This window comes from Polaromonas sp. DSP2-3-2b2 (assembly GCF_049895905.1).
In the GTDB taxonomy this organism is placed as follows: Bacteria; Pseudomonadota; Gammaproteobacteria; order Burkholderiales; family Burkholderiaceae_C; genus Polaromonas.
In genome coordinates this window covers 1-55,451 of record NZ_JAFCTH010000010.1, presented here as the reverse complement: position 1 = coordinate 55,451, position 55,451 = coordinate 1, and the positions used below count along the sequence as shown (strand labels likewise).

The 55,451-nt window shown below is 63.1% G+C and carries 50 protein-coding genes and 5 pseudogenes; 25 read left to right on the top strand and 30 right to left on the bottom strand.

Annotated features, from left to right (window positions below):
- Positions 1–56: 56 nt before the first annotated feature.
- The 5 genes from arcC to arcD all read right to left on the bottom strand — a co-directional run bounded on the left by arcC (position 57) and on the right by arcD (position 6,280).
- On the bottom strand, positions 57–1,013 hold the full coding sequence (gene arcC, locus ACP7AD_RS10515) for a carbamate kinase (RefSeq protein WP_426146930.1): 957 nt from the start codon (positions 1,011–1,013) through the stop codon (positions 57–59).
- A 24-nt stretch (positions 1,014–1,037) separates the two neighbouring features.
- Positions 1,038–2,036 (bottom strand): ornithine carbamoyltransferase, encoded by a 999-nt coding sequence (argF, locus tag ACP7AD_RS10510; protein ID WP_426146928.1) that lies wholly within the window; start codon positions 2,034–2,036, stop codon positions 1,038–1,040.
- Positions 2,037–2,069: 33 nt separating this feature from the next.
- Entirely contained in the window at positions 2,070–3,407 is a 1,338-nt protein-coding gene (locus ACP7AD_RS10505) for a ferredoxin reductase family protein (protein WP_426146926.1), read from the bottom strand.
- A 52-nt stretch (positions 3,408–3,459) separates the two neighbouring features.
- The gene (locus ACP7AD_RS10500; protein ID WP_426146924.1) at positions 3,460–4,677 is read right to left on the bottom strand and encodes an arginine deiminase; all 1,218 of its coding nucleotides are present in this window, start codon (positions 4,675–4,677) and stop codon (positions 3,460–3,462) included.
- A 61-nt stretch (positions 4,678–4,738) separates the two neighbouring features.
- The gene (gene arcD, locus ACP7AD_RS10495; RefSeq protein ID WP_426146923.1) at positions 4,739–6,280 is read right to left on the bottom strand and encodes an arginine-ornithine antiporter; all 1,542 of its coding nucleotides are present in this window, start codon (positions 6,278–6,280) and stop codon (positions 4,739–4,741) included.
- Positions 6,281–6,590: 310 nt separating this feature from the next.
- Here arcD and ACP7AD_RS10490 point away from each other — a divergent pair, with 310 nt between their 5' ends.
- The 7 genes and pseudogenes from ACP7AD_RS10490 to ACP7AD_RS10460 all read left to right on the top strand — a co-directional run.
- The gene (locus ACP7AD_RS10490; RefSeq protein ID WP_426166106.1) at positions 6,591–7,961 is read left to right on the top strand and encodes a TolC family protein; all 1,371 of its coding nucleotides are present in this window, start codon (positions 6,591–6,593) and stop codon (positions 7,959–7,961) included.
- A gap of 34 nt (positions 7,962–7,995) precedes the next feature.
- Complete coding sequence (locus tag ACP7AD_RS10485) at positions 7,996–9,114, top strand: HlyD family secretion protein (RefSeq protein WP_426146919.1); 1,119 nt, start codon at positions 7,996–7,998, stop codon at positions 9,112–9,114.
- Positions 9,093–11,291 (top strand): ATP-binding cassette domain-containing protein, encoded by a 2,199-nt coding sequence (locus tag ACP7AD_RS10480; RefSeq protein ID WP_426146918.1) that lies wholly within the window; start codon positions 9,093–9,095, stop codon positions 11,289–11,291. Before ACP7AD_RS10485 ends, ACP7AD_RS10480 begins: the two co-directional genes overlap by 22 nt.
- The gene (locus ACP7AD_RS10475) at positions 11,288–12,442 is read left to right on the top strand and encodes an ABC transporter permease (RefSeq protein WP_426146916.1); all 1,155 of its coding nucleotides are present in this window, start codon (positions 11,288–11,290) and stop codon (positions 12,440–12,442) included. Before ACP7AD_RS10480 ends, ACP7AD_RS10475 begins: the two co-directional genes overlap by 4 nt.
- Positions 12,439–13,608, top strand: a complete 1,170-nt coding sequence (locus ACP7AD_RS10470) for an ABC transporter permease (protein ID WP_426146915.1) — start codon at positions 12,439–12,441, stop codon at positions 13,606–13,608. The genes ACP7AD_RS10475 and ACP7AD_RS10470 overlap by 4 nt, the downstream gene beginning before the upstream one ends.
- Before the next feature lie 708 nt (positions 13,609–14,316).
- Positions 14,317–15,126, top strand: coding sequence for a BON domain-containing protein (locus ACP7AD_RS10465; protein ID WP_426146914.1), 810 nt, complete (start codon positions 14,317–14,319; stop codon positions 15,124–15,126).
- Positions 15,008–15,544: pseudogene (locus tag ACP7AD_RS10460) on the top strand (helix-turn-helix domain-containing protein); the annotation flags it as partial. The gene ACP7AD_RS10465 and the pseudogene ACP7AD_RS10460, both read left to right, overlap by 119 nt.
- 184 nt (positions 15,545–15,728) lie before the next feature.
- Here the strand turns inward: ACP7AD_RS10460 and ACP7AD_RS10455 are convergent.
- A pseudogene (locus tag ACP7AD_RS10455) lies at positions 15,729–16,541 on the bottom strand (RNB domain-containing ribonuclease); the annotation flags it as partial.
- A gap of 73 nt (positions 16,542–16,614) precedes the next feature.
- Positions 16,615–16,812: a hypothetical protein gene (locus tag ACP7AD_RS10450; protein ID WP_426146912.1), complete on the bottom strand. Its 198-nt coding sequence runs from the start codon at positions 16,810–16,812 to the stop codon at positions 16,615–16,617.
- A gap of 287 nt (positions 16,813–17,099) precedes the next feature.
- Between ACP7AD_RS10450 and ACP7AD_RS10445 the strand changes: the two genes are divergently transcribed.
- The 3 genes from ACP7AD_RS10445 to ACP7AD_RS10435 all read left to right on the top strand — a co-directional run bounded on the left by ACP7AD_RS10445 (position 17,100) and on the right by ACP7AD_RS10435 (position 18,671).
- Positions 17,100–17,519, top strand: a complete 420-nt coding sequence (locus tag ACP7AD_RS10445) for a hypothetical protein (RefSeq protein ID WP_426146910.1) — start codon at positions 17,100–17,102, stop codon at positions 17,517–17,519.
- A 419-nt stretch (positions 17,520–17,938) separates the two neighbouring features.
- Complete coding sequence (locus ACP7AD_RS10440) at positions 17,939–18,250, top strand: hypothetical protein (RefSeq protein WP_426146909.1); 312 nt, start codon at positions 17,939–17,941, stop codon at positions 18,248–18,250.
- A gap of 124 nt (positions 18,251–18,374) precedes the next feature.
- Positions 18,375–18,671 (top strand): PIN domain-containing protein, encoded by a 297-nt coding sequence (locus tag ACP7AD_RS10435; RefSeq protein WP_426146907.1) that lies wholly within the window; start codon positions 18,375–18,377, stop codon positions 18,669–18,671.
- 1 nt (position 18,672) lies between these two features.
- Here ACP7AD_RS10435 and ACP7AD_RS10430 read toward each other — a convergent pair.
- Positions 18,673–19,949 (bottom strand): annotated as a pseudogene (locus tag ACP7AD_RS10430) (amidohydrolase family protein).
- A gap of 121 nt (positions 19,950–20,070) precedes the next feature.
- Here ACP7AD_RS10430 and ACP7AD_RS10425 point away from each other — a divergent pair.
- Complete coding sequence (locus ACP7AD_RS10425) at positions 20,071–20,301, top strand: hypothetical protein (RefSeq protein ID WP_426146906.1); 231 nt, start codon at positions 20,071–20,073, stop codon at positions 20,299–20,301.
- A gap of 131 nt (positions 20,302–20,432) precedes the next feature.
- On the opposite strand, the gene ACP7AD_RS10420 is transcribed toward ACP7AD_RS10425, so the two are convergent.
- Complete coding sequence (locus ACP7AD_RS10420; RefSeq protein WP_426146904.1) at positions 20,433–21,554, bottom strand: DUF3616 domain-containing protein; 1,122 nt, start codon at positions 21,552–21,554, stop codon at positions 20,433–20,435.
- A gap of 57 nt (positions 21,555–21,611) precedes the next feature.
- Positions 21,612–22,070, bottom strand: coding sequence for a MerR family transcriptional regulator (locus ACP7AD_RS10415; RefSeq protein WP_426146902.1), 459 nt, complete (start codon positions 22,068–22,070; stop codon positions 21,612–21,614).
- Positions 22,071–22,125: 55 nt separating this feature from the next.
- On the opposite strand from ACP7AD_RS10415, the gene ACP7AD_RS10410 reads away from it, so the two are divergent.
- Positions 22,126–24,336 (top strand): heavy metal translocating P-type ATPase, encoded by a 2,211-nt coding sequence (locus ACP7AD_RS10410; protein WP_426146900.1) that lies wholly within the window; start codon positions 22,126–22,128, stop codon positions 24,334–24,336.
- A gap of 128 nt (positions 24,337–24,464) precedes the next feature.
- On the opposite strand, the gene ACP7AD_RS10405 is transcribed toward ACP7AD_RS10410, so the two are convergent.
- The 3 genes from ACP7AD_RS10405 to ACP7AD_RS10395 all read right to left on the bottom strand — a co-directional run bounded on the left by ACP7AD_RS10405 (position 24,465) and on the right by ACP7AD_RS10395 (position 25,518).
- Positions 24,465–24,770, bottom strand: coding sequence for a hypothetical protein (locus tag ACP7AD_RS10405; protein WP_426146898.1), 306 nt, complete (start codon positions 24,768–24,770; stop codon positions 24,465–24,467).
- A gap of 104 nt (positions 24,771–24,874) precedes the next feature.
- Positions 24,875–25,324 carry a type II 3-dehydroquinate dehydratase gene (gene aroQ / locus ACP7AD_RS10400; protein ID WP_426146896.1) on the bottom strand — a complete coding sequence of 150 codons (450 nt, stop codon included), beginning with the start codon at positions 25,322–25,324 and terminating at the stop codon, positions 24,875–24,877.
- Positions 25,321–25,518: a hypothetical protein gene (locus ACP7AD_RS10395; RefSeq protein WP_426146894.1), complete on the bottom strand. Its 198-nt coding sequence runs from the start codon at positions 25,516–25,518 to the stop codon at positions 25,321–25,323. Before ACP7AD_RS10395 ends, aroQ begins: the two co-directional genes overlap by 4 nt.
- Positions 25,519–25,639: 121 nt before the next feature.
- Here ACP7AD_RS10395 and ACP7AD_RS10390 point away from each other — a divergent pair, with 121 nt between their 5' ends.
- A complete protein-coding gene (locus ACP7AD_RS10390) occupies positions 25,640–26,392 on the top strand; it encodes a TerC family protein (RefSeq protein ID WP_426146892.1) in 753 nt (250 codons plus the stop codon).
- A gap of 110 nt (positions 26,393–26,502) precedes the next feature.
- On the opposite strand, the gene aroE is transcribed toward ACP7AD_RS10390, so the two are convergent.
- The 3 genes from aroE to ACP7AD_RS10375 form a co-directional block, all read right to left on the bottom strand.
- Positions 26,503–27,330: a shikimate dehydrogenase gene (aroE, locus tag ACP7AD_RS10385; protein WP_426146890.1), complete on the bottom strand. Its 828-nt coding sequence runs from the start codon at positions 27,328–27,330 to the stop codon at positions 26,503–26,505.
- A gap of 151 nt (positions 27,331–27,481) precedes the next feature.
- Positions 27,482–28,066: a TetR/AcrR family transcriptional regulator gene (locus ACP7AD_RS10380; protein WP_426146888.1), complete on the bottom strand. Its 585-nt coding sequence runs from the start codon at positions 28,064–28,066 to the stop codon at positions 27,482–27,484.
- Positions 28,063–28,743 carry a cupin domain-containing protein gene (locus ACP7AD_RS10375; protein WP_426146887.1) on the bottom strand — a complete coding sequence of 227 codons (681 nt, stop codon included), beginning with the start codon at positions 28,741–28,743 and terminating at the stop codon, positions 28,063–28,065. The genes ACP7AD_RS10380 and ACP7AD_RS10375 overlap by 4 nt, the downstream gene beginning before the upstream one ends.
- A gap of 157 nt (positions 28,744–28,900) precedes the next feature.
- Here ACP7AD_RS10375 and ACP7AD_RS10370 point away from each other — a divergent pair, with 157 nt between their 5' ends.
- Positions 28,901–29,461: a pyridoxamine 5'-phosphate oxidase family protein gene (locus tag ACP7AD_RS10370; RefSeq protein ID WP_426146885.1), complete on the top strand. Its 561-nt coding sequence runs from the start codon at positions 28,901–28,903 to the stop codon at positions 29,459–29,461.
- 221 nt (positions 29,462–29,682) lie between these two features.
- Here ACP7AD_RS10370 and ACP7AD_RS10365 read toward each other — a convergent pair whose 3' ends face one another.
- The 4 genes from ACP7AD_RS10365 to ACP7AD_RS10350 all read right to left on the bottom strand — a co-directional run bounded on the left by ACP7AD_RS10365 (position 29,683) and on the right by ACP7AD_RS10350 (position 34,186).
- Positions 29,683–31,020, bottom strand: coding sequence for an ABC1 kinase family protein (locus tag ACP7AD_RS10365; protein ID WP_426146884.1), 1,338 nt, complete (start codon positions 31,018–31,020; stop codon positions 29,683–29,685).
- Between the two features lie 395 nt (positions 31,021–31,415).
- A complete protein-coding gene (locus tag ACP7AD_RS10360; RefSeq protein WP_426146882.1) occupies positions 31,416–32,363 on the bottom strand; it encodes a ketopantoate reductase family protein in 948 nt (315 codons plus the stop codon).
- 170 nt (positions 32,364–32,533) lie between these two features.
- Positions 32,534–32,956: a response regulator gene (locus ACP7AD_RS10355; protein ID WP_426146881.1), complete on the bottom strand. Its 423-nt coding sequence runs from the start codon at positions 32,954–32,956 to the stop codon at positions 32,534–32,536.
- Positions 32,957–33,106: 150 nt separating this feature from the next.
- Positions 33,107–34,186 (bottom strand): pirin family protein, encoded by a 1,080-nt coding sequence (locus ACP7AD_RS10350; protein WP_426147068.1) that lies wholly within the window; start codon positions 34,184–34,186, stop codon positions 33,107–33,109.
- Between the two features lie 399 nt (positions 34,187–34,585).
- On the opposite strand from ACP7AD_RS10350, the gene ACP7AD_RS10345 reads away from it, so the two are divergent.
- Positions 34,586–34,957 carry a collagen-like protein gene (locus ACP7AD_RS10345; RefSeq protein WP_426146879.1) on the top strand — a complete coding sequence of 124 codons (372 nt, stop codon included), beginning with the start codon at positions 34,586–34,588 and terminating at the stop codon, positions 34,955–34,957.
- Between the two features lie 347 nt (positions 34,958–35,304).
- Here ACP7AD_RS10345 and ACP7AD_RS10340 read toward each other — a convergent pair whose 3' ends face one another.
- Positions 35,305–36,669 carry a leucine-rich repeat-containing protein kinase family protein gene (locus tag ACP7AD_RS10340; RefSeq protein ID WP_426146877.1) on the bottom strand — a complete coding sequence of 455 codons (1,365 nt, stop codon included), beginning with the start codon at positions 36,667–36,669 and terminating at the stop codon, positions 35,305–35,307.
- Positions 36,670–36,677: 8 nt separating this feature from the next.
- Between ACP7AD_RS10340 and ACP7AD_RS10335 the strand changes: the two genes are divergently transcribed.
- Both ACP7AD_RS10335 and ACP7AD_RS10330 read left to right on the top strand, forming a co-directional pair.
- Positions 36,678–36,833: a hypothetical protein gene (locus tag ACP7AD_RS10335; RefSeq protein WP_426146875.1), complete on the top strand. Its 156-nt coding sequence runs from the start codon at positions 36,678–36,680 to the stop codon at positions 36,831–36,833.
- Between the two features lie 58 nt (positions 36,834–36,891).
- Positions 36,892–37,452, top strand: a complete 561-nt coding sequence (locus ACP7AD_RS10330) for a DUF427 domain-containing protein (protein ID WP_426146874.1) — start codon at positions 36,892–36,894, stop codon at positions 37,450–37,452.
- A 23-nt stretch (positions 37,453–37,475) separates the two neighbouring features.
- On the opposite strand, the gene ACP7AD_RS10325 is transcribed toward ACP7AD_RS10330, so the two are convergent.
- Complete coding sequence (locus ACP7AD_RS10325) at positions 37,476–38,507, bottom strand: SDR family oxidoreductase (RefSeq protein ID WP_426146872.1); 1,032 nt, start codon at positions 38,505–38,507, stop codon at positions 37,476–37,478.
- A gap of 203 nt (positions 38,508–38,710) precedes the next feature.
- Here ACP7AD_RS10325 and ACP7AD_RS10320 point away from each other — a divergent pair, with 203 nt between their 5' ends.
- Genes ACP7AD_RS10320 through ACP7AD_RS10310 form a run of 3 tightly spaced genes read left to right on the top strand, consistent with a single transcriptional unit; the run spans position 38,711 to position 42,306 of the window.
- Positions 38,711–40,303, top strand: a complete 1,593-nt coding sequence (locus ACP7AD_RS10320) for a CHASE2 domain-containing protein (protein ID WP_426146871.1) — start codon at positions 38,711–38,713, stop codon at positions 40,301–40,303.
- Between the two features lie 16 nt (positions 40,304–40,319).
- Entirely contained in the window at positions 40,320–40,679 is a 360-nt protein-coding gene (locus ACP7AD_RS10315; protein ID WP_426146869.1) for a hypothetical protein, read from the top strand.
- Complete coding sequence (locus tag ACP7AD_RS10310) at positions 40,666–42,306, top strand: M48 family metalloprotease (protein WP_426146867.1); 1,641 nt, start codon at positions 40,666–40,668, stop codon at positions 42,304–42,306. Before ACP7AD_RS10315 ends, ACP7AD_RS10310 begins: the two co-directional genes overlap by 14 nt.
- A gap of 171 nt (positions 42,307–42,477) precedes the next feature.
- Here the strand turns inward: ACP7AD_RS10310 and ACP7AD_RS10305 are convergent.
- Positions 42,478–43,294, bottom strand: a pseudogene (locus tag ACP7AD_RS10305) (aldo/keto reductase).
- 443 nt (positions 43,295–43,737) lie between these two features.
- Here ACP7AD_RS10305 and ACP7AD_RS10300 point away from each other — a divergent pair.
- Entirely contained in the window at positions 43,738–45,891 is a 2,154-nt protein-coding gene (locus ACP7AD_RS10300) for a D-(-)-3-hydroxybutyrate oligomer hydrolase (protein WP_426146865.1), read from the top strand.
- 105 nt (positions 45,892–45,996) lie between these two features.
- On the opposite strand, the gene ACP7AD_RS10295 is transcribed toward ACP7AD_RS10300, so the two are convergent.
- On the bottom strand, positions 45,997–46,827 hold the full coding sequence (locus ACP7AD_RS10295) for a transglutaminase family protein (protein ID WP_426146863.1): 831 nt from the start codon (positions 46,825–46,827) through the stop codon (positions 45,997–45,999).
- A gap of 336 nt (positions 46,828–47,163) precedes the next feature.
- Here ACP7AD_RS10295 and ACP7AD_RS10290 point away from each other — a divergent pair, with 336 nt between their 5' ends.
- Complete coding sequence (locus ACP7AD_RS10290; RefSeq protein WP_426146862.1) at positions 47,164–47,802, top strand: class I SAM-dependent methyltransferase; 639 nt, start codon at positions 47,164–47,166, stop codon at positions 47,800–47,802.
- A gap of 77 nt (positions 47,803–47,879) precedes the next feature.
- Here ACP7AD_RS10290 and ACP7AD_RS10285 read toward each other — a convergent pair whose 3' ends face one another.
- The 4 genes from ACP7AD_RS10285 to ACP7AD_RS10270 form a co-directional block, all read right to left on the bottom strand.
- On the bottom strand, positions 47,880–48,131 hold the full coding sequence (locus tag ACP7AD_RS10285) for a hypothetical protein (RefSeq protein ID WP_426146860.1): 252 nt from the start codon (positions 48,129–48,131) through the stop codon (positions 47,880–47,882).
- A gap of 74 nt (positions 48,132–48,205) precedes the next feature.
- Complete coding sequence (locus tag ACP7AD_RS10280; protein WP_426146858.1) at positions 48,206–48,955, bottom strand: tRNA-uridine aminocarboxypropyltransferase; 750 nt, start codon at positions 48,953–48,955, stop codon at positions 48,206–48,208.
- Positions 48,956–49,167: 212 nt separating this feature from the next.
- Positions 49,168–49,809, bottom strand: coding sequence for an NAD(P)H-dependent oxidoreductase (locus tag ACP7AD_RS10275; protein ID WP_426147066.1), 642 nt, complete (start codon positions 49,807–49,809; stop codon positions 49,168–49,170).
- Positions 49,810–50,002: 193 nt separating this feature from the next.
- Positions 50,003–50,383, bottom strand: coding sequence for a VOC family protein (locus ACP7AD_RS10270; RefSeq protein WP_426146857.1), 381 nt, complete (start codon positions 50,381–50,383; stop codon positions 50,003–50,005).
- Positions 50,384–50,671: 288 nt separating this feature from the next.
- Between ACP7AD_RS10270 and ACP7AD_RS10265 the strand changes: the two genes are divergently transcribed.
- The 3 genes and pseudogenes from ACP7AD_RS10265 to ACP7AD_RS10255 all read left to right on the top strand — a co-directional run bounded on the left by ACP7AD_RS10265 (position 50,672) and on the right by ACP7AD_RS10255 (position 53,404).
- Complete coding sequence (locus ACP7AD_RS10265) at positions 50,672–50,881, top strand: hypothetical protein (protein WP_426146855.1); 210 nt, start codon at positions 50,672–50,674, stop codon at positions 50,879–50,881.
- A 222-nt stretch (positions 50,882–51,103) separates the two neighbouring features.
- A complete protein-coding gene (locus tag ACP7AD_RS10260) occupies positions 51,104–52,234 on the top strand; it encodes a Fic family protein (RefSeq protein ID WP_426146854.1) in 1,131 nt (376 codons plus the stop codon).
- Positions 52,235–52,298: 64 nt separating this feature from the next.
- Positions 52,299–53,404 (top strand): annotated as a pseudogene (locus tag ACP7AD_RS10255) (PDDEXK nuclease domain-containing protein).
- A gap of 345 nt (positions 53,405–53,749) precedes the next feature.
- Here ACP7AD_RS10255 and ACP7AD_RS10250 read toward each other — a convergent pair.
- Together ACP7AD_RS10250 and ACP7AD_RS10245 are read right to left on the bottom strand one after the other, a co-directional pair.
- On the bottom strand, positions 53,750–54,268 hold the full coding sequence (locus ACP7AD_RS10250) for a hypothetical protein (RefSeq protein ID WP_426146852.1): 519 nt from the start codon (positions 54,266–54,268) through the stop codon (positions 53,750–53,752).
- A 55-nt stretch (positions 54,269–54,323) separates the two neighbouring features.
- Positions 54,324–55,250, bottom strand: coding sequence for an NACHT domain-containing protein (locus tag ACP7AD_RS10245; RefSeq protein ID WP_426147064.1), 927 nt, complete (start codon positions 55,248–55,250; stop codon positions 54,324–54,326).
- Positions 55,251–55,451: the final 201 nt, after the last annotated feature.

Here is a 55,451-nt window from a genome sequence, read left to right as displayed (position 1 = left end):
GGAAGACGATGGATGAAACCATCGGTCAGAGATTTTTAGCCGGAACCGGCCGCAGCTCAGAGCGAGGTCGCTCCGTCCATACAGACCTGCGTGCCGGCGCTGCCAGCGAGCATGGCTTCGATCTGCTCCAGTGAGCCGATCACTGCCCGCTTGCCGGTGGCGAGAACGAAGGCACTGGCGGCTTCAACCTTCGGCCCCATCGAGCCGGCCGCGAATGCGTGCCGCGCAAGAGCCTGCGGCGTCACCCTGCCCACAGCCCGCTGGCCAGGTTGGCCCCAGTCAAGATAGACCGCCGCCACGTCGGTGGCGATGACCAGGCAATCGGCCTGCAGTTCGCGTGCGAGCAGTCCGGCGCACAAGTCCTTATCGATCACGGCCTCGACACCGTGCAGCTCACGTGATCCAAGGTTGTCGTTTGCCCCGTCGGCACCCTTCATATCGCGCGCCACCGGAATGCCTCCGCCACCGGCGGCAATGACCACCGCATGGCGTTCCAGCAACCACCGGATCGGCTCGAGACCGAGCACGCGCAGCGGCTTCGGCGAAGCCACCACGCGGCGCAAGCCATCGCCGTCGGGTGCCATCTTCCAGTGCTTGTCGGCGGTGACCCGCTTGGCCTCCGCCTGGGTGTAGACCGGACCGATCGGCTTGGTGGGGTGCTCAAACGCCGGGTCGTGCGCATCGACCTCCACGCGCGTCAGCAAGCTGGCCACCGTACGCGATGCCGGCAACGCGTTCGAGAGTTCCTGCTCGATCAGGTAGCCGATCATGCCTTCGGTTTGCGCGCCGAGCACGTCCAGTGGATAGGCTGCCACTTGCTTATAGGCCGCCGACTGCAACGCCAGCAAGCCCACCTGCGGCCCGTTGCCATGCGTCAGCACCAGTTCATTGGCCAAGGCCACGCGGGCCAATTGGCCAGCCGCGATGCGGATGTTGTCGAGCTGGTTCGCGGCACTCAGTGCCTGACCGCGCCGTAGCAATGCATTACCACCAATGGCAACGACGAGTTTCATGGGTGATTCCTCAATGGCCGACCGTCAGGCGAGTGTGGCCACAAGTACCGCCTTGATGGTGTGCAGGCGGTTTTCAGCCTGGGTGAAGACAATCGACCCTTCTGACTCGAACACCTCTTCGGTCACCTCGATCTCGGTGAGGCCGTAGCGCTCATGCACCTGCCGGCCAACCTCGGTCTCCAGGTTGTGAAAGGCCGGCAAACAGTGCATGAAGCGCGTGCGCGGCTTGCCAGTGGCACGCATCAACGCGGTATTGACCTGATAGGGCAACAACTGGTCGATGCGCGGCTTCCAGGCTTCTTGCGGCTCACCCATCGACACCCAGACATCGGTGTAGATGAAGTCAACGCCGGCCACAGCCTTGAGCGGATCGGGCTCGATACTGATGCGCGCACCGGTCGTCACGGCCAGCTCGCGCATTTGGGCCACCAACTCGGCCGGCGGTTGCAGGCCCGCCGGCGCGGCGATACGCACGTCCATGCCCATTTGCGTGCCGCCGATCAGCAGCGAGCAGCCCATGTTGAAACGCGCATCACCCAGGTAGCAGAAAGACAACTCGTGCAGTGGTTTCTCGCCAAACTCTTCCATCGTCATCAGGTCCGCCAGCACCTGGGTCGGATGGGCCTCGTCGGTCAGTCCGTTCCAGATCGGCACGTGCGAGAACCGGGCCAGGTCTTCCACCACCGTCTGGTGGAAGCCGCGGTATTCGATGCCGTCAAACATGCGGCCCAGCACCCGGGCGGTGTCTTTCAGCGACTCTTTGTGGCCCATTTGTGAGCCCACCGAGTCAAGATAGGTCACGTGGCCTCCCTGATCGTGCACGGCCACCTCGAACGCACAGCGCGTACGCGTCGATGACTTCTCGAAAATCAGGGCGATGTTTTTGCCCCTGAGGCGCGCGATCTCGTTGCCGGCGTACTTGGTTCGTTTCAGCTCGGCCGCGAGGTTGAGCAGAAAGCGGATATCCCGGGGCGCGAAGTCCTTCAGGTCCAGCAGGCTGCGGTTACGTAGGTTGAAGCTCATGGTGTTCCTTGTTTGAAAAATAGCGCCAGAGGGTCAGCGCAGGTTGAAGAGTTCCTGGTGAAAGTCACCCCGGGCCAGGCCCATGGCGTGCAGGTCACGCCACAGACTCTGGCCGAAGCCAGCCGGGCCACAGAACCAGACATCGGCGTCGCGCCACTGCGGCGTTGCATGGGCCATGCCCTGCGCCGTCAGGCGGCTGTCACGCCCATCGACCAGAAGGTGTAGATGCAGATGGGCCTTCTCGGCGTCGAGCCGGAGCTGGCTGAAGACCGCTTCATCGATCTCGGCCGAGCTGTGGAACAGATCGATCCGCTTACCGTCGGTCTGCAAAGCCAACTGCTTCATGCGGGCGATGAACGGCGTGATGCCGATGCCGCCACTGACCCATATCTGGCGCTTTCTGGCACTGCTGAAGCTGAACTGGCCGTACGGCCCTTCAACCTTGACCAGGCCGCCAACCTTCACCGCGTCGGGCAGCAGCTTGGTGTAGTCACCCAGCCCTTTGACGATGAATCGCAACCGACCGTCTTGCGTCCATGCGGAGCTGATGGTGAACGGATGCGGTCCTTCTTTCTCATTGAAGGTCACGAGGGCGAACTGCCCGGCGTCATGACCGCGCCAGCAGCTCTTCAGGCGCACCGCGACTTCGAGCGACCGCAGGTCTTCATGAAAAGTCACTTCCTCCACCATGCCCACCGCGCGCCGCCCGCGACCCACGCGACCCACGCGGTTAAACAGGATTCGCAGGGCGGCAACGCTGCCGACAACCATCAAGGCGGCCGTCCATGGCGCAATGGCTTCGGCCCAATAGCTGAACGGCATCAGCATCAGCGCATGAAAGACAAGCGCCAAATAGGCCACAGCCATCAGGTGATGGACCTTGAAGAAGTAGCGGTACGGAAACCACTTGAGGAGCGCCAGGACGATCAGCACCACAGCGCTGTAGAAGGCCCATTCGCCGAGGCCTTTGGCCAGCCCGCGTTGGTTCTGGAAAAACGGGAATACCGCATCACCTGGCATGGTCCGAACTGGCTTTGCCGGGCGCGCCAGCCAACCCAGGTCAATGAGCCAGCCCGGCACCTGAATGAGCAAGCAGTGACTGAGCGTCGTCACCAGCGCGGTAACGCCAAGCCACTTGTGCAACCGGTACATCTTGTCCAAGCCACCCACAAAGGGCTCGATCACGACCGGGCGATTGGCCCGAACGAGAGCCACGCTCATCACACCGATGCTGAGGATCCCGCTGTACTGAATCAACGCATCGCGCAGCGCGGCGAAGTCCGCCGACGCTGCAGCGAATGGCTGGACTGCCAGCCAAAGCCCGGTCAGCATCGACAGCAGGCCGGCTAAGACCAGCGCAGCGTGCTTCATAACGCGTCTTCAGCGCAAGAGCCAGCGGCCTGCACGGCGTTGTAAAGCCCCATCAAAGCGCCTCGCGTTCGATCGGACAGGCCATGCAGTGGCTGCCACCCCGCCCGCGTCCGAGCTCGCCACTGGGGATGGTGATGACCTCTATACCGGCCTTGCGCAGCAAAGTATTGGTGTAGGTGTTGCGGTTGTAGGCCATCACGACGCCCGGAGCGATGGCCAGCAAGTTATTACCGTCGTCCCACTGTTCGCGCTCCATTTCGTAGGCATCGCCGCCGGTAGCAACCGTGCGTAATTTTGGTAAACCAATGGCTTGTGCCACCACGTCCAGAAACGGCTTCGTTTCCGTGCGAACGTCAAGCTGACCTTTCCCTTTGCCGGGCCGCAGACTGTGCGTGCGGATGCCGTCCACCACGTCGGGGAAGACGGTCGCCAGATCCCTGTCGCAGAAGCTAAAGACCGTGTCCAAGTGCATGGCACCGCGCGACTTGGGCAACTGCGCGGCCAGCACATGCGTGGCCGCGCCACGGGCGAACAGTGACTGCGCCAACTGAGTCACACCCTGCGGCGACGAACGCTCGCCCATGCCGATCAGCACCACGCCTTTGCCAATGGGCATCACGTCGCCGCCTTCGACGGTAGCCAAGCCGTGGTCCTGGTCGGGGTCACCCCACCACTCGGTGACTTTGCCCTTGAAAGAAGGGTGGAAGCGGTAGATGGCCGTCACCAGCAGCGTCTCTTGCTGGCGCGCCGGCCAGTACATTGAGCACAGCACCACGCCGCTGCCGATCCAGCAACTGTTGTCACGCGTGAACAAGGTGTTGGGCATCGGTGCAATCAGCAGGTCGGCCGCGCTGCTGCACTGTGCCAGCAGGCCTTGGGGCTCGAACGGCAGGTCGGCGCGTGCCACGCCACCAATCAGATGCGCGGCCAGTTGGGTTGCCGACATCGTATCGAGCCACGGGCGCAATTGTTCGGCCAATCCGGCGTCGAGGAAGTTGGCGCCGAGCTTACGGTCGAGCACCCAGGCGCGAGCCTCCGGGTCGGTCACCGTGTCGGCCAGCAGGTCGTGCATTTCCAGCACCTCGATGCCGCGCTCGACCATCGCGCTGGTGAAGGCGTCGTGGTCGTTGCGGGCTTGTGCCACCCACAACACATCGTCGAACAACAGGTCGCGGCAATTGGCCGGGGTGAGTCGCTTTTGCGCTAGCCCCGGGTGACACACCAGCACTTTTCGCAGGCGTCCGACTTCCGAATTCAATCCTTGGGTCATGGTCATCTTTCGTGGTTAGGGGTTAACTTCAGCCATCAAGAGCAGTTCGGGTTTTGCAAGTTCACATCGTCAGCTTGCCGCTCCACAACATCCAGCCAGCCACCAATGCCAACAGCACCAGTACCGCCAGAATCACTTGCTCACGGACCGTGAACGGCCGCTCAGCGCGCTGCTTTTTGGCAACCAGGTAGACGATTGCGCCAGGCGCGTACAACAGCGCACTGAGAAGCAGGTACTTCAGTCCGGCGGCATAGAGCAACCAAACGCAGTAGATCGCGGCGAGCGCGGCGACCGGCATGTCACTGGCGCTTACCCGCACCGTCTGCACTGGCTGACTTGGCACTTTGCCTGCGCCGCTGTGCTTGTCAGCCCACGCCAGCTTCAAGCCGTAAACCGCGCTAAAAAGATACGGCACCAAAATCATCGCCGTCGACAATGAGATGAGCGCGAGATAGGACGCCTTCGATAGCAGCGTCACCAGCAAAAACACCTGCACCATGCCGTTGGTAAGCCACAACGCATTTGCCGGAACGCCTTTGTCGTTTTGTTTGGCCAGCCAGGCCGGCATCACGCCACCACCGGCGGGCGTGAACAAGGACTCGGCGGCCAACAAGGTCCACGCCAAAAAGCCGCCACCGACCGAGACGATCAAGCCGAAGTACACCAGCATCGCGCCCCAGGTGCCAACGGCTTTCTCCAGCACACCGGCCATCGACGGGTTCTTCAGACCGGCCAGCTCGGGTTGCGAATAAATACCCAGTGACAGCAGTGATACCGAGGCCAGCAGCACAAGGCAGATTAAAAATCCGATCACGGTGGCGCGGCCTACATCTGAACGGTTTCTGGCGCGGGCCGAATACACGCTGGCTCCTTCGATGCCAATGAACACCCACACCGTCACCAGCATGGTGCTGCGCACCTGGTCGAGCACCGAGCCCAGCTTCACGTCACCCCAAAAATTCAATTTGAAGGTATCGACCTGGAACGCCATGGCCACCAGCACGATGAACAGCACCAACGGCACAACCTTGGCCAGCGTCACCACCGCATTTAATACCGCTGCACCCTGAATGCCGCGCAGCACCAGCAAGTGCACGACCCAGGTGACGATGGACGCACCGATGATCGCCGCTGCCGTGTTGCCATCTCCGAACGCCGGGAAAAAATAACCCATCGCGCCGAAAGCCGCCACCAGGTAGCCGACGTTGCCGATCCAGGCGCTGATCCAGTAGCCCCAGGCGGCGTTGAAGCCCACGTATTCTCCCGACAGCGCGCGTGCATACGCATACACCCCGTTGTCCAGATCGGGCCTGCGAATCGACAGCATCTGGTAGGTTCGCGCCAGCATCAACATGCCGATGCCGGTGACAGTCCAGCCGATGACGATGGCACCCGCCCCCGCGCCAGCCGCCATGTTCTGCGGCAGGCCGAAGATGCCACTGCCGATGATGGAGCCCACCACCAGAGCCACGAGCAGCCCCAGACCGAGCGTGCCGGATTTCTTGCTGGCAGTGGTCGTTGGCGGCGCCACGGCGGCGGAATTTTTCGTTGGCACAGGTTTGAGTGAAATCGGTGGCGCGGCGTTAGAACTTGTCGGGGTCATGGGCTACTCGTTGAAGGGTGAAAGGGCTCACCATTGGCATATGGGCAATAGTTCTGAGCGAGTCTTCGGGATACGCCTTGGAACTAACGCCCCACGTTAGGAGCCGAATCCAAGCGCGTCTGTGCGGTTGGCAACATAGCGCCGTGATGGTGTACGTCATAGATGCAACGAGACGCAATGCTCGGTGCGCCACCGCACAGACGGTGGACCTCGGCGACTGCATGCTATGCCCAACGCCTTGCCGTAAAGCCGCTCAAGAAACAGTCCGCGAGGCTCGGGGCCCCTCCGATCAAAACACCTGGAACGATCGATGCTTCGCTCGAATGCCCGCGTTGCCGATGGAACAAGCGCCGCCGACAGGCTGCGGCTGAATCACGCGAAGGCTTTTGCGGCTTTGACGACGTGTTCCGTGATGCTCGCGATTGCCCTACCGGCTCATGGCGAGACGCTGGAGCAGGCCTGGGCCGTTGCCGTGGGTGTCGACCATCGCTTGCAGGCCAGTCGCTACACAACCGAGGCGACGCAGCAGGCGCTGCAAGCCGCACGGGCGGCCCGCTGGCCGAACGTGGCGCTGCAAGGCGGCTACACGCGTCTGAACGAAACGCCGACGGCCGTCAGCAGCTTCACGCCGCCGGCACCGTTGCCACCCACGCAACTGAACCTGGAGTTGCCGCTGCAACAACCCAGCTACTACGCCTACAAGGTCGAGGTGACGCTACCGCTTTATACGGGCGGGCGCATTGAGAACGGCATCACCGCCGCAGGGTCTCTGGTCGGTGCAGCGCGGAACGATGAGCTGCGCACCGCGCTCGACGTGAAGCTCGCGGTCGCGCAGGTCTATCTCGGCAGCTTGCGGGCAGCCCGCTTCGTGGAGGTGGCGCAAAGCAACGTCACGAGCCTGGTGTCTTTTGAGCGTGATGTGAACCACCTCTTCGAGCAGGGCATCGTCGCCCGCAGCGACACGCTCGCCGCGCGCGTTGCCTTGGCCGATGCGCGCCAGCGCCTGATCGTTGCCAACAACGCGGTTGACCTGGCGCATGCAGCCTACAACCGCTTGCTCGGACGGGCCTTCACGCAACCGGTCGATTTGCAGGAAGTTGAACTCCCGGCGGACGCGGTCGATGTGACCGCGTTGACGGTGCGCGCGCAGGCCCAGCGCCCTGAACTCAAAGCGCTGTCGGATCAGGGCGCCGCGCTGAAAGCGCAAGCCGCCAGCGTGCGCGGCGCGCTGGCGCCCCAGGTGGCATTGATTGGTGGCTACGGCCGCCAGCAAAACCGCTACCAGGCGCATGAAGGCATTGCCTCGATTGGCATTGGCCTGAAGTGGGAACTGTTCGACGGCGGGCTGGTGCGGGCGCAGGCCGATGCAATCGCCGCGCGTGGCAATTCGGTGGCGTCGCTGCGCGAAGAGGCGGTCTCGCTGATTGCGCTGCAAGTGCGCCAGGCCTGGTTGGGCACGCAGGAAGCCGCGCAGCGTATCACCGTGGCGCAAGCGGCTATCGACAGCGCGGACGAGAACCTGTTGCTCGCCCGTGACCGCTACAGCCAGGGCATGGCCACCCAAACGGAAGTGCTCGAAGCCGAGACGCAACGTACCCGCAGCCAAACCAACCGCCATGCCGCCACCTATGACGCCCTGCTGGCGCAATTGCAACTCAGGCGCGCCACCGGCGAACTTTGATGCAGTACGAACCTACCCTCACCACACCTGCGCCATGAAACCACTCACCGTTGTCCAAAAACGTATCGCCGTCGGCGTGTCGGTGCTTGTGCTGGGATTGGCCGGCTACCTGCTGTACCGCCACTATGGCCAGGACGCCGCGCTGCCCGAGGGATTAATTCAGGCCAACGGGCGGATCGAGGGCGACCGCACGTCGCTGGCCAGCAAACTACCTGGGCGCATTGCGAAGATTCTGGTGAATGAAGGTGACACCGTGCAAGCCGGTCAGGTGCTGGCGATGATTGAAGACACGCAGGTCAAGACCCGGGTTGCGCAACTGCAAGCGCAGGTGGCGGCGGCCGAGGCGCAAGTGGTCGCCGTACAGGCCCAGCTCGATGCCACGCGCAAAGGCGTACCGTTGACAGTGAACAGTGCTGGCACCGGTGTCGGCCAGGCCCAGGCGGTGGTGGCCAAGGCCACGGCAGCCGAAGCGCAGGCGCAGCGCGACGCGCAGCGCATGCAGGCCTTGTTCGAGCGTGGCTCGGTGGCGCGGCAGCGCGCCGAGATGGCCGAACTGGCGGCCACCGCCGCGTCCGCCGATCTGGCTGCGGCACGGCAAGGCTTAAACCGTTCCGGTACCGTTCAGGCCGAGGCCCGGCTGGGCTACGACAAGGTCCGCGCGCAAGAGGCCCAGCTTACCGCGGCGCGCGCGCAGCGAGACCAGGCCAAAGCCGGCCTGGCTGAAGTCGACAGCGTGCTGGCCGACTTGAGCCTGAAGGCCGCGGGACCCGGTGTGGTGATGACCCGCGTGCGCGAGATTGGCGAGGTGATTGCGGCGGGCAGCCCGGTCTTCGACCTGGTTGACCTGGACCGGCTCTATCTCAAGGTTTATGTGCCCGAAGTACAGATCGGCAAGGTCAGGATCAACCTGCCCGCGCAGGTCTACAGTGATGCCTTTCCCGAGCGCGCTTTCGCGGCCACCGTCGGAACTATCGCCTCTCGCGCCGAATTCACGCCCAAAGAGGTGCAGACGCCCGACGAGCGCGTGAAGCTCACCTATGCGGTCAAGCTCTACCTGACCGTCAACCCCGATCACCAGCTGACGCCTGGTCTGCCCGCCGACGCGGTGATCCGCTGGAAGGACGGTGTGGCATGGGCGAAGCCGCGTTGGTAACGGACGCGCAGCCCATGGTGGCGCCGGCGGTCAGAGCCGACCGCGAGAGCGTGCTTGCCACGACCCTGGACGGCGCTGTGCCGGAGGCTGCAGCGCCCGCCAGTCCCGTTGTGGTCGCCGTGCGCCGTTTCGTCAAACGGTACGGCAAGACCCTGGCTTGCGACAGCATCGATCTGCAGATTCGACGTGGCGAAATTTTCGGCCTGATCGGACCGGACGGAGCCGGTAAATCCAGCTTGATGAAGGCCGTGGCAGGGGTGCTGGCGTTCGACAGTGGCGAGATCGACGTATTCGACCAACGTATCGACAGCGAGCGCGCAGCCGAGCGTGTGAAGGGCCGCATCGGCCTGATGCCGCAGGGCCTGGGCCAGAACCTGTACGCCGATTTGTCGGTCGACGAAAACATCGATTTTTTCGCGCGCCTGCGCCTGGTCACACCGACGGAGCTCAAACAGCGCAAGGAGCAGTTGCTAACGGTCACGCGACTGGCCGTGTTTCGGGACCGCCCGATGAAAAACCTGTCGGGCGGTATGAAACAAAAGCTCGGCCTGGTGTGCACGTTGATCCATGAACCCGAGTTGGTGATCCTGGACGAGCCGACGACGGGTGTCGATCCCGTCTCGCGCCGCGATTTCTGGTCCATTTTGGCTGACCTGCTGCGCGAAAAAGGCGTCACCGCGCTCGTTTCAACAGCCTACATGGACGAGGCCAGCCGGTTTCAGCGGGTCGCCATGTTCCATGCCGGCAAGGTGCTGGCCCAAGGCGACCCTGATGAGATTCGTGGCCTCGCGGCGGGCAGCGTGGTAGCTGTGCAGGCCATGCCGCAGATCGAGGCGCTGGCGCGGCTGAAAGCGCGCTTCGCGCAGGTCGAGGCGCTGGGCAGTACGCTGCGCGTCTTTGCCGACGGCGCCGACGAGCCTACGGCCGCGACGCAGGTGCGCGAGACGCTCGCCGGGCTGGAAAGCGGCCCGTTCGAGACCGCGCCACCCGAGTTGGAGGACGTGTTTATCGCCCTGCTTCGTCAGCGTGGGCTGCTGGATGCGCCGCAGGGCGCGTCAGACGCGAAAAGTCCTTCGAAACGGGTGGCGAGTATCGCAGCACCTGCGTCGGGGCAAACCACCGAGCCGACGCACGAAGCGGCGATCGAAGCCAAAGCCCTGACCCGCGACTTCGATGGCTTTCGCGCCGTCGACGCGGTCAGCTTCACCGTCCCTCAAGGGCAGATCTTCGGCCTGCTCGGTGCCAACGGGGCGGGCAAGAGCACCGTCATCAAAATGCTCACCGGCATCATGCGGCCAAGCGCGGGCGCGGGCAAGGTGGCGGGGGCCGACATGCTAGGCGCGGGCATGACGATCAAGCAGCGTATCGGCTACATGTCGCAGGCGTTCTCCCTCTACACCGATCTGTCGGTGGTCGAGAACATCCGCCTGTACGCCGGCATCTATGGGCTGGCGCGCAGCGAGACGCCAGCCCGCGTGGCCTGGGTCGTCGACATGGCCGGGCTTGAGGGTTTCGAGACGAAGCGCACCGCCGGCTTGCCGATGGGTCTGCGCCAGCGGCTGGCGCTGGGCTGCGCGCTGGTGCATCGACCCCAGGTGCTGTTTCTCGACGAGCCCACCTCCGGCGTCGACCCGGTCGGGCGGCGCGCCTTCTGGGACGTACTGTTCCGTCTGTCGCGCGAAGACAAGGTGGCCATGCTGGTCACCACGCACTACATGACCGAGGCCGAACACTGCGACCACCTGGCCCTGATGTACGCCGGACGCGTGGTGGCGGACGCTTCGCCGCAGCAGATGAAACAGGCGGTCGAGGCTGAAGCCGGCCACTTGCTCGAAGTGAGTTGCGCAGACGCCGTAAGGGCTGCAGGCGTGTTGCAGCAACAGGGCTTCTCGCAGGCCACACTGTTCGGCCGCACGGTTCACGTCCTCACCCGGAACCCGCAAGCCGATCAGCCGCGCATCGCCGAGGTACTGCACAGCGCCGGCCTGACCGACGCGACGCTGCGACCGCGCTCGCTGACGATGGAAGATGTGTTCGTCTACCGCGTCACCACGCTGGAGGCGAAAGAAGCGGCCGACAAGGCCCAGTCGAACGCGCCCGGGCAGACAACACCAACCCAAGCCGGGCCGAACCCAACCGTGTCGGCAGCGGCCCCCACCCAGGTGACGCCCCCATGAATCTGCAACGCATGATGGCTGTAGCCATCAAGGAATGGCGCGAAATCGTTCGTGACCGCCTGTTCTTCGCACTCGCCTTCATCGTGCCGGCCTTGCTGATGCTGTTGTTTGGCTACGGCTTGTCGCTGGACGTGGAGAACATTCCGGTGGCCATTGTCGACCAGGACCGCAGCGCACTGTCACGCGAATACGCGCACCGTTTCATCGACTCGCGCTACTTCGACTTCAAAGGCATGGCGCTCGATGATCGCCCGCTGGCGCCGCTGCTCACCGACAGCAAGCTGCGCGCCGTGATCGTGATCCCCGAGCACTTTGCCCGCGACCTGCTGGCCGGCCGGCCGGCACATGTGCAAACCCAGATCGACGGCACGTTCCCGTTCCGCGCCGCGATCACCAAAGGCTACGTCACCGCCATCAACAGCGCCTTCAGTCTGGAGTCGCTGGCAGGCTCGATCTCTCAGGCCCGCGGCATATCCCAAGCCGAGGTGATGGCGCAGTTGCAGCCGGTGCGTCTGGAGGTGCGTTTTCTGTACAACCAGAGTGTCAAGAGCATCTGGTCGCTGGCGCCCAAGCTCATCATGGCGATCCTGATGATCTCGCCGCCTTTCCTCACCGCCCTCGGCGTGGTGCGCGAAAAGGAAAGTGGTGCGATCTACAACATTTACGCCTCCACCGTGAGCCGTGGCGAATTCCTGGTCGGCAAGATTCTGCCGTATGTACTGATCTCGAGCATCAACGTCGTGGTGCTGTGGTTGCTCGCCACCGTGGTGTTTGGCACACCGTTCAAGGGCAGCTTCGTGTTCTTCATGCTGGCCTCGCTGTTGTACGTGACCTGCACCACAGGTATCGGCTTGATCGTGTCGGTGCTGGTGAAAACGCAGGTTGCCGCGATGATCGGCACCGCCATCCTGACCATTGTGCCGGCGGTGCTGTACTCGGGCGTACTGATCCCGATTTCTTCCTTGTCCGACATGGCCTCGGTGGTGGCGCACGGCTTGCCCGGCATGTACTACGCCGACATCGTGGTCGGCAGCTTTCTGAAGGGCGTGGGCCTGCAGGCGCTGTGGCGCGACGTGCTGGCGCTGGCCGCCTATGCACTAGTGCTGTTCGCCATCGGCTACACCATGTTTTCCAAGCGGCCCAACACATGAATACCACCCCCACAGCACCTTCGGCAGCGCGCGTGTGGTGGCTGCGCATGCGCGTCATGACCTGGAAGGAGTTATTGCAACTCAGTCGCGACCCGGTCTTGCTGGGCCTGGTGCTGTACGCCTTCACTGGCGATGTCTACAACGCCGGCTCGGGCGTCACGCTGCAGCTGAAAGAGGCCAGCATCGCCGTGCAGGACAAGGACCGCAGCCCGGCCTCGCGCGAGCTGATCTCGCGCTTTATGCCGCCCTACTTTCGGCCCATCGGCGACGTTACGCATGACGCGCAAGGCTTGCGTCTGCTGGAACAGGGCGAGGCCATGCTGGTACTCGATGTGCCGCCCCGTTTCGAGGCCACGTTGTTGCGCGGCGAACCGGCCAGCGTCCAACTGCAGGTCGACGCGACCAACTCGGTGCTGGGCTTTCTGGCCTACAGCGATGGCGCGCAAATCGTCGGACAATATGGGCTGCAAATCGGCCTGGCGCGCAGCGGCCTGTCGCCCGGCGCCATCGCGCAAGCGCCCGTGGTGGTCAACGCCACCCGGGTCTGGTTCAACCCGAACCAGAACGACGCGTGGTTCATGGCGATCTCGGAGATGCTCAACGTCATCACGGTGTTTGCCATCATGCTGCCCTGCGCGGCCATGGTGCGCGAAAAAGAGCGTGGCACGATCGAGCAATTGCTGGTGTCGCCGCTGACGCCGTTGCAGGTGATGCTTCCGAAAGTCATCGCGATGACCGCCGTCATCCTGGTGGCCACCGCGCTATGCATCGGGGCTGTGCTGGTGCCGGTGTTCCATGTGCCCATCAAGGGCAGTCTGACGCTGTTCTTCGCCATCACCACCTTGTACGTGGGCACCATTGCGGGTTTGGGCTTGTTCGTCGCCACGGTCACGCGCAACCTGGCACAGGCCAGCATGCTGGCCATCCTGATCCTGGCGCCGCTGATGTTCCTCTCAGGCGTGTGGACGCCGCCCGAAGCCCTGTCCCCCGTGGTGCGCTACGGTATGTATTTGTCGCCGCTGTACTACTACATCGACGCGTCCTACGGCGTGTTGCTCAAGGGCGCCGGCTTGGACTTGTTGTGGGACTCGGTGCTGGGCATCGCGGTGCTCGGCGGCGCCGTCTTCAGTCTGGGGCTGTGGCGTTTTCGCCGGCAGTTCGGCTGATACCTCCCGGCGGACTTCGCGAGGCTCGAGTTCACCTGCAACTGCAGCAGCAATGCTTGTCCGCGCGTCAATAAGTCGCGCGGTTCTCTCCCATGAGTAGCAGACGGGCCAGTCACGACATGAGGTGGCCAATCGGGCGCGAGATCGAACATTGCAAGACGTCGTTCTCCACCGTGCGCTGACGTACAGACAGAGTCAACCCCGGCGCTTCAGAATGAGCAGCAGACATCATATTGCGTCTGCATCGGGCCTGCTCCCTTCAATCGGATGATCCCAGTTTCCACGCACAAAGCACTCCATGACACCACCACTTTCCCGACATGAAAGCAGCGCTGACCAACTCAGCCAATGTCAGCCAGGCGCTCGTCCCAGCCTGCAGTATTTGTTTGAGGAGATGCTCGTCCTATCGCCAGCCGTCAAAGCTGCTGTGCTGGCTGGCGAGCCCTTCAGCAACGATACGTCACCCCCCAGCAGTCAAGCCATGCCCAAGCCGCCCGTTGAACCCAACGTGCAGAAAACCATGCTACACCTTCCGTCCCGCCGGCCAAGCGCTGCTGTGAAGTAGCAGGATTGAAGCGATACCGAACAACGCGCTGTCGGCCTACACGCATGCTGAAGTTCGTGTTGGTGCCAAGTGCTTTACCGAACAGGCCGGATCGCACGGTGGCGCGCACAGTTGATTTTTCATCAACTCCCTGAAAGCGCGACATGAAAACTGATACCCAGCTGCAAAAAGACGCAATCGCCGAACTGAAGTGGGAGCCGTCGGTTCACGCCGAACACATTGGTGTCGAGGTGGTGGACGGCGTGGTCACGTTGACCGGACATGTGAACACATATGCCGAAAAAATCAACGCCGAGCACGCTGCCGAGCGCGTCGCGGGCGTCAAGGCACTGGCCGTGGAAATGAACGTGAAGCTTACGGGTATCTCCAAGCGCACCGATTCGGATATCGCCCATTCGGTTCAAAACGTGCTGTTGTGGACCACGTTTCTGACCAAGGACACCGTCAAGATCATGGTCGAGGATGGCTGGGTCACGCTGACAGGCGAGGTCGAACGCGCCTTTCAGCGAACCGCAGCTGATAGGGCCTTTCGCTATCTGCTGGGTGTCAAGGGCGTGGCCAACCAGATCACCGTCAAAACCAGCATTGCCTCCAGCACTATCAAGGCCGACATTGAAGCCGCACTGAAGCGCCGCGCTACTGCCGAGTCCGACAAGCTGTCGGTAGCCGTCAGCGGGTCCGAAGTCACGCTCCAAGGCAGCTGCCACACCTGGGCCGAGCGCGAACTGGCCAGCGATGCGTCCTGGAACGCACCCGGGGTGCGTAGCGTAGTGGACAACATCACGATTTCCTACCAGTGTCGCGTCATGAAAGAATTGACGCAGACAATGGGGAATGGAACATTACAAAGTCACCTTGTCAGAGCAGGAAAGAGCCGAGTTGCAGTGCATCGCAGGCAAAGGCACGCATGCAGCGTCCAAAGTCATCAATGCCTTGATACGGCTCAACCGTGACCAAGCCGGGGGGGCGCACCGAGCGGCCCCGCACCTGCGACATCGCGGCCATGCTGTGCGTGAGTGAGCGCAAGGTTGACCGGGTCAAGAAAAAGTTTGTCCAGGAAGGTCTGGACCTGACACTGAACCGTCGGCCCTCGAAGTGTGAGTACGACCTGAAGATCGATGGCCGCCTGGAGGCGCAGCTGCTCGCCCTGAGCTGCTCGGCGCCGCCCGAAGGCTAAGCCCGGTGGTCACTGCGCCTGCTGGCCGACCGGCTGGTCGAGCTGGAATTGGTGGACAGCGTGTCTCATGAGACGGTGCGGCGGACGCTTAAAAAAACGAACTCAAGCCCTGAAGGAAAGTCGGCTGGGTGATTGCCCCGCAGGCCAGTGCCGCATTCGTGGCCGCCATGGAACAGGTGCTGGACATCTACAGTGCAGCAGCCAGGCGCCTGCGGCCTTGAGCACCTGGCGCTCGACCTTGCTGGCGTTGTCTTCCTGCAGCGTGCAGTGCTTGGCGATTTCCGTGAGCTGTTCGGCCGAATAGGGCGGCGCCTCGCCCGCGATGGCAGCTTTCAGCAGGCGCTGGGTCACCAGGTCGGGAAAGCGCCGGTTGGGCGCGGTGGAATGCGCGTAGTCGTTCACCGCGAGCCCGAAGTGCCCCAGTCCGTTGGCACCGTCCGCTGCAGCGGGCGCGGCCGCGTACTCGCCCGAGCCCAGCAGCTTCACCACCGCCAGCGACAAGTCGGCAAACCCGGCCGGGTCGGCCAGGCGGCGCGCGCTCAGGAAGCGGTCCAGCGCCAGCGCATCGGGCGTTGCCGGCAACTGCATGCCGTGGCTTGCTGCCAGCAGGGCGATGCGGTCCCAGCGGCGCGGCGCCTGCAAAAAGCGGCGCAGCGACGGGAAACCCTTATCCACCAGAAAGCGGGCGGTCGCGCCGGTGGCCGCGATCATCAGGTCGGCGATCAGGTCCTTGGCGCGGTTTTTCTGGTCGGGGCGCAGTTCCACCAGCTGCCCATTTTCATCGAACACCGGGCGCGCGGACACCGTGTTGACGTTCAGCGCGCCACGCGTCTGGCGCCATTGCCGCAACTGGCCGGCCAGCGCGTCGTGCAGGCGAAGCTGATCCTCCAGCCCCGGCACGTTGGCGATCTGCGGCGGTGGGGATGCCGTGCCGCCCAGCCACGCCGAAACGCCGTCGTAGGTCAGCTTGGCGCGGTTGAGCACGCATGCCCGGTAAACGCTGGACCTAGAGACCGTGTCGTTGGCCTCGACCTGCATGTCCACCACCACCGCCAGCCGCTCTTGGCCTTCATGCCGCGAGGTCATGTCGGTGGACAGTGCTTCGGGCAGCATCGGGAACACACCGGCCGCCGTGTACACCGACGTGGTGTTGGCGGCCGCATGGTTATCGACCGCGCCGCCGGGCGCCACCTTGGTGTCCACATCGGCCACCGCCACCAGCCAGGCGCGCGCTGCCGGCGGCCAGCGGCTCAGCCACGCTCAGCTAGTCCCGGTCGCGCGTGTCGTCGTTGTCGATGGAAAACCAGGTCAGATGGCGCAGGTCGCGGATGGCGCCGTTTCGTTCGGCAATAGCCTGGCGCGCGTCCTCGGCTTCTTGCAGGGCCTGCGGCGCGAAGGCGGGCAGCAGGCCCCGGGCGCGCATGGCTTCGACGGCGATCTGGTGGAGGTTAATGGGGTTCATGCGGTGCTTGTGGTTGAGTTGGTTCACTTTACCCTCTGGCTGTGTTGATGGGCTTGCGGCGCTGCAGGTTGGGCGGGTGCAGCGTCTGGCAGGTCATTGGCCGTCTGGTTTGAGCCTGGAGCGAACGGTTCCAGACAGACAAGGCTTTGGCACAGTGCGTTGGGTAGCATGTTGCGGTGTTCTCTTTGAACACAGACGTAACATAAACCGCAAGCCTGCGGCTTGATCGGGAACCTACGGGATACTCAATCTGGCCTGCATTTGAAGTTCAGGCATGACCCTGGTGATTGCTGCCAAACAGGCTGTTCGCGTTGAACTTGAGGCTATTTTCCGGCGCGAGGGACGCCAACCCAGGCGACAAGCGGTCCGCAGCGGATCTGGATTTGCTTCAAGACGAAAACCCCAAGGAGATGGCTATGCATGCGGTTGTAAGAACCTACTCGGGTGCTGGCGCAACGCAGCTTTTCGACGTTTTGGAAGCGCAGAAAGCCGACGTAGAAGCTGCCCTGCGCAAAGTGCCTGGCCTCGTCAGCTACACGCTGCTGCGTCAGGGCGAGGGCGGCATGTCGGTGACGGTTTGCACGGACAAGGCGGGCGCGGACGAGAGCTTGAAAGTCGCGCGCGAATGGATCCAGAAAAATGCCTCGACGACCCACGCGAGCCCGCCGGACATCGCGGAAGGTTCGGTCATCGTTCAGATCACCTGAGCACTCTGCGGCCAGGTTTTCGCAGGGGGAACGGCTGGGTCGGATGACGCATGGCCGAAGAGGCAGCCTTTTGGCTGAAAGCCTCTATCAGGGATGTGGCAAGCCATAGCCTCCTGCCTGTCATTTCTGCGCAGGTGGTCTTGTCCAGTGTAGTTGTCAGCCATGCGCGCAGCGGTTGCCTGCGCCGCTTGCGGGCGGTGGTCAGGTCAGCGCCGAGTTTTCGCAGCGCCGCTCTGGCGGCGGGCGGTAGGCGGTAGGGTTTCCAGTGCTGAGGCTACTTGAAAACGGCGAACGCGCCGCCTGTTACCAGGCTGGGCGTTCATTACCTCATCCGGGTATTGACGGCGTCCGCCGCCAGGAATCTAATTTTTTCGGCGGTCCATTCTGACCGTTTACAACCAAGCTCAGGGAGAAAAACGATGTCATCCGTCATCATCCAGTATGTGTTCAAACCCAATCCCGGCGCCGATATGCCGGCCCTCATGGAGTTGACCCGGGAGGCCACGGCCCTGTGGAAAAAGCATGGCGCCGAGGTGAGCCTGTGGGGCGTGCAGGTTGGTGAAATCGGCAACATGGCCTTCACCGCACGCTTTGAATCATCGTCCAAACTCGGCGCCACGCTGGATGCGCTTAACAGTGATCCGGCCTTTGTCGCCTGGCGCGTGAAGAGCAACAAGTCAAACCTGGCCAGCTGGATTCGCAGCAACCAGGCCTACGAAATCCCGCTCTGATCCGACCCGCCACGTCTTCGGGAATGTAAGGGCCGAGCAGCATGGACTGGCCAACGGCCAGCACCGCGACCAGCGAGAACAGCACGCAGCGCACCCAGGTCTTGCGCATCAGGCGCTGCAGCAGATGGATCGGTTTTTCCGACGCGACCAGGATATTTCTAAGGCAGCAGAGATTGAGCAATGGGCCGACTTGGTGGCCGCGTCTTACAACGTGCTGCCGATGGACGCCGCCACCTTTCGCCGCTGGGCCAAGCTCATGCACCGGCGCTCTGACACGCTGTATGAAGACGCGATGATCGCCGCAACCGCCATTCGCCATCAATTGAAGGTGGTGACGCGCAACGTGGCGGACTTTTCTGATTTTGGTGTCGAGCTTTTTAATCCGTTTGAAACAAGCGCTGGCGGAAAAAGCAATCCGTAGCCTATCGGGAAGACATGAAACTGGTGGCTGGCGCACGCTGCGGCAGCAGCAACCGCGCCACCACCTCCGGCGTCTGCGCTACCAGCACGCCCTTGCGCCAGACCTTCAAGCGATTCGCCCTTAGCCGAATCGCCTCCACCGCATCGCGCGCCTGCAGCAGCACGAAGCTCGCGTCGCAGCCCGCCTCAAGTCCGTAGCCCGGCAGGTGCATCACTTTGGCCGCATTCACCGTCACCGCGTCGAAGCAGTCGCGAATGCCTTGCTGGCTGGTCATCTGCGCCACGTGCAGGCCCATGTGCGCGACTTCGAGCATGTCGCCCGAGCCATGCCGTACCACGGGTCCATCACGCAGTCGTGGCCGAAGGCGACATTGACGCCGGCGGCCAGCAGCTCGGGCACGCGCGTCATGCCGCGCCGTTTCGGGTAGCTGTCGTGGCGGCCCTGCAGCGTGATGTTGATCAGCGGGTTGGCGATGACGCTGACGCCGCTTTCGGCGATTAGCGGCAGCAGCTTGCTCACGTAGTAGTTGTCCATCGAATGCATCGACGTGCAGTGCGAGCCGTTGACGCGGCCCTGCAGGCCCAGGCGCTGCGTTTCAAAAGCCAGTGTCTCGATATGGCGCGACAGCGGGTCGTCGCTCTCGTCACAGTGCATGTCCACCGGCAAGCCGCGCTCGGCCGCCAGCTCGCACAGCAACCGCACGCTGGCCGCGCCGTCGGCCATGGTGCGCTCGAAGTGCGGGATGCCGCCGACCACGTCCACGCCCATATCCAGCGCGCGTTTGAGATTCTCCATGCCGCCTTTGGCGCGCAGCACGCCGTTCTGCGGAAAGGCGACCAGCTGCAGTTCGAGGTAGGGTGCGACGCGGCGCTTGACTTCGAGCAGCGCCTCGACCGGCAGCAGGCTGGGGTCGCTGGTGTCGACATGGCTGCGGATCGCCAGCAGGCCCTTGGCGACGGCCCAGTCGCAGTAGGCGAGGGCGCGTTCGATGATGGCGTCGGCTGTCAGCGTGGGTTTGAGTTCGCCCCACACCGCGATGCCTTCAAGCAGCGTGCCGCTTTCGTTGACGCGCGGCAGGCCGTAGCTCAGGGTGGCGTCCATGTGGAAATGGGCATCGACAAACGGCGGGCTCAGCAGGAAGCCCTGCGCGTCGATGACCTCGTGCGCCGGGGCGTTCAGGCCGGGCGAGACCTCGGCGATGCGGCCGTCCTGCACGGCCACTGACATGCCGGTCCGGCCGTCGGGCAGGCTGGCGTTGTTGACGAGCAGATCGAGCATCTTTGGCCTTTTCAAAAAAGGGGTTTGGCAAGGCCCGAGGTTAACCTCGGCCATGGGTTTTCAAGGCGCGGGTCGCTAAACTCTTTCCCGACCCTTTGAATAACCCACCGGACTGACCGCCTTGAATCAACTGACCTTGCACCGCACGAACGACCAGGTGGTTCGCGTCCTCGACCGCCAGGGCCAATGCGTTGGCAACCTCAAGCTGATTGGCGCTGTGTGGAAGTTCAAGGCGCTGGGCCATGACGCGGACGGCCACGTGGTTCCGGGTGGTGGCTCGCTGACCGACCGGCACAACATGACGTTTGCCGTGCTCGATGAAGCGGCGGTCAGCGCTGCATTGCTGGCCTGAAGCGCGTCATCCCCCGCGCTAACGCAGGCCGGATAGCTGAAAAACGATTGAAATATGCCTTTTGCACAATGCCTGCCTGCGCAGATAGCTATTGTTTCAGGAGCAATTGAGCCCCATGCCTGCGGATTCTCTCAGCGCGCCAGCGTGAAGGCCAGCGGCCCGCCGTCGCACAGGCCGTCCGACAGCACCAGCAGCTTGTAGGCCGCTGGCGTTTCTTCCAGTACCGTCATGGCCTCGGGCTTGGTTTCCTTGTCGCACTTGCGCAGCTTGACGCGGCTCAGGTCCAGCGCCGCCAGGATTTTGGGCTGCACCACGCGGCCTTCGGCGCTCTGCCCGTCCCACCACGCCACGACCCAGCCCGCGCCCTGGCTGGCGCGGCTGTCGTCGGGCCCGGCCAGCAGCAAGAACCCGGTCTTGACGGCGACCATGTCGCGAATGCCCCGGTTGGCGCCCAGCGCCAGGCGCGTCACCGTCGCTTTCGGGTCGCGCGCCGCCTGTGCGTCGAACAGCGCATCGGCATCGACCGCCAGTACCAGCGCCGTGTCTTTCAGCACCGGGCCGCGAAAGCCAAAGTACAGCCGCCCGCCTTGCACCGCCAGGCCCTCGATGTTCACGCCTTGCTGGCCAGCCAGCCTGGGCGCTTCATCTGGTGGTTCGGAACCCAGGCATTTGCGCTCGCCCACATGCGGCGCCAGTTCGGGCTGCGCCTGCATGATGGCCCACAGCCGCCCGGTGTCGGCACGTTCTACCAGCGCGCCGCCGGCCCGGGACCGTAAGGCGCGGCCGGTGGCCGGGTCCAGCCGCAAGCGAATCAGATGGCGGCTGCCGGGGTTGCTGGCGCAGTCGCCGCGCTTGGCCGAGTGCGAGCCGGTGACGTAGACATAGCGCCCGTCCGTGGCCGCGCCTTCGGCATCGAGTTCGTCGGCCGTGTCGCGCAGCACCACCGGCTCGGCATCGACGGTCCATGCCTTGTCGCCCACGGAGGCGTAGCGCGCCTGGGCGCCTTCGTCAAAAACCACCAGGCAAACGCGCTCTAGGCGGGCATTGAGGTTGCAGGCGATGCCGCTGACCGACTGGCGGGTCTTTTTGATTTTTTTCTGGCCCAGGTCAAAGTCAAAACCCGCGCCGCTGTCCCACGGGCCGCTGTCGGACTGGATGCGGGGAGGCTGCTGTTGCGCGCCGGCGCCGAAGGTCAGGGCGGACGCCAGCAGCGCCAGTAGAACCAGCCGCCGGGGGAAAAGTGTCGTGTGCATGGCCGCACTGTAGTGGACGCGGGGCGCGGTTTCAAGGCGGCATGCCGGCGCTTGGCATCACACATGGCGATGCGCGCGCGACTTCGCCTCTTCGCGCGGCAACTGTTCGGCCCGGTCGTGCAGCGCCTGCATGATCCGGCATTGCGGCCCGCTGCCGTCGCAGCCCGCGCGCAGGCTGATCAAGTCGTCTTGCAAGGCCTGCAGTTCGGCCAGCCGCTCGGCCACATGCGCGATGTGCGATTCGAGCGCGGCGTTCGCTAGCGCGCAGTCGGCTTTCTGCGCCAGGTCCAGGTGCAGCAGCGTGCGCACTTCATCGAGCGACATGTCCATCGCCCGGCACAGGCGGATGAACCTGAGCTGGTGAATGTCGCCATCGGAGTAGCCCCGGTAGCTGTTGGCCGAGCGCGCGCCGGGTGCGAGCAGGCCTTCCTTTTCGTAAAAACGGATGCTGGCCGGGCTGACACCGCTCAGGGCGGCGGCTTTTCCGATCAGGTGCAAGGGTTTTGACTCAAGCATGGCTTGACCTTCAAGTGGCTTCATGGTTTGTAATGGTGGCACAGGAAACAAAACCATGACCGATTGCTGCTCAAAACCTTCTGGCACCTGCGCCGTTCCCGTGGCGCATGCCGCGCCCCTGCCCTCGGGCGCCACGCGCTTTCGCATTCCGGCAATGGACTGCGCCGTGGAAGAGGCCGACATCCGCCGCGTGCTGGCGCCGGTGAAGGGCATCCGTTCGCTGAACTTCCAGCTGGTGGCGCGAACGCTGGCGATTGACGCGCCGGACGACGCCCTGCAGGCCGCTGTCGTGGCGATTGGCGCGGCGGGCTACAAGATGCAGCCGTTTGCCACGGCCCCGGCGGTTGACGGCGCGGGCGGTGGGCACGATCACGCGCACGACCCTGGCCAGGCAATGCCCGCAGGCCTGCCCCGGCTGATCGCCGCGCTGGTGCTGGCGGGCGTGGCCGAAGCGATCAGCTTTTTTGCACCCGAAGGCCTGCCGTGGATGATCGCCGGCATGGCGGTGGCGCTGGCCGCCATCTACCTGGCGGGGCTGGAGGTTTACCAGAAAGGCCTCAGCGCCCTGTTCAGGCGCCGGCTCAACATCAATGCGTTGATGGCGGTGGCCGTGACCGGCGCCTTCCTGATCGGCCAGTGGCCCGAAGCGGCGATGGTGATGGCGCTGTATTCGCTCGCCGAGCTGATCGAGGCGATGGCGGTGGACCGCGCGCGCCATGCCATCAAGGGCCTGATGGCGCTGGCCCCCGAAGAAGCCGATGTGCGCCAGCCCGGCGGCGGCTGGCAGACCGTGCGGCTCAATGACGTGCCGCTGGGCGCCACCGTGCGCGTAAGGCCCGGCGGGCGCATTCCGCTGGACGGATTGGTCACGGCCGGCGCCAGCGCGGTGAACCAGGCGCCGGTCACCGGCGAAAGCCTGCCGGTGGACAAGGCCGTGGGCGACGGCGTGTTCGGCGGCACCATCAGCCAGACCGGCGAGCTGGAACTGCGGGTGACGGCCGCTGCGCAGGACAGCACGCTGGCGCGCATCATCCATGCCGTCGAACAGGCACAAGGCAAGCGCGCGCCCACGCAGACGCTGATCGACCGCTTCGCCGCCGTCTACACGCCGACCGTGTTCGTCCTGGCGCTGGCGGTTGCCTTGTTCACGCCGCTGCTGCTCGACTGGACCTGGCTGGACGCGCTGTACAAGGCGCTGGTGCTGCTGGTCATCGCCTGCCCGTGCGCGCTGGTGGTGTCCACGCCGGTGACGGTGGTCAGCGGCCTGGCGACGGCAGCGCGGCGCGGCATTTTGATCAAGGGCGGCAGCTACCTGGAAGAGGCCCGCCGTCTGAAGGCCGTGGCGCTCGATAAGACCGGCACGATCACGCAAGGCACGCCGTCGCTGGTCGGCTGGCAGGCCTGGGGCGAGCTTGACCAGGCTGAAGTCCGCCACATCGCCGCCCGCCTGGCGGCCCGCTCCGACCATCCGGTGTCCAGGGCAATTTTTCAGGGGCTGGCCGACAGCCGCAGTGCCGGCGCCGCCGCGGTTGAAGCTTTTGGCGCGCTGGCGGGGCAGGGCATTCAGGGCCGTGTCGATGGCGCCAGCTACGTGCTGGGCAACCACCGGCTGATGGAAGAGCGCCAGCAATGCTCGCCCGCGCTGGAAGCAGCGCTGGCGCTGCATGAAGCGCAGGGCCGGACCGTCACGCTGCTGGCTGGCGCGCAGGGGGTCTTGGGCTTTTTTGCGGTCGCCGACACGATCCGGGACAGCTCGCGCCAGGCGGTGGCCGAATTGAAGGCGCTGGGCGTGGTGCCGGTGATGCTGACCGGCGACAACGCTGCCACCGCCCGGGCCATTGCCGCGCAGGCCGGCATCGACGACGTGCGCGGCAACCTCTTGCCCGAGGACAAGCTGAGCGCCATCCGCCAGCTGCAAAGCCAGTACGGGCCGACCGGCATGGCCGGCGACGGCATCAACGACGCGCCCGCGCTGGCGCAGGCCGACATCGGCTTCGCCATGGGCGGCGCAGGCACCGACATTGCCATCGAGGCGGCCGACGTGGTCATCATGAACGACAGCTTGCCGCGCATTGCCGAAACGGTGCGCCTGTCGCGGCGCACGCACGCCGTGCTGTGGCAGAACATCACGCTGGCGCTGGGCATCAAGGCGGTGTTTTTGGTGCTTGCCGTGTTCGGCAGCGCGAGCATGTGGATGGCGGTGTTCGCCGACATGGGCGCCAGCCTGCTGGTGGTGGCCAACGGCCTGCGGCTGCTGCGCCGCTAGGGCGTCAGACGGATTTTGCTACTTAATCAATAGCTGCTTGTGCATGCTGTGCTTGCGCAAGCAGCCTGTTTGATGCTAAAAAATGTTGCTTTCCGGTTGAAATGAATGCGCGCTCATGCGGATTGGCATCAGTGCAGGCCGTCGGAAAACCTGTTGTCTGGCGCGCTGGCAGCGCTGCAGCGGGCCTGCTCCAGTTCGGCAATCAACTCGTCAACCGCTGCCAGGAAGTCGTCGCGGCTGGCATGCGGAAAATTGCTGACCAGCGCCGATGAATGCCTGGCCAGCTCCTTCGCCTCGGCCTGGCGCGCCCAGCGCCTGACTTCGCAGTAAGTCAGCAAGGCCAGCCGGCCCAGGTCGCCCTTCTTGCGAGCGAAGCGTAGGTCGCCCAAGAGGTCTTCGAGTCCATTTTGAAGGGATAAAGAAGAAGCGTTCATGTTGCAGTGCAGCATGAATCTTTCGCCTTACATGAAACTTGCAGGCCCGCTGGTGGTAGTTGCCCGCCATCGGCAGCAGCGGCGCGCCCTGCGGTTGGAAAGCCTCAGGCCCTGGCGGCGGACTGCACGGCCGACACGGCGGCGCGCAGCGCCAGCAGGTAGCTGTCGGCGCCAAAGCCGCAGATCTGGCCGCGCACGATGTCGGCGAACACCGACACATGGCGAAACGGCTCGCGCGCATGGATGTTGGACATGTGCACCTCAACGATCGGGCACTTCAAAATCGCCAGCGCGTCGCGGATGGCGTAGCTGTAGTGCGTCCAGGCGCCGGCATTGATCAGTACCGCGTCCACGCCTTCGCCATGGGCGCGGTGGATGCGCTCGCACATCTCGCCTTCGATGTTGGTCTGGAAGCATTCGACATCCGTGCCCAGTTCCGTGCCCAGCGCGGCCAATCCAGTATCGATTTCGGCCAGCGTGGTGGTGCCGTACTGCTGGGGGTCGCGCTTGCCGAACATGTTCAGGTTGACGCCGTTGAGCGTGAGGATTTTCATGGGGTTTCCAGATGGGTTGTGACGGGTTGTGACGGATTGACCGGCGCGTGTGCGCCAAGCTTACTTGCGAACCTTGGTCGGCGCGTCCCGTGTTGCATTGCCTTGTCGGTTTCCTGCCCCGCCGACACCGCATGCGTGGCGATCACCGGGCGCAGCTTGGCGATTTCAGCGGCCGGCAGCCCGGTCACCTGCATGCCGGCTCCTGGAGGGCGAAGGGGTAATCCTTGTGTCGACTGTGGATTCATGGGCGGTGCCGTTGACCTGCCCCGAACGAACTGAGTAGACTGGAGGGCTTTACCTTTGCTTGGAACCCCCATGGAATTTCTCTCCGACCCGAACATCTGGATCGCTTTTTTCATGCTCGCGGCGCTTGAAATCGTTCTGGGCATTGACAACATCATCTTCATCAGCATCCTGGTGAGTCGCCTGCCCGCCGAAAAGCGCGACTTGGCGCGGCGCCTCGGGCTGGGCTTTGCGATGTTCTCGCGCATTGCGCTGCTGTTCAGCCTGGCCTGGGTCATGACGCTGACCACGCCGATTTTTACCGTGTTCGCCCAGGAAATCAGCGGACGCGACCTGATCCTGCTCGGCGGCGGGCTGTTTCTGTTGTACAAGGCCTCGCATGAGATTTTCCAGGAGGTCGAGGCGCATGAGTCCGACGAGGTCATCGCCGGGGTCGACAAGGTCAAGGCCGGTGCCACCTTGTTCTGGGGAACGATTGTGCAGATCGGCATCGTGGACATCGTTTTTTCACTCGACTCGGTGATCACCGCCGTCGGCATGGTGGACAACATCAGCGTGATGGTGGCCGCCGTCGTGGCATCGGTCGCGGTCATGATGTTCGCAGCCAAGCCGATTGGTGAGTTCGTGGACGCGCATCCGTCCATCAAGATTTTGGCGCTGGCTTTCCTGACCATGGTCGGCACGCTGCTGGTCGCCGAAGCCTTCGATGTGCATGTGCCCAAGGCCTATGTCTATGTGGCCATGCTGTTTTCCCTGGGCGTTGAGGCGCTCAACATCCGGGCGCGCACCAAGCGCCTTGCCGCCAAGGCCGCAGCCGCAGCCTGAACGCGCCCGGCTTGCCGGGTTTTTGACGCCGGCCCAGGGCGCGCGTACAAGGGGCACGACCCTCTCGACGATGCTTTCGCGCCGTGCCCACGGCCTGCCCGCAGGTTTTCTCAGACCAGCGCAACCGTCAGTTTCTCGATCACCGCGCGGGTGTCGGGCCGCACGCCGCGCCACCACTCAAACGCTTCGGCGGCCTGCTCGGCGAGCATGCCGACGCCATCGGCCAGTTGCCGCACGCCGGCGCTTTGCGCCATGCGCAAAAACGGCGTCAGCCCCTTGCCGTAGGCCAGCTCATAGGCGAGGCAGTCCAGCGCGAACACGCTGGCTGGCACCGGCGGCAACTCGGTTTGCAGGCTGGCCGAGGTGGCATTGAACACCACGTCAAAGGCCTGCCCCGCCAGGTCCGCGTAGCTGCAGCCGCGCACATGGCCGGCGCCCGACGCCTCGGCGATGCGCGCCAGCGCCTGCGCCTTGTCCAGGCTGCGATTGGCAATCACCACTTCGGCGGGTTCCTGCGCCAGCAAAGGCAGCAGCGCGCCCCGGGCCGCGCCGCCCGCGCCCAGCAGCAGCACGCGCTTTCCCTTGAGCGGACAGTTCAGGTTGTGGACCACGTCGCGCACCAGGCCGACCCCGTCAAAGTTTTCGGCCAGCACCCGGTCACCGTCAAACTTCATGGCATTGACTGCGCCGGCCAGCTCGGCGCGCTCCGAGCGTTCCCTTGCATAGGCAAAAGCGTCGAGCTTGAACGGCGCGGTGATGTTCAGGCCCCGCCCGCCAGCAGCGCGGAACGCATCGACCGCACCGGCGAATCCGTCCAGCGGGCTTTCGATGGCGATGTATTCGATGTCCTGGCCGGTGGCCTGCGCGAACATGCCGTGAATCAGCGGCGATTTGCTCTGGTAAATAGGGTTGCCGATCACGGCGTAAAGATCTGTCATGCCTGGGGCTCCGAAGTCAGCACACCGTCCCGCTCCATGGCGTCGATGTCGCTGCCAAATCCTACACGCCCGGCGAGGTGCCGCGGCCGGAAAAACAAAACGGCGGCAGCAGGCCTGTTTTGGCTTGAATTGTTGGTGAAAAGCGCCGGCCTCAGGTCAACACGGCGGAAAGAAAAGTTTGTCCAACGCCGGCGGGACCGCAGGGCGACCGCATGCCACGCCCCACCACCATGGATCCTTCCAGCGCGCACAAGAACGCCTCTGCCAAAGCCTGTGCGGCGCAGTTCGGCGCGATCAGCGCGGCACGCTGGCCATCGGCGATGACCAGGGTCAGCCAGTCGAGACTGACTTGGAAGAACCGCTCGACCTCGCTCGCAACGGCGGGCGGCAGCGCGTCCGACTCGGCGCCCAGCATGCCGCAGACACAAAGGCGTCGGTCCTGGGCAAAGGTGCGCTCAAACAGTGCCGCGTAGGCCATCAGCCTGCCAGGCGCTTTCGCCTGCTGACCATCGATGCCGAGCAATTCCTCACTGAACCGATGCGTGTAGCGCTGCACGACCACTGCCACAAGCTCTTCTTTCCTGGAAAAGTGGTGGTGGATGCTCGGCTTTTTGATACCCACCAATTGCGCCACGTCGTCGTATGAAAAGCCGTTGTAGCCACGCTGCTGCAACAAGCCTTCAGCGACATCCACCACACGCTCGGCGGTCGGCGAGATTTCAGAGAAATGCCTCACGCGAGAGCCGCGCCGGTTGGTGCGACGGGCAAGTGACCGGTTTTGACGAAAATGGTGCAGCCTTCGCCACTGAAGGGGCGGTGCGCACTCAGATGCGGACTGCGTATCCATGTTCCTGCAGGGTAGCGGCCGAACTCATCCTCAAAGACGCCATCGAGCACATAAATTTCCTCACCGCCGTAATGTCGATGGGCATTGAACCGCGTCCCCGGCGCCCAGCGCACCAAAGCGGTGTGCTGGCTACCGAACTCGGAAAGGGGCAGCACCGAAAGACCCGGCACAAGCCCTGCAAACCAGGCAGCCTGGCGCGTATCGACCACGACGCGCTGGCTGTCTGCTGGATCGAGGTGGCGCAGCTTGACGAACAGCGTGCAACCCGCAGCCGAGCTTGGCGCATGCGAAGAACCCGGTGGATTCTTGAGGTAAGTCCCGGGCCCGAAGCTGCCGGATTCGTCGCTGAACACGCCGTCCAGGACCACGATTTCCTCGCCCAGGTCGTGCCGGTGATTTTCAAAAGAGGAGCCCGCCGCGTATCGCACGATCGAGGTGGCGCGCGCCACTTCGCCGCCGTCGCGTTCGATCAGCTGGCGTTGAATGCCGGGCACGGGCGAATCGACCCACTCCAGGCTTGCGGGATTGACGACCACGCGCTGCGAGAAATCCGAATTGAGTTTCATTTTTTTTCCTGATGTGCCGACTAGTTGGTAGGTATGCTACAAATCGTTGTTTTGTTTGTCAAGCGGCTGGCGCCACTTGCCCGGAGCCTGCCTTGCTGTCCAGGCGAGCGAATGCAGCCCACAGCCCGTCAGGAAATTTAAAAAGAGGCAGACCCCCATGCTGAACCCCCATGAAATCCGCCAACGCATATGGACGGAGTTGCAGCGCGCCACGCAAGACCGACACAGCGAGTGGCGAACACCCGTGTTGGCCACGATCGGCCGGCAAGGAGCGCCCGATGCGCGCACCGTGGTGCTGCGCCACGCAGATGCCAAGCTGTCGCGCCTTTACATCTACACCGACAGCCGCAGCCCAAAAGTTGCCGCGCTGGCCGACCAGCCCAGCGCCATGCTGGTGTTCTGGAGCAAGCGCTTGAGCTGGCAGCTTCGGGTGCGGGCGCACATGTCGGTTCAAACTGCCGGGCCGCAGCTTGAGGCGGTATGGGACCGGGTACGCCAGTCCGCTGCCGCTGGCGACTATTTATCAGCCGCTGCGCCAGGCGATGTGCTGCCGGGCGAGCAGGCGGACGAACAGGCGCTGCCAGAAGATCCAACCCGCCCGCACCATTTGGCGATCCTGATCGCTCAGGTGCAGGAAATAGATTGGCTTGAACTCGCCCGCGGCGGCCACCGACGCGCGTTGCTCAGCACAGACACCTGGGAGTGGCGGGTGCCTTGATGCGGCGGCACATGCATCGACCAACGCGTTGCGATGCAAACGGTTTCTCATGACCGCCAGGCCACAAAGTGCCTCTGCCATGTTGACTAAAAAACCTTGCTTTCCAAGGCGCCACGGCTGTCCGATGGAACGCCGTAACGGGCTCTGCCTGCGTCAGGCCACCTTGACGCCTTTCCCGGGGCCGCACCCGGTGGTGTTGAGAGTTGAATCCGGGGGTTGGATCAAAAAGCAGCTTGCACCAGCTCCTGCGCATTGACCCGCGCCTTGAGCCGGGCTGCCAGCAGATACAAGCCGCCTAGCTTGCGGTGCAAAAACAGCGTGTCAATGGGCGGGATGTGCCAAAAATCGCGTTCCAGACCCAGCGCCATGCCCGCCTGGCGCAGCCGCTGCACCATGTCATTGCGGCCAAAGTCAAAGTCGCCCGAATGGCGCAGCGGCTCCAGCGCCATTTGCATCATATCCAGCACGGCGGCCTGGTGTCTGGGCTGGGTGCGCTCGTCAAAGTAACCAATGGCCATGGCGGCTTGCTGCATTGCCTGGCGGTCACCGGCTATGGCGGCGACCATCAGTTGGCCATAAGCCTGGCCAAAACCGGGCGCAAAAGCACGGGTGGCGCCAAAGTCAAGCAGGATCAGTTGCCGGGTCACCGGGTCGTAACGGTAGTTGGCAAAGTTGGGGTCGGTTTGCATCAGCCCAAACTCAAACAACTCCCGAAACAGCAGGTTCACCAGCAGGCGCACGATGCGGTCGCGCTCGGCCTGTGGCGCATGCAGCATGGACTCAATGGGCACACCCCCGACAAACGACATGGCCAGCACCTGCGGGGTGGTCAGGTCGGCGTGCAGGCGGGGCACCACAAACTCGGGCGCATCCAGCAGCAGGTCAGCAAAACGCTGCAAGTGCGCACCCTCGGCCTGGTAGTCGGCTTCTTCGCGCAGTTGGCGCTTGGCCTCCAGCAGCAGCGGCGCAATGTCCAGTGTGCTCGGCAGCAGGCCAGACAAGCGCAACAGCGTGGCCACGTTGTCCACATCGCTGCTGATGCTGGCGCGCACGCCGGGGTACTGGACTTTGATGGCCAGATCGCGCCCGTCGAGCGTTTTGGCGCGGTGCACCTGGCCGATCGAGGCTGCAGCGATGGGCGTGAACTGAAATGGCTCAAAGCGCTGCTGCCATTGGGCGCCCCAGTTGGCCGTGAGCACGGCCTGCACCTGGCGCTGTGGCATGGCGTGGGCATCCGAGCGCAAGCGCGCCAAAATGGCGGCCATTTCCGGCGGCAATAGATCGCCCGCGTCCATCGAGATCAGTTGCCCGACCTTCATGGCCGCGCCCCGCATCTGGGCCAGTTGCTGGGTGATTTTGAGTGCGTTGGCCGGGGTCAGCAGCAGGTCACTGAGGTTGGGCCGCCTGCCTTGCGCAAGCTCCCGTGCACCGGCCAGCAGCATGTTGCCCGCCACACCGGTGGCCATTTGCCCCATGCGCATCAATCGGCTGAGGCGCCCGCTGGGCACGGTGGAACTTAGGACTGGCGGCGGGGTCGTGAAAACGCGTGGGTCACTCATCGCAGGCTCCGGTCAATATGGCGCGCGCTCATGGCGCGTAGTTCGCAGTGGCATCGAAAAACCCGGCAGCACAACTTTCATGGCAATTCCTTGAAAAACGAAGACCCGCATTACAGTAGCGGTCGATGAGGATGAGACTACCGCATGCCAGCCGATGCCCTTGCGCCTTGCCTGATTTACACACCGCTTGTTGGCGCGCAGGCGGCAAGGTTTTTAGCCTGGTACAACAATAGCCGCTGTTTTTACACTGAGCCACGCCATGAAATCCCCCGCCCAGCAGCAACGTTTTATGAAATCAACCCAATGGCTGCGCCCGGTCACGCGTTGGGCCACCCGGTTTTCCCTGAATTCACCCCAATGGTTGCCTGCCGTGGTGCGTAACACGCCCCTGAAACTCACTTCGCTGGTGTTGCGCGGCTACTATTTTGTGCTGCGCTGATGCCCTTGATGCAGGCCACGAGCGTCTGGTTGACCGGCGTCGGCACGCCGACCTTTTCGCCCTGGCGCACCACCGCGCCATTGATGAAATCAATCTCGGTGCTTGATCCTTTTTCCAGGCTTTGCAGCATCGACGGCTTGAATTCAAACGGCAGGCCGGCGCCGGCCATGCGCCAGGCATCGACCGGATCGGCAATGCTCACGGTGATGCCGCTGGCTTTGGCCACCGCCATCGCCTCGCTGACCGCCGCCACGGCGCAGGCCTGCAGCTCGGGCGACTGGTAGAGCAGTCCGTAGGGCAGTCGCGTGATGCCGCTCAATGCGCCGGTCGCCACATTGACCAGCAGCTTGTCCCAGATCACGCCCGCGATGTTGCCGCTGACGCTGGTGTCCAGCCCGGCCGCGTTGAACAGCGAGGCGATGCGCCGCACCCGTTCCGACACGCCGCCGCCCGGCTCGCCGATCAGCGTCAGCTTGTTCAGCGTGCCGGCCAGCACATGGCCGGGCGCCAGCTGGGTGCCGCCGACATAGGTCTTGCCGGCCAGCAGCCGCTCGCGGCCGACGATGCCGGCCAGCAGGTCTTCATGGCCCAGGCCGTTTTGCAGCGACAGCACCACCGTGCCAGGCCCCAGTAGCGACGTGGCGGCCTGCATCGCCTCGGCGGTGTGAAAGGACTTGACCAGCACGATCACCAGCTCTACCCGGCCCACCGGCCCGGCCGTGGTGACCGCGTGCACTGCCACCGTGCGGTCCACGCCGCCAGTGCGCAATGTCAAGCCATGGCGTGTCATCGCCTCGACCTGGTCGGCGTTGCGGTTGATCAGCCAGACCTCATGGCCCGCCTCGGTCAGCACACCGCCGATGGCGCAACCCAGCGCGCCCGCGCCCAAGATTCCAATTTTCACAAGCTGCTCCCGGCAAATAAGTGAAGGGATTCTGGCAGCTGTTCATGCAGAAGCCGTCTGCCTGCCAGCGCGACATCTCTGCCCGCAAGGCGCATGATGGTTTTTGCTCATAAATTCATAGCTGGTTACGCCCGTCACATCTGCGTAAGGGGCATATTTGATGCTGAAAACTAGTTCAGCAGGAAGCCACGGCCCGGCGCGTCAGGCCGGTTTCTGGCCAGCTGGCGAGTCTGCTCGATGCAAAAGTTCAGCAGGCCGTCGAGCTCGGTGGATTTGTCGAACACCGCATCGGCCCCCAGCGCTGCCGAGCGCTTGCGGATTTCCGGCGTGGCGTAGTTGGTCAGGATCACCACCTTCTGGAACGGCGCGCGGTCCTGGCACGCGGCCAGCACCCCCAGGCCGCTTCCCTGCCTTAAAAACAGGTCAACAATGGCCAGGTGCCAGTCCAAATGGCGCACAAGCCACTGGCTGGCTTCGTTCTGGGTTGCCGAATGCGCGGTAATTTCCAGTTGGGCTATTTCGCCAAGGGTTTCGATCAGGTTGCTGCGAACGGTGGGGTTGTCTTCCACCAGGTAGGTCATCAAGGTTTGCATTGAGCACCTGTGTGTTTAGGGGGCAGCGGTTGCGGCCCATCAAGGAAACTCTCTGGCCCATGGAAACACTTTCACGGACAAGTCGCAGCCGTCCAATCGCGCTATCCAGAGTAGGACAGCGCACGGGTCCGGCATGGCCGAAAACCTTTTTCAGTCAGGCGACGACGGTGCCGTGACCGGATCGATGGCAAGCGCTTCAGGCCGCTCCTCGGCGCCGCCCGGGTGCCGCGCGAACCGGTCCGGCGCGCTTCCATGCACCGGCGCAGCGTCGGGCCACGGCCAGCCGCCGAACCGGGTGCGTTGGTAGTCGGCGAATGCCTGGCGGATTTCGGCCTCGGTGTTCATCACAAACGGGCCCTGCTGCGCCACCGGCTCGCCAATCGGCCGGCCCTGGAGCAGCAAAAATTCGGATTCTTCCGGACCATTGACCAGTTCGACGGCGGCATCAGCGCGCAGCTCGATGGCGCTGGCGGAGCGCACCGCCTGGCCGGCCACGCTGATGGACTGGCCTTTGAAGAAATACAGCTGGCGCCGGGTGGATGCGCCCGCGGCGGCGGGCAGCGTCCAGCGCGCGCCGGGCGCCATGCGCAGCGTGCAGATGGCCACGTCGGCGTCAAGCCGCGCGGCCCAGGAATCGGGCGGCGGCGTCAAAGGCGCGTCCACGGCGGCGCTGGGGTCGTTCAGCCGGCCGGTGATGACGGCCACGTCGGTCGTGCGGCCTGCGTCATCGGTGGCGGTGAACTTCGGAATGTCTTGCGCCCAGAACATGGTGAAGTGCGGCGCGGCCATCTTGGCTGCAGCCGGCAGGTTCAGCCAGATCTGGAACAGCTCCAGCGGGTTCGGCCCGTCCTGGTCCAGCAGCGGAAATATTTCGGAATGCACCACGCCCTGGCCGGCCGTGAGCCACTGCACGTCGCCGCGCCCGAAACGCGCCGTTGCGCCGAGTGAATCGCAATGGTCGATCAGGCCCTTGCGCACAATCGTCACGGTTTCAAAACCCCGGTGCGGATGCGCTGGAAAGCCCGGCACCGTGCGGCCGTGGTACATGCTCCAGCCGTCCTGGCGGCTGAAGTCCTGGCCGATGTCGCGCCCGGCCAGCGACGCCGCCGGCCCGTGCTGCGCATTGCCTTGCGGATAAGCGTCGTCGTGGTAGACGCAAAACAGGAAAGGATCGACCGTGGGCCACGGAAAACCCAGCGGCTCGATGCGAAGAACGGGCATGGAAGACATGAGGGGCGCTTTCTTCTCTAAAAAAACAGAGGTAAGGCTGATGCGCGCTGTTTCAAGCGAAAGAGCCAGGCGGCTTCGCTCGGCGGCGATCTGGTCGGGGTGGCAAGGCTGGGCCGACGGGCCGAAGCCCGCGTAGCCTTGCTGGCGCCAGCTTTCGCTGCGCTTGTCGATATCGACCGCGCCTGCGGCGGCGGCCAGGGCAGCGCAGGCTGCGGTGCAACGCCATCCGCCCAAAAGCGACAGCCGCTTGTGAAGCTGTCCTACACGGCAGAGTGAACTTATTCAGTAAATTACCGTTACAGCTTGTCAGTGACTGTTAAATGTCGCGGCAAGATAAAACTGTAAAACGCACACACTGGATTTGATGTGCGGCTTATTCTTCACTTCAAAGGTCTTCTCATGAAACATTCTTTACTGCTTGCCGCTTTGGTTGCGATGCTCGGCCTGACCGCTTGCGAAAAAACCACGGTTGCGCCGCCTGCCGCCGCACCGGTTGTCGTGGTTCCCGGCCCCGCAGGCCCGGCCGGCGCCACGGGCGCTACCGGCTCGACGGGCTCGACCGGTTCAACGGTTGCCGTTCCCGGTCCAACGGGTGCCACCGGCGCCACGGGCGCAACCGGCAATGATGGCGCCACGGGCTCCACCGGTTCGACAGGCTCTACTGGTTCCACCGGCTACACCGGCGCCACGGGCGCAACCGGTGCCGACGGCAGCAAGGGCGACACCGGCAAAACCGGCGGCGACACGCTGGTCATCGTTCCGCAAAAGTAATTTTTTCGCTTTCGCTCCCTAAAAACGCAGGTGGATTTCCACCTGCGTTTTTTTATGGCCGTTTGGAAATGCTAAAAATTCATCAAAACTGCCGTTTGCGCAGGCCCCACCAGCACCAGCAGCTATTGATTCAGGAGTCCTTGCAGTTGCCTGAGCGCTTTAGAGCAGCTTTGCCCTGACCTGAAAAATCACCCGTCATTCCCGCGCAGGCGGGAATCCAGAAGGTACGCCAAGGGCGGTGCGCCGGGCACGCACCGGACTGGATTCCCGCCTGCGCGGGAATGACGGCAGGGTTTGAGCCTTGCGCGCCAGACCTGGTCACGTTTGCAGGTCAGGGCGACACCGCCCTAGCCGGCTGGCTGGCACTGCGTCAGCCGCTGCACGATGTCGGCAAACAAGGGGCGCCGGTCGGTGTCTTCACGGGCGCAGTCGGCCTGCAGGGCGGCCAGCATCGCCAGCGCCGCGTGCGCGCCGGCAGGTGCCGGGCAGCGGGCCAGCAGTTCTTCCAGCAGGCAGGAAAACGCCCGTGTCTCGATGCGCTGCAGGGCCAGCGCCAGCGGCACGTCGTCCGGCGGAAAAAACGAGGCGGCGCCAAAGTCGCCGAGCAGCGCCTGGCCGTCCGCCGTGCACAAAATGTTGTGCGCATACAGGTCGCCATGCAGGATGCCGCGCGCATGCAGCTGGCCGGCCGCTGACGCCACGTCCAGCGCCAGCCGCAGCGCCGCGCCGGGTGTGAAGCGCGTCGCGGCGTCATACACGTCGCGGGTGCACGAGTCCAGACTGGGCGGCGCGGCCAGGTTGCCAAAGCGCGGCGCCACCAGCGCCATCACCAGGCCGTCTCTGCCTGCCGGATGATGGGTGATGCGGCCATGCACCGCAATCAGGCCGGGATGCGCGCCAGCGCCGAGGCAGGCCGCCATTTCATGCCGGGGCAGGCCGTCGCTGGTCAGTGCGCCCTTGAACAGCTTGACGGCCACCGGCAGCGCCGCGCCGCCGCGTTGCCAGAGCGCCTGGCGGATCACGCCCGATGCGCCTTCGCCCAGCAGCGCGCCGGGTTGCAGGCTGTCCCATTCGATGCACGCCAAGGCATCGGTCTGCGCGGCGGCTTCGCCGGCTCTAGACAGCGGGTTGCCGGCAAACGCCAGCCAGGCCAGGCGCGGCAGCGCCAGCAGCCAGCCGGGCAGGGCGGTGAAGCGGTTGGCGGCGATGCGCAGCAGCTCCAGCCGGGTGCAGGCGGCCATTTCCGGCGGCAGGGTGTGCAGCCGGTTGCCGGCGAGCATGAGTTTTTGCAGCCGCGAGCAGCGCCCGAGGGCGGCGGGCAGTGTGTCGATCTGGTTGTCGGTCAGCACCAGCGCGCGCAGGCGCGGCGGCAGCGCGTCGCCCGGCACCCGGCGAATCTGGTTGGCCCGAAAGCCGATCATCTCCAGCTGCGCGCACTGCCCCAGCGCCGCCGGCAGTTCGGTGAACCGGTTGTGCGAGCAAAAAATGATGCGCAGCCGGTGCAGCCGCGCCAGGTCGTTGGGCAAGGCGCTCAGCGCATTGCCCGACAGATCGAGAATTTCCAGCGTGTCGGCCAGTGTGAAGATCTCGGGCGGAAAGGTCTCCAGCCCGCAGGACAGGCTCAGGCGTCGGCTGCCGGCCAGCGCGCCGGCGCGCAGTTGCTCAAGCATGCTCGGGGCGGGAAGGGGCTCGGTGCCGTGCGGTGGTTTCATGCTGCGTATTGGACCCGAAGCCGGGCGCAGGCCATGGGCCGCTGGCTCAGCCGGCACGAAAGCCGCCGCTGCCGCCTGCCAACCGCAACTGGAATTCGGCGCAAACCCGCTATACCCGGGTCGGCATCCGGCTGCTGCTTGAAGCCGACAGCGCCGACCGCTGAGCGCTGGGAAAATAACAGTTTTTGTTCAACGACTTTTCAAGTTTTACAGGAGCACCGCATGAACCGCAGCACTGCCGACCGCCTGGCCCGCGCCACCGCCCTGTGGCAGCACATCGGACGCGAACGCCCGTCTTTTGCGCTGCCCACCGGCCCGGGCCAGGAATCGGTCTGGGACTATCCGCGCCCGCCCCGGCTGGTGCTTGACCACCGGGAAGTGGTCGTGATGGCCGGCGGCCTGGAGATGGCCCGCAGCCGCCGGGCGCTGCGCCTGTTAGAGACCGCCAGCCCGCCGGGCTTTTACCTGCCTGCGCAGGATGTTCGCACCGACTGGCTGGTGCCGGCTTTGGGCAGTTCGCAGTGTGAATGGAAAGGCCAGGCGGCCTACTGGTCGGTGCGGCTGCCCGGCGGCGGCATGCTCGACCGCGTGGCCTGGTCGTATGCGCACCCGCTGGCGCCTTACGAAGCGCTGGCCGGCCATTTCGGCTTTTATCCGCAGCATCTGGACTGCCGGGTGGACGGCCTGCGGGTGCAGCCGCAGCCCGGCGGTTTTTATGCCGGCTGGATCACGCCCGAGGTGGTCGGGCCGTTCAAGGGCGGACCCGGTTCAGGCGGCTGGTGAGCAGCCCTGAGCTTGGCAGCCGGTCAGCGCGCTGACCTGGGCCGTGCGGTAAGCCGTCGCGCGTCCTGCGGCCGGCTCTGGCGCGGGCGCATGGCCCACAGCATGCCCAGCCCGACCGCGCCGGCCAGCGCCACCGCTAGCGCCGGCATGGCGCGCACCGCCAGCGTGCGGTAGCCGCCGTCGATGGTGTGAACGCGTGACGGTTCGAACAAATTGCCGTTGGTGATCGGCGCCGGGTCGGCGCGGCCAAGCGCCCGGTCGGCCAGCCAACGTGCAAGGCGGGCGGTCAGGCCAGGCGCGACGGCATGCGCCAGCCGCCCGGGAATCGCCACGCTGCCAATCGCCGTGACGTCGCGCGGCGCCCGGCTCAGCGCCACCAGGGTATGGGCCACCGTGCGCGGATCGAGCACCGGCGGCGGTGGGTGCAGGCGCTTGCCGGTGTAGTTGGCGCCGTGGAACAGGCCGGGCGTGTCGACAAAGGTCGGATAGACCTCGCAGACATGCACATCGGGCAGGCCGGCCAGTTCGGCCCGCAGCGCCTCGGAAAAGCCGCGCAGCCCGAACTTGCTGGCGGTGTAGGCGGCGGCATAAGGCGCGGGCACCCAGCCGCCTGACGAGATCATGTTGATCAGCGTGCCGCGCCCGCGCTTGCGAAAATGCGGCAGCACCGCATGCGCGCCGTTCATGTGGCCGAGCAGGTTGGTCGCGACCACGCGCTCGTTCGCTTCCATGGGCGTGACGTCGAACGCGCCGACCGCGCCGATGCCGACGTTGTTGATCCAGACGTCGATGCGGCCAAAGCGCTCGATGGCCGCGCTGGCCAGCGCCTGCATGGCGTCGGCGTCGGTCACGTCGGTCGGCACGGCCAGCGCCTGGGCACCCTGCAACACGCATTCGGCCGCCACCTTGTCCAGCGCCTCCGGACCGCGCGCCGCCAGCACCAGCTGCGCTCCCTCGCGCGCGAAGGCCAATGCGGTGGCATGGCCGATGCCGCTGGAAGCGCCGGTCAGGACGACGACGGGCGCCAGAAAGTGGTCGAGGTAGGTGTTGAGCATGGAGCGGGCCTGGAAGTTAAGGGTGGTCGATGTGTTGAATCGTCCGGTGCAAAAACTCGGCTGTCAATCGGCGAAGATGCTAGATGGCATCGGGCGGCGGCCCATCACGCATGGCGCTTGCCCGACTGCGGATAGACTAGTTGTACATTTTGTAACGTTGCCTCTCGCGCGACGGCAGGCGAAATCAGTTTTCCAGCATGGCCATGAAAATTATGAAGCTTTTGAGCGGGCTGGGCAAAGCCTTCAACGACGCATTGAGCGCCAGCGACAGCGTGCCTGACCATCCAGGCCAACGCTGGTTTGCACGGGCCTGGGCCTTGCTGATACTGGTCGTGGTGTCGTTCACCATGCTCTGGCTGGGGGACAAGCTCAACGCCAGCGGCATGGCGCTGACGCGCTTCATGGCCCGTGCGCAAGCGCCGCTGACGGCGCAGTTCCACTATCCGGCCCTGATGCGCGACCAGATCACGGTGGCGCTGTACGACCGGGAGTTTCTCGACAGCAGCGGCAGTGCCTGGCCCATCAGCTATCAGGACCATGCCGACGGGCTGCTTCGCCTGGCGAGCGACCCGAAGGCCCGCCCCAAGGCCATCATGCTGGACATCACCTTCGGCCAGGAACGCGATGACCCGACCATTGCAAGCCTGCGCCAGGCGCTGTGCAGGATTCAAAATGAATTCAAGGTGCCGGTATTCCTGGCGGCAATGCCTTCACCCGAAACCGGCCGCCTGACCATCCGCTCCGGCCTGGGCGCTGACCCGCCCGGCAGCGCGCCGGCCTGTTTCACGCTGGTGGGCGTGGACTACCTTCCAGATCCGTTGGACGGCCTGGCCTGGAGCTACCAGCTCAGCCGCCACCTGACCGATGCCGGCTGGGCAGCCGGCCCCGCGAGCGAACCACTGCGCCAGCCGGCCTACCGCAGCGCCGCCATGGCCATGGCGCAGGACGTGGCGCACCTCGACCTGGGCGAGGAAACCGTTCCCATGGCGCTGGTCTGGGGGCACAACTCGGCGCCGCAGCGCCACAGGCCCGAACGCCTGCAGCACTGCCGTCCCGGGGTGCCTGACCTGCGGCAACTGGTGCCGGGTGTGCTGCGCCAGTTATGGGAAGACGCCGGCCGGCTGCCCTTGTGCCCTTATCACCAGACGCTGTCCATGGCTCAGCTCGGTGTGTTGTCGGAAGTCGAGCTGGCGCCCTATCTGGCAGGGCGCTATGTGCTGGTGGGCGCCAACGTCCCGGGCTTCAACGATTTCGCCGATTCGCCCGTCCACCGCATCACGCCGGGCATCTACATGCATGCCATGGCGCTGGACAATCTGCTGACCTACGCAGGCGACTACAAGCTCAGCGCCGAATGGACGCTGCCGCCGTCGTGGGCATTGCTCAAGCCGGGCCTGATGGCCATTTTGGTGGTCTTCGGAGTGCATCTGGCCTGGGACGCGCTGCAGGCAAAACTGACCCGGTTGTGTCAAGCGCGTGGCTGGCCGCCGGCGCTTTCCAGCCTGCCTGCGCACTACCAGGCGCAGCCGGAGCGCACCCGTCGGCTGCTTCGGCTGCCGGTCGATGTGCTGGCCTGGCTGGCCCGGCTGGCGCTTCAATTTGTCGCGGTCATGGTGCTGATCGGCTTGCTGCAAGCCTGGTTCCGCATCGGCATGCTGCCCGTGGTCGAACTGGCCGGCATGACGCTGCTGGCCGAGGGCCTGGGCTATATGAAAAAGATCCAGGACCTTTTCAAAACAACTCCTGCGCCAAGCGACACAACACCTGCTGCTCCCGCCTCCCTGCCAATGCCATAAACCCCAAGGAAAATTGATGAAATTCCATGTTCCCCTGCTTGTTGTCCTGCTGGCCCTGCCCGTTTCCGCAGTGCTGGCGCAAGGCAAGGTCATTGCGCCCAGTCCCAGCACCCTGACCAGCCTGGACCTGTACGACCAGCCCGGAGCGGCCGTGGCCGTGCGCCAGGTCAGCGTGGCCGAAGCCGGGCTGCCGCTGGCCATTCAATCGACAAAAACCGGCTACCACCAGGTTGCCATCGGTGGACAAAACTACTGGCTGCGCGGCATGCAGGTGCGTATCAGCCGCGACAGCACTGCAAGTTGCGGCACCGCATCGCAGTCGGCGCTCAATGGAACCATCGCCACACCGGGAGCTGGAAAAGATGCCTGCAAATAAGTGGCGCACCTCACCCTGGCGCACGCTGCAGACCGGCGCCTTCGCCATGGCGCTGGCCGTGCTGGCGGGCTGCGAAACCATGCCCAAGGCCATGCCGTCGCTGCCGTTTTTGAGCCAGGCCGCCCCTGTCAGCCCCACCGCCGCACTGCCGCCACCCGTTGCGCGCGAATGGCCTGACGCCGCGCAGGATGTACTCAACCAGCGTGCGCGCGGTTTTGGCCTGGTCAATGCCCCTGACCTGCAGCGCTACCTGAACAGCGTGTATGCGCGCATCAAGACCCAGGCCGGCGTGGCCGGCTGGCCTGGCGGCGTGCATATCCTGGCCAGCGATGCACTGCAGGCCTACGCGACCGGCGCCGGAAACATCTATGTCTCCATGCCGTGGCTGACCTCGGCGCAGAGCGAAGACGAGCTTGCGGCCCTGCTCAGCCATGAGTTCGGCCATGTCTACCTGCACTACCACGAGCTGGAGGGCGCGGTGCAGGGCGCCGACACGGTGACCGGCTTTCTGGCGCTTGGCGTGGGCATTGCCAAAAAAACCGCCCAGGCCACCGGCTGGAATGATGTCGACACCCTGGTCACCGCCTACACGCTGGGGCGCGGGCTGGTCACGACGATTTACGGCCGGTCGCAGGAAAGCGCTGCCGACAACTTCGGCCTGAACGTCAGCCTGAAGCTCGGCTATTCCTACGAGCATGGCATGAAGGCGTTTCTGGAGCGCCAGGCCAGCTGGGAAGAAGACAACGAACAGCGCGAAAAGGGCCGCAACGAGCAGATGCTCAAGACCATCCGGCAGCAAGCCATGGACGCCGCTGCCAAGCAAAACCCCAAGGCCGGCAACAACGCCGCAAGCCAGTCGCTGGCCCAGTCGAGCGGCGAACTCAGCGGTAACCTGGGTGCAGCCTTGCAGCAGATGGCGTTCGACATCAGCAAGGTATCGGCAAAAGTTCGAAGTGACCACCCGCCGATTGTGGAAAGGATCGATGCGCTGGGCGTGGCGGTCACGCCGTTTCCAGACATACAGGTCAGCAGGGAGCCGGTGACGAAACCTTTGCAAAAAGCCTTGCAGGACAGGCGCACGGCAGCCATCCTGGCCAATTACGCCCTGGCCTTCAAGGTCATCAACGCGCCGAAGGAGCCGAAATCGCTGGAGCTGGCCAGAAGGTCGGCAGCAGGCCCCACCGCCACGCATGCCGTGCCGCTGTTCGCGCTTTACACCGTGCTGAACGAACAGCCCGCTGCGGCGGGCAGGCAGAAGTCAGACCCGGGCCTAGTGCTTGAAGCGAACTTTCTTTCCGAGCCGGACCGCGCCTGGAAAACCTATCAGGAACGCAGCAGGCGGCTGCAGGATGGCCGGCAAACCGCCGCCGCCAGAAAGGTGATGGACCAGGGCCTGGGCTACTTCCAGAATGCCGAGGAAGCCTGGCCCGATGCCATCCGTTTTTATGGTGAGGCGCAGGGCTGGGACGAAGCCAAGCGCATGGCGCAAAACTGCGGCAAAAACTTCCGGCGCGTGTCGGAGCGCTGCACGCAGGCGGCCACCAGCCCGTCCGAACAGGAAACGGCCGAGCGCAAGAACAAGGAAAAAGGCGACCAGATTGCGAAAAAGCTTTTCAAGACGCCTTAGATTGACGACCGCTTTTTGCTATTGAATAAATAGCTAGTTGCGCAAGCCTGGCGTGCGCAATAGGCTTATTTGATGCTGAAAACGTGGTTTGCGGGTTGAAACGGCTGCGCTGCAGCGTGTTTTGAAAAGTGCGCATGCCTTGCTCTGGGCGCTGGTCGGGCGCCCCAGCCTTCACACCCCCACAGAATCTCCATGCCGGCGCCAGAACTCCGCATCCGGCAGAACGCCCCGGCCCGCCGCCAGGTTGTCCTGCATGTGCGCGGGCCGGCCGGTGCCCGGAATGGCGCAGGTCACGGCCGGGTGGCTCAGTACGAATTTCAGCAGCACCTGCGCCCAGCTGGCGCAGCCGATGTCCGGCGCCCAGCCGGGCAGCGGCTTGCCGGCCAGGCGCCGCAGCAGGCCGCCGCCGCCAAACGGCTGGTTGACCAGCACCGCCACGCCGCGCTCCTGCGCCAGCGGTAGCCCGGTCGTCGAGCGCATAGTTGATCTGCAGGAAATCGAGCTTCTCGGCGCGCAGCACCGCCTCCACCTCGGAATAAGCCGACGCGGTGTAGTGGGTGATGCCGACGTAGCGCACCCGGCCGGCGTCCTTCAACCGGCGCACCGAGGCCAGCTGGATGCGCCAGTCCACCAGGTTGTGTACCTGCATCAGGTCGATGCGGGAGGTGGCAAGCCGGGCAAACGACTGTTCCACCTGCGCCAGGCCGGCTTCGCGCCCGCTGGTCCAGACCTTGGTCGCGATGAAGGCCTTGTCGCGGCTGCCGGCGGCGGCCAGCAGCTCTCCGGTCGTGGCTTCGGCGCGACCGTACATCGGCGAGCTGTCGAGCACCGAGCCGCCAGCGGCAAACAGCGCGTCGAGCACGCCGGGCAACTGGCCGTAGCCCGGGCTGCCCGGCGCCACGTCAAAGCCGATGTAGGTGCCGCAGCCAATGACCGGCAGCGCTTCGCCGGTCGAGGGAATCGGGCGGGTATCGATCTGGGGTGTCATGGGCGTGGCCTGGGGTTGCGCCAGCGCCCCTGACCACCACGGCGCCACGGCCGACAAGGCGGCCAGTGCGCGGGCCGACTGGCGCAATGCCGTGCGCCGGTCGGCGCCACGGGAAGGGGATGGCGGAAAAGGCATGGACGATATTTGCCTGAACTTCAAAAGCCACACGGGGCAAGGGCTTTGAAAAGTTGTCTGTCAATGAAGCTGATTGATTTTTTTACCAAATCGTCAAGCTCGCTTACCCCGGTAGGTATTCGTACGGAATTGAAACACCCCATGTTACCGACCATCATGCAGCTGACTTCAGCAGGTCACTCCGAGTGGATTCGGGCTGCTGAGGCTTCGCAGCCCTGAGGGACAAGCTGGCCAAAAGCGCCGGATTGCTTTGAACAGGTGTGTGTAAAAAGTCGATGAACGAACAAATCAACACAAGAAGGCGAGACATGACCATTGCACGCAAGAACAACACTTTGAAGCTGAGCGCACTGGCCGCTGCCGTCCTGGCGCTGAGCGCCTGCGGCGGAAGCAGCGACCCGGTCGAGAGCACCAACATCAAGCCAAGCTACCTGGGCGCCATCGCCACCGCCAGCTATGACGGCAACAGCGACGACCTGCTGACCGCCGGCCTGGGCAAGACCGGGCTGGGCGCGGCCACATCGGTTGCACTGACGCCCGCTGACCCGTTGAAGCCCACGGCAGCCGAACTGCGCAAGCTCGCCATCTTCAACAACTACCGCGCCATCCTCGACATCAGCGCGGCCGGCGGCTACGGCACGCTGTACGGGCCGAACGTCGATGCCAAGGGCGTCATCACCACCAGCGAAGGCAAGATCGCCGGAACCGAACACATCGCCTACTCCGATGACGGCACGGGCAAGCAGAACATCACCATGCTGGTGCAGGTACCTAGCACCTTCAACCCGACCAATCCGTGCATCGTCACCGGCACCTCCAGCGGCTCGCGCGGCGTGTATGGCGCCATCGGGTCGTCCGGCGAGTGGGGCCTGAAAAACGGCTGCGCCGTGGCCTATACCGACAAGGGCACGGGCACCGGCATCCACGACCTGCAGAACAACACTGTCAATGTGCAGAACGGCGTTCGCACGGACGCCGCCACGGCCGGCAAGAATTCCATCTTCACCGCCGAGCTGAGCGCCGCCGAGCTGGCCGCCTTCAACACGGCCACGCCCAACCGCTTTGCCGTCAAGCACGCGCATTCGCAGCAGAACCCCGAAAAGGACTGGGGCAAGTGGACGCTGCAGTCGGTTGAATTCGCCTATTTCGTGCTGAATGAAAAGTACGGCGACCTGGCACGCGACGGCGTGACGCGCCTGAAAAAGCTCACGCCGGCCAACACCATCGTGATCGCTTCCAGCGTGTCCAACGGCGGCGGTGCTGCACTGGCGGCAGCCGAGCAGGACACGCAGGGCCTGATCAGCGGCGTGGCCGTGGCCGAGCCCGAAGTCCAGCTGGCGCCCGACAACCGCCTGAGCGTCAAGCGCGGCGCCACCACCCTGGTTGGCACCGGCAAGCAGCTGTACGACTATTTCACGCTGGCCAACCTGCTGCAGCCCTGCGCCGCGCTGGTGTCACCCACGACGAACGCCTTCAACACGACGGCAAATACGCCAGCAAGCAGCGCTATTGCCACCAACCGCTGCAGCGCCCTCAAGGCCAACGGCCTGGTTACCGGCACCACGACCGCCGAACAGGCCAACAGCGCCATGGCCAAGCTGATCGAGGCCGGCTGGCAGCCTGAAAGCAATGTGCTGCAGGCGTCGCACTACTCGTTTGCGACCCTGTCGGTCGGGCTGACGTATGCCAACACCTACGGCCGATTCAGCGTCAAGGACAACCTGTGCGGCTACAGCTTCGCGTCCACCGGCGCCGCCGCATCGGCCACGCCGAACGCGCCGGTTCCGGCTTCCGCCGCCGCGCTGGCCTCCTCTTTTGGCACTAGCAACGGTGTGCCACCGACATTGCCGGCCCCTAACAGCATCAACATCGTCAACAACAACAGCCTGGGCGGGCCGCTGCTCGATGCCGCGTCGCTGTCGGCTGGTGGTGTGCAGGACTACAACATCGCCGGCGCGCTGTGCATGCGCGAACTCGCCACCGGCACCAGCGCCAACGCGGTGCGCCTGCAGCAGGGCATGAAGGAAGTGGTGCGCAGCGCCAACCTGCGCGGCAAGCCGGCGCTGATCGTGCAAGGGCGGGCCGACACGCTGCTGCCGGTGGCCTTCACCGGCCGTCCTTACTACGGCATGAACAAGATCGTCGAAGGCGGTAGCAGCAAGCTGTCGTACATCGAAGTGACCAATGCCCAGCATTTCGACGCCTTCCTCGCCTTGCCGGGCTATCCGGAGCGCCTGGTGCCGCTGCACCGCTACTTCATCCAGGCCATGGACATGATGTATGCCAACCTGAAGTCCGGCGCCGCGCTGCCGGCCAGCCAGGTGGTACGCACCGTGCCGCGCGGTTTGACCGGCGCTGCCGCCAATCCGATCACGGCCGCCAACGTGCCGCCGATCAAGACGACGCCGGCCGCCGCTGACCAGATCACGTTCGCCAACAACGTGCTGACCATCGCCGACTGATCGCTTTTTCCGGCCCTTGCAAAGCCCGTGGCGCCGCTGGTGCGTCACGGGCTTTTTTCATGGGGATTGCAAAACCTGGCGGAGACTCCGCAGCCCGCCGCCCGGCTATTCGTCGCTTGGGTCGTCCTGGGCGGAATCGGGCGGCAGGTCATCGGCCGCCGTCACCTCGATGTGCATGTCGTCGAGCTGCAGCGGCTGCAGCCCGTAGTCCGAGATAAATGCCACGTCGGCCGCGTCATGGCCGTAGGCCAGCACGATGCGGCCGCCGCGCGGCGCGTCCTGCGTGGCGTCGAAGGTGTACCAGCGCCCGCCGACGAAGGCTTCGAACCAGGCATGCAGGTCCATCGGCTTGAGCCCGTGCAGGTAGCCGACCACCATGCGCGCCGGAATCTGCAGGCTGCGGCACAGGCTGATGCCGACATGCGCAAAGTCGCGGCACACGCCCGCGCCATGCTCCAGCGTGTCCAGCGCGTCGGTGCTGGCGGTGCTGACGCCGTAGCGGTATTCCAGGTTGTCGTGGATCCAGGCGCGAATCTTTTCAACCTGCGCATAGCCCGGCGCTGCCCTGCCGACCACGGTCAGCGCCTGGTCCTGCATCATGTCCGACGGGCAGTAGCGGCTTTGCAGCAGGTAATGCAGCACGTCGGCCGGCAGCTCGGTGATGGGCGTCATGGGCGCGCCATGCGCCACCGCGATATGGTCTTCGACCTCCATGACCACTTCGACCCGGATATGCATCTGTCCCTGCGGCACGACCAAGCGCTGGCACAGGTTGCCGTAACCGTCGGCATATTCGTCCACCGGCGCCCAGGGGTGCAGGTCGTAGCGTTCGCTGATCACCCACTGCGCCGGGCCGCTGCGCGGGCGCAGCATGGCCACCATGGGGCAATCCGAGGCAGCGGTCATGCTGATGGAACAGGCAGCTTTGAGCTTCATGGAAAGAAAGGTAAAAAAGGATGGCAGGGATGGCGCGAAAAGCTCTAGCTTAGCTTGCGCGCACTACCCGGCTTGTAGGCTGGAATCCGCCTGATGTGCCGGTGCGCCTGGCGAAACGGGTTGGGTGCTATTAAAAAAATCCTCCGCCTGGGCCGCCGGCCAGCTCTGGCGGGGGAATGTTCCCCTGCTGACAAGGCAACGTCTGACAAACGCCTGAGCCCGGCTGCTCCAGAATAAAAACAATCGGCAGCGCTGCAGCGAAGCTTTGGGGAGACGGCTTCGCACCGCCAACGCAGCGCTGACCAAAAACACAACAGCCCAGACAGGACTCGCACCATGAACCAGCAACGCGTTGAAGGGCAGGCCAGCCATGTCGCCGCACCTTCCAACCGTCCTGCCTTTGGTCAGTTGCGAGACAGCTACCAGTTCCTGCGCGGCTTTGTGCGCAACCCGGCCCAGGTCGGCTCCATCATTCCAAGTTCGCGCCAGCTGGAGCAGCGGCTGGTGCGCAGCGCGCGCATCGGTGATGCGCGCATGGTGGTGGAGCTGGGGCCAGGCACCGGTGGAACAACCTCGGCGTTTTTGCAGGCCATGGGCTCCACCGCGCAGCTGCTGGCCATCGAGCTGGACAGCGAATTTCACCAGCGCCTGCAAGCGGCTATCCACGATCCGCGCTTCAACGTCGAACTCGGCAGCGCCGAGCGCCTGGCCGAGTTCCTGAAAGCGCGCTGGCTGCCCGCGCCCGATGCGATCATCTCGGGCATTCCGTTTTCCACCATGCCGCCCGATGTTTCGGACCTGGTGGCGTCCAGCGTGGCTAGCGTGCTGCGGCCCGGCGGGCGTTTTGTCGCCTACCAGGTGCGCGCGCATGTTTGCGGCTTCATGTCGCCCTACCTCGGCAAGCCCGACAAGACGTGGGAAGTCGTCAACGTGCCGCCGGTGCGCGTGTTCACCTGGGTCAAGCCCGGCGCCTAGGCCCTGCGCGCATTGTTCAAGGGGTCAGGTTCACGGCCCAAGCCGTGCGAAGCTGAACCGGAGCCCTTGAGCGCCGCCTAGCGCCCCACCACCGACCAGCCGGCCTGCTGGTTGGCCTTGTTGTTCTCGTATTCCCACGCGGTGCCGCAGCGGTCGCAGCGATAGCTGGTGATCGTGACCAGGTTGGCGCCGCGCTTTTCCTGACGGTTGCCGCCCTGCACCAGTTCGGGATGCCCCGGCGCCTTGCGCCAGTTGCGCTGGATGCCGGCGCACGATTCGCACAGCTCCATCTTCTTCAATTCATTCTTTCGGTTCAGGTCTTGGGTCATGGTGTGGCTGCTTTTCTGGTGGGGCGAGGTTGCCTTGGAGGTTGGGGCCGATTGTCGCTGACGCGAACTTTCCGTTAGCCGCCAGCGCCCGTGCCGCCCGGCAGGCGCAGCCCGCGCAGGCGCTGGTGCGCCGCGTCGTCGCCATCGACGGGCAACTGCTGCCTGGCATTCAGGTAGTGGCTGGTGAACACGTCCAGGTAAGCCTCCAGCGTTTGCGCCGCATGCGGCTCGCCGGCCAGTTCCAGGCACAGAGCAGCGACTTCCGAGGTGCAGAAATGATCCGCCCGCTTCGCCCGGCGCAGCCGGTAGCGCGACAGCTGCTCGCTTTGCAGGCTGAGCACCGGCAAATGGTCCAGGTAGGGGCTTTTGCGAAACATTTTTCGCGCCTCGGGCCAGGTGGCGTCCAGCAGCACGAACAACGGTCGCCGGCCGTCATGCGGATCGGTGGCTGGCATCTCGGACACAACGCGCCCGCCCTCCACGAACTCGCCCGGAAACACCAGGTAGGGCTGCCACTGCGGATCGGCCAGCAGCGCCAGCAGCGCCGGGTCCACTTCGGTCCGCGCCCAGCCAAAGGCAAACGTGTCGGCCACTACATCGGCAATCAGCCAGCCCGTGTTGCTGGGCTTGAGCGCCTCGATGTCGGCCATGACCAGGCACACGCCCGCACGCACCGGCACGGCCGGGCGCAAGGCGCACAGGCAGTGGCTGGGAAGCAGCCGGCAACCGGCGCAGCGCTCGCCACGCGGCCCGCCCCGGGCCAGAAAGGGCTTGGAGGAGCGCGCCAGGCGGGCGGTGCGCAGGCGGGAAACGGCGTGGCTCATGCGCGCTTCCCGAAGGTCGATGAAGTGAGGGGCTGGGCTGAAGGCATAGGGGCATAGCTTAGGGGCTGTGGCTTGGTGCGGCCTGCCCGGGCCGCTGCGTTGCCGCGCGTGGGGCGCTCGCTGGTAGCGGGCCCCAACAAAAACGGGCGTCAAGACGCCCGTTTTTGTTGGTCTCCAAGAAGGCGCGCGCAGTCTACCGCGCCCCCCGCCCATCAGACTTCCGTGATGAACTGCTCGCGGGGGCGGCGCACCTTGGTCAGGTTCACCAGCCAGTCCTTGTCGGCCTCGCGGTAGCCCAGCGGCAAAATGGCGACGCTGCGCAGGCCCCGTGCGCGCAGGTTCAGGATCTCGTCCAGCGCGTTTGCGTCAAAGCCTTCCATCGGTGTGCAGTCCACCTCTTCAAACGCGGCGGCCAGCATTGCGGCCGTCATGCCGATGTAGGCCTGGCGGGCGGCGTGTTGGTGGTTCAGCTCCGCATCGCGCTGCGGGTACGTGTCCAGCAGCATGTTGCGGTAGTTCTCCCAGCCCTCGTTTTTCGTGCCGCGCACGCTGTTGGTCAGGTCGAACATCATGTTGATGCGCTCTGCCGTGTAGTTGTCCCAGGCGGCAAACACCAGCAGGTGCGAGCCGTCGGTGATCTGGCCCTGGTTCCAGGCAATCGGCTTGATACGCTCGCGCACTTCCTGGCTGGTCACCACGATGATCTCGTAGGGCTGCAGGCCGCTGGACGTGGGCGCCAGGCGGGCCGCTTCCAGAATCCGTTCCACCTTGTCCGGCGACACCGCTTTGGCGGGGTCCAGCTTCTTGGCGGCATAGCGCCACTGCAGGCGCTCGATCAGCGCGTCCGATTGCATTTCCGGGGCGGGCACCGTGTGGGCAGGGGCGGCGAGGGTGGCAGAGAGGGTCATCGATGGATTCCTTGGTTGATTAGCTGGCGTCGTGCAAGACGCGCCTGCATTTGATGTGGAGGCCACATGTGCGCTTTTAAAGCCCCAGTAAAGCGCTGACCACCATTTCCGCCATCGTCAGCGCCAGCGGTAGCGCGCCTTATTGGGCAGGGCGGTGCAGCGCGCAGAGCTTGTTGCCGTCCGGGTCGCGCAAATACGCCAGGTAGATCTGGCCCATCGGGGAGTCACGAAACCCCGGGGCGTCTTCGCAGGTCGTGCCGCCGTTGGCGACCCCGGCCGCATGGAAGGCGTCACCTTGCTCGGTGGACTGCGCGGCAAAGCCGATGGTGCTGCCGTTGCCGTGGCAAGCCGCCTCGCCATTGACGGGCGTGGTGATGGCGAACATGCCGGTGGGGCTGCGGTAGAAATACCGGTTCTTGTTGGCAACGCCCGGGGCAATGCCCAGCGTGCCGAGCAGCGCGTCATAAAACTTTTTCGAAACCTCAAGATCGTTAACACCAAGCATCACGTGACTGAACATTGTTTTCTCCGTTGGGTGCCCGGTAGCGGGCGAAATAGGGCCGGGGCAATGGTAATGGATGGCCGGTTGCGGCGGGCAGGCCAAGGCCATCAAGCGTGCAGCCTTCAACGCGGCACACGCCATCGGCTGGCAAGGACTCGTTTCATTGCCAAATCGGTCGTTTGCGCACATCCTTGCTGCACAAGCTGCTATCAATATTAAATTTGTTGCTTGTTCAGGTCTTTACACCGGCCTTCGATACTGGAGTAGCTTCGCAACAGCCTCTCAACATTTCACCAAGACATTGACATGAACAAAGCATTTCTTTCGCTGGCCGCGCTGGTCGTTTCCTTATCCGCCTCAGCCGCCCAGGCGGGCACGGTCAATTTCGATTCAGGCAGCGCCCAAGTGCACAGCGTGCCGGTGACAAAATACAAAAACAGCCACAAGCACAAAGTATGGGTGCCGGCCCATCGGTCACATGGCCGCCTGGTGAAGGGTCATTACATCTGGCGCTGATGCCGCTTGGGCAGCGGCACGGACAGGCCACGGCCAAACAGGCGGCCGTCCAGCATTTGATGGTCAGGCGATTATTTAAGTGAAAAAGGCTTGTAGCGCACGTTCTGTATGCGCAAGCAGCTATTAAATGTGTAGCTAAAGTCATTCGGCAATACAGCTGTGAGCCGTATTGCCGAGCTATTTACCGTACAAATTGCGGCGAATAATCGCGACAATCACCGCATGCGCCCCCATCACCCACCCCGCAATCCCCGCTACATCTGGCAACTGTCCGACTGGCCAAACCTCGCCTATGACGTTGCCGCACTGGCCGCGCCCTTGGCCCAAGTGCATCGGGCGCAGGGCCAGCTCATGGGGCGCATGGCAGCGCTGGGCATGGACCAGCGCGAACAAGCCACCTTGCAGGTGCTGACGCAAGAAGTCATCAAGACCACCGAGATCGAAGGCGAACGCCTCAGCCTGGACGCCGTGCGCTCGTCCATTGCCCGCAGGCTGGGGCTGGACATTGGCGCACTGGCCCCCAGCGACCGGAAGGTGGACGGCGTGGTGGATGTGGTGCTGGACGCCACCCGCCACTTTGACCAGCCCCTGACTGCAGAGCGCCTGTTTGGCTGGCACGCCGCCCTGTTCCCCACCGGCTACAGCGGCCGGGTACGCATCACCGTGGCGGCGTGGCGCACGGACGCCAGCGGCCCGATGGAAGTGGTGTCCGGCCCTGTGGGGCGGGAGAAAGTGCATTTCACCGCACCGCCCGCCAGCACATTGCCTGCGCAAACCGGTGCGTTCCTGAAGTGGTTCGAGGCCGCCCCCGTGGGCGACGCCCTGATCAAAGCCGGGCTGGCCCACCTGTGGCTGGTGACCCTGCACCCGTTTGACGACGGCAATGGCCGCATCAGCCGCGCCGTGGGCGACATGGCGCTGGCCCGCGCCGAGGGCACCCGCCAGCGTTTCTATAGCTTCAGCGCCCAGATACAGCGCGAGCGCAAAGACTATTACGACCAGCTGGAGGCCACGCAAAACGGACCGCTGGACGTGACGCCCTGGCTCGACTGGTTTTTGGGTTGCCTGCTGCGCGCCGTGCAAGGCGCAGACGCCACCCTGGCCGGCGTGCTGGACAAGGCCCAGTTCTGGCAACGCTGGGCCGGCACGCCCATGAATGCGCGGCAAATCCAGGTGCTGAACCGCGTGCTGGACGGCTTTGAAGGCAAGCTCAGCAACGCCAAATGGGCGGCATTGGGCAAATGCTCTGCCGACACGGCGCTGCGCGACATCAACGACCTGCTGGCGCTCGGGGTGCTGCGCAAGCTGGAGGGCGGGGGGCGCAGTACGGGGTATGAGTTGTGTGCCAAATAGGCTGCTGGCGCTTGTGGAATATGCGCTGGCAGCTATCAAATTAAATCGATGTCAGCCCTGAAAAATGGCCTTCTACGGCATCTGCCGCATCCGATGCGGAATTGACGCTGTATTCCAGCGGGTCCTGTCTACCCGCAACACGGTTGCGCGTGGCATTGACCTTGTGCAGGTGCGCATTCACTTCGAGATTGGCCGGCATGTTGTTGAATACGAGCAGCAAGGCCAAGCACGGGCTGCTTACGGAAAAGAACTGCTGGCCTTGCTGGCCGAGCGCCTGACCGCCGAGTTTGGCAAAGGATTCGGGCGAAGCAACATCGCTTATGCCCGCAGCTTTTATCCCGCTTATCAGGCACGCAGGCCAATTGTCCAGACAGCGTCTGGACAATTGGCGTCAGGCGCTCTGCAGCCGGAAAACGCAGCGCTTCAAATTTTCCAGACAGCGTCTGGAAAATCCGAACGCCCCTTCAGCTTGAGCTGGTCGCACTATGTTTTTCTGCTGGGCATCAAGAAGGCCGACGAACGCGACTTCTACGAAATCGAAGCCACCAGCCAGGACTGGACCGTGCGGGAACTCAAGCGCCAGTTTGACAGCGGCCTGTACGAGCGTCTGGCCCTGAGCCGCGACAAAGACGGCATTCGCCAGTTGGCCCAACAGGGGAAAATCGTCAGCCGGCCCCAGGACCTGCTCAAAGAGCCGCTGGTGCTGGAGTTTTTGGGCCTGTCCGAACAAGCCCGGTATTCCGAGTCCGACCTGGAGGGCGCCATCATCAGCCAGATCGAGCATTTTCTGCTGGAGCTGGGCAAGGGATTTTTGTTTGAAGCCCGGAAAAAGCGCTTTACCTTTGACGACGACCATTTTTTGTCGATCTGGTTTTCTACAACCGCCTGCTGCGCTGCTATGTGCTGATCGACCTGAAAATCGGCAAGCTCACCCACCAGGATTTAGGCCAGATGCAGATGTACGTCAACTACTTTGACCGCCACGTCAAAACCGACACTGAAAGCGCCACGATCGGTATCTTGCTGTGCAAGAAAAAGAATGAGGCACTGGTGGAAATCACGCTGCCCAAAGACGCGAACATCCATGCGCGGGAATACCAGCTTTATTTGCCTAGTAAGGAAGGGTTGCTGCAGAAATTTGTAGAGTGGACTGCAAAAGTATATGAATGAATATGCTTTCAGTCACTTTATGAGTTGAAGGAATTACGATCAAACCAAGTCGATAAAGAGATTCCAAAATTCTTTCCAGTCAAATCCATGACCAATTTAAATTAAATGTAATTTAACCCTGAGTTCAACTTTAAATGGCTTGTGACTGAACAGCTTCAACGCAGAAAATATAAGTCAAATTAGGCTATTGGCGAATGGCTTGCCTGCAGTTGTTGCTATTGAATCGGAATCAATAGAGTGTCAACACCTTGCTCATGCGCGCTTTCGCCGATCTTCGGTTTCATGTAGTAGTCCTGTGAAATTTAATTTAAGTGAAAGTTGACTCCGATTCCGCTTTAATAAACTTTAAAAAAGACTTGAACGCAATTCATGAATATTTAAATTATTTAAGGCTTGATCTTTTTTCTTTTCTAGCTTCTGAAGCATTATTCGAAAATTATTTGCTAATTTTTCGTGGCCATAGAGATTAATTGTTTCCCGAATATTTATGACAACTTTGCCATTTGCGTCTGCTCTATATGACATAAATTCTATAAAGTGATCTGAATCTAAAACTTCATCATCAAATATTGAGTGTAAAAAATTACTAAATATGTCGCTGGAGATATTTCTATAGCAATATCTAGGGGTAAGGCTGTCATGTCTAGCGGAAGTAATTCTATATTTGCAAGATTGCTTTTCTGAGTATTCTAAATAGATATTAAAATTAAAATTTTGTGATTCAAGATTATTTATTAGTTCTGTTTTGCAATCAGAATTATCAAGAAAACAATATTGTTTGTTGACAATTTCAATTTCATTTAGAAGATAGTATTTATTAAATCTAAAGTCATCTATATAGTTTAAGAATGTTAATACTTCCATCCAGTTTTGCGGGTCATTAATTGAAAATGCGTAAAATTTTTCAGCAAAACTTTCATTAGATTTTTTTTATAAAAGATGCGGCGTAATATTCCATTACGCTTTTATGTAGAAAAACCCAATTTTCATAACCATCAGGTAATATGAGACATGCTACTCTGTTCATATCCATTCTAAAGTTAGCGGATTCACATTTAGAAGTTTCTATTGGTGTATTCGCGGCGAGAAAAAAAGAGTCAAATTGACTTGTATTAAGCGAGCGTGTAATTTTATTATGAAGGCATACAAAGCAAAAGGCTTCAAAAAGCTCTTGCAGTTTATTTTCACTTATTCCGCTAGCATATGTCCTGCGAAATGTCGGCTTTGCGTTGTCATGTCCCGAGAATACGCATCTAAATAAAATGTCAAAAAATTCAGGCAAATTTTCTGGAATTTTATTTGCTGAGCGATATGCGATCACTACAAGTGTTAGCATTAATGGTGTAGTAATTAATTCCGATATGTTGCTAGGGCTGTTTTTAATCGAATGTTTTATTTCCGAAATGAAAATAGCGGTGAGTCCTAGTTTGGATAAAAATGGAGTGTAGTCAGCCTCCTTAAGGCTAGCTATTTTTATTATTTTAAACTTTGAAGATTTTTGAATTTCAGCCGATGGTCGCGATGTAATAACAATTCTCAACGTTTCATATTTTTCCAAGAAATGATCGATTTCTTGATACACGCTCTTTACTAGGTGATCCTCAATTTCATCGAACGCATCTAATAAAAGTATGAATTTACCTGAGTGCATTATGAATTCAAATGTATCAGAATCATATGCATCAATATTTATTTCTTCTAAATATTTTCTAATTGCATTCTCAAGGTTTATTTTGTTATTTAGAGTTCGAAACTCTATGAATATAGGAAACTTGTCAGCTTGATTGCTTCTGATGTCGCTTGTGGCTAAATGGCGTAAATATATGGATTTTCCTTGTCCAACGATTCCTTCAAAAATTAAATTTCCAGTGGGTAAGTCTGATAAATACTGGCAATGTATTTGACCACCATTAATTTCGATTTTTGATGGGTAATAAAAGTCAGTTAGATTAATTTCTTTGTCAGCACTCTAAGGTGGACCCCTGAGTCAAGACAAATTTGAACTCAGTTTAAGTTGCACTCGATTCCACTCGCAGCTGGACGGCGC

Coding starts and splice junctions, on each gene's coding strand:
- arcC (WP_426146930.1), bottom strand. CDS start 1,013: ATGAAACTCGTCGTTGCCATTGGTGGTAATGCATTGCTACGGCGCGGT.
- argF (WP_426146928.1), bottom strand. CDS start 2,036: ATGAGCTTCAACCTACGTAACCGCAGCCTGCTGGACCTGAAGGACTTC.
- ACP7AD_RS10505 (WP_426146926.1), bottom strand. CDS start 3,407: ATGAAGCACGCTGCGCTGGTCTTAGCCGGCCTGCTGTCGATGCTGACC.
- ACP7AD_RS10500 (WP_426146924.1), bottom strand. CDS start 4,677: ATGACCCAAGGATTGAATTCGGAAGTCGGACGCCTGCGAAAAGTGCTG.
- arcD (WP_426146923.1), bottom strand. CDS start 6,280: ATGACCCCGACAAGTTCTAACGCCGCGCCACCGATTTCACTCAAACCT.
- ACP7AD_RS10490 (WP_426166106.1), top strand. CDS start 6,591: ATGCTTCGCTCGAATGCCCGCGTTGCCGATGGAACAAGCGCCGCCGAC.
- ACP7AD_RS10485 (WP_426146919.1), top strand. CDS start 7,996: ATGAAACCACTCACCGTTGTCCAAAAACGTATCGCCGTCGGCGTGTCG.
- ACP7AD_RS10480 (WP_426146918.1), top strand. CDS start 9,093: ATGGGCGAAGCCGCGTTGGTAACGGACGCGCAGCCCATGGTGGCGCCG.
- ACP7AD_RS10475 (WP_426146916.1), top strand. CDS start 11,288: ATGAATCTGCAACGCATGATGGCTGTAGCCATCAAGGAATGGCGCGAA.
- ACP7AD_RS10470 (WP_426146915.1), top strand. CDS start 12,439: ATGAATACCACCCCCACAGCACCTTCGGCAGCGCGCGTGTGGTGGCTG.
- ACP7AD_RS10465 (WP_426146914.1), top strand. CDS start 14,317: ATGAAAACTGATACCCAGCTGCAAAAAGACGCAATCGCCGAACTGAAG.
- ACP7AD_RS10450 (WP_426146912.1), bottom strand. CDS start 16,812: ATGAACCCCATTAACCTCCACCAGATCGCCGTCGAAGCCATGCGCGCC.
- ACP7AD_RS10440 (WP_426146909.1), top strand. CDS start 17,939: ATGTCATCCGTCATCATCCAGTATGTGTTCAAACCCAATCCCGGCGCC.
- ACP7AD_RS10435 (WP_426146907.1), top strand. CDS start 18,375: ATGGATCGGTTTTTCCGACGCGACCAGGATATTTCTAAGGCAGCAGAG.
- ACP7AD_RS10420 (WP_426146904.1), bottom strand. CDS start 21,554: ATGCACACGACACTTTTCCCCCGGCGGCTGGTTCTACTGGCGCTGCTG.
- ACP7AD_RS10415 (WP_426146902.1), bottom strand. CDS start 22,070: ATGCTTGAGTCAAAACCCTTGCACCTGATCGGAAAAGCCGCCGCCCTG.
- ACP7AD_RS10410 (WP_426146900.1), top strand. CDS start 22,126: ATGACCGATTGCTGCTCAAAACCTTCTGGCACCTGCGCCGTTCCCGTG.
- ACP7AD_RS10405 (WP_426146898.1), bottom strand. CDS start 24,770: ATGAACGCTTCTTCTTTATCCCTTCAAAATGGACTCGAAGACCTCTTG.
- aroQ (WP_426146896.1), bottom strand. CDS start 25,324: ATGAAAATCCTCACGCTCAACGGCGTCAACCTGAACATGTTCGGCAAG.
- ACP7AD_RS10395 (WP_426146894.1), bottom strand. CDS start 25,518: ATGCAGGTGACCGGGCTGCCGGCCGCTGAAATCGCCAAGCTGCGCCCG.
- ACP7AD_RS10390 (WP_426146892.1), top strand. CDS start 25,640: ATGGAATTTCTCTCCGACCCGAACATCTGGATCGCTTTTTTCATGCTC.
- aroE (WP_426146890.1), bottom strand. CDS start 27,330: ATGACAGATCTTTACGCCGTGATCGGCAACCCTATTTACCAGAGCAAA.
- ACP7AD_RS10375 (WP_426146887.1), bottom strand. CDS start 28,743: ATGAAACTCAATTCGGATTTCTCGCAGCGCGTGGTCGTCAATCCCGCA.
- ACP7AD_RS10370 (WP_426146885.1), top strand. CDS start 28,901: ATGCTGAACCCCCATGAAATCCGCCAACGCATATGGACGGAGTTGCAG.
- ACP7AD_RS10365 (WP_426146884.1), bottom strand. CDS start 31,020: ATGAGTGACCCACGCGTTTTCACGACCCCGCCGCCAGTCCTAAGTTCC.
- ACP7AD_RS10355 (WP_426146881.1), bottom strand. CDS start 32,956: ATGCAAACCTTGATGACCTACCTGGTGGAAGACAACCCCACCGTTCGC.
- ACP7AD_RS10350 (WP_426147068.1), bottom strand. CDS start 34,186: ATGTCTTCCATGCCCGTTCTTCGCATCGAGCCGCTGGGTTTTCCGTGG.
- ACP7AD_RS10345 (WP_426146879.1), top strand. CDS start 34,586: ATGAAACATTCTTTACTGCTTGCCGCTTTGGTTGCGATGCTCGGCCTG.
- ACP7AD_RS10340 (WP_426146877.1), bottom strand. CDS start 36,669: ATGAAACCACCGCACGGCACCGAGCCCCTTCCCGCCCCGAGCATGCTT.
- ACP7AD_RS10330 (WP_426146874.1), top strand. CDS start 36,892: ATGAACCGCAGCACTGCCGACCGCCTGGCCCGCGCCACCGCCCTGTGG.
- ACP7AD_RS10325 (WP_426146872.1), bottom strand. CDS start 38,507: ATGCTCAACACCTACCTCGACCACTTTCTGGCGCCCGTCGTCGTCCTG.
- ACP7AD_RS10320 (WP_426146871.1), top strand. CDS start 38,711: ATGAAAATTATGAAGCTTTTGAGCGGGCTGGGCAAAGCCTTCAACGAC.
- ACP7AD_RS10315 (WP_426146869.1), top strand. CDS start 40,320: ATGAAATTCCATGTTCCCCTGCTTGTTGTCCTGCTGGCCCTGCCCGTT.
- ACP7AD_RS10310 (WP_426146867.1), top strand. CDS start 40,666: ATGCCTGCAAATAAGTGGCGCACCTCACCCTGGCGCACGCTGCAGACC.
- ACP7AD_RS10300 (WP_426146865.1), top strand. CDS start 43,738: ATGACCATTGCACGCAAGAACAACACTTTGAAGCTGAGCGCACTGGCC.
- ACP7AD_RS10295 (WP_426146863.1), bottom strand. CDS start 46,827: ATGAAGCTCAAAGCTGCCTGTTCCATCAGCATGACCGCTGCCTCGGAT.
- ACP7AD_RS10290 (WP_426146862.1), top strand. CDS start 47,164: ATGAACCAGCAACGCGTTGAAGGGCAGGCCAGCCATGTCGCCGCACCT.
- ACP7AD_RS10285 (WP_426146860.1), bottom strand. CDS start 48,131: ATGACCCAAGACCTGAACCGAAAGAATGAATTGAAGAAGATGGAGCTG.
- ACP7AD_RS10280 (WP_426146858.1), bottom strand. CDS start 48,955: ATGAGCCACGCCGTTTCCCGCCTGCGCACCGCCCGCCTGGCGCGCTCC.
- ACP7AD_RS10275 (WP_426147066.1), bottom strand. CDS start 49,809: ATGCAATCGGACGCGCTGATCGAGCGCCTGCAGTGGCGCTATGCCGCC.
- ACP7AD_RS10270 (WP_426146857.1), bottom strand. CDS start 50,383: ATGTTCAGTCACGTGATGCTTGGTGTTAACGATCTTGAGGTTTCGAAA.
- ACP7AD_RS10265 (WP_426146855.1), top strand. CDS start 50,672: ATGAACAAAGCATTTCTTTCGCTGGCCGCGCTGGTCGTTTCCTTATCC.
- ACP7AD_RS10260 (WP_426146854.1), top strand. CDS start 51,104: ATGCGCCCCCATCACCCACCCCGCAATCCCCGCTACATCTGGCAACTG.
- ACP7AD_RS10250 (WP_426146852.1), bottom strand. CDS start 54,268: ATGGAAGTATTAACATTCTTAAACTATATAGATGACTTTAGATTTAAT.